Source organism: Aureibaculum marinum (assembly GCF_003813905.1).
GTDB lineage: Bacteria > Bacteroidota > Bacteroidia > Flavobacteriales > Flavobacteriaceae > Aureibaculum > Aureibaculum marinum.
Window position 1 is genome coordinate 57672 of sequence record NZ_RPFJ01000014.1, and the last position, 43928, is coordinate 101599.

Sequence of the window (43928 nt, forward strand, 5' to 3'; positions counted from 1 at the left end):
TAATATGTTAGTCACCCTTTTAAGAGCAGTTTCAGAAACTCTCCCCCTATTATGCAAAACACGATCTACCGTACCTTTAGAGACACCAGCTAATTCAGCAATATCACGAATTGTATATTTTTTAGACATAGTACAAATATATAAAAGCTCACGAAATTTTCAACTGTGTTATCGAACACATTTTATTGTGTGTTCGAGCACATTTTTTCATCTTTATTCTTTTTTTATTCGTTTACATTCTCTATTTTTGTATGAAATGAAGCAACTTAAATTGTTTTACATTTATCTATATTGCTGATTTTTAATTTATTACATTTTAATGAGTAAAAAACATAACTATAAACAAACTGTCTAAAATGAAAAAACCTACACTTGTAATATTAGCTGCAGGGATGGGAAGCAGATATGGAGGTCTAAAACAGCTTGATACTTTTACTCCCGAAGGGGATACTATAATTGATTTTTCACTTTACGATGCACTTAGAGCTGGGTTTGGAAAATTCGTTTTTATTATAAGAAAAAGTTTTGAAAGTGAGTTTAAAGAACTCTTTAATAAAAAACTAAAAGGTAAGGCAGAAGTTGCTTATGTTTATCAAGAAATTAATAGCGTACCAGAGAAATATGTAAATCCTAATCGTACAAAACCATGGGGTACTGGCCATGCTATGTTAATGGCAAAAAATGAAGTTAAAGAGAACTTTGCAATAATTAATGCCGATGATTTTTATGGAAAAGAAGCCTTTGAAGTAATGGCTAAATACTTAATAGAAAAAGACAAATCTTCATTTGAATTTTGCACCATGTCATACCTTTTAAAAAACACCGTTTCAGAAAATGGCTATGTATCAAGAGGAGAATGTCAAGTAAATGAATACGGATATTTAGTAGATGTTACTGAGCGTACACATATTGAAAAGATTGATGGAAATTTAGTAAGAAAAACTGATGACGGACAATTAATTTCAATTGATGAAAACACTATTGTTTCAATGAACTTTTGGGGGTTTACACCTAAATGTTTTGAATTTGGAGAAACATTGTTTGAACAATTTTTAAAAGAAAATCAACATAAATTAAAAGCTGAGTTTTACATTCCTTTAATCGTAAACGAAATGCTTAAATCGAAAAAAGCTAATGTAAAAGTTTTAAAATCTGATGCGAAGTGGTTTGGTGTAACCTACAAAGAAGATAAAGAATTTGTACAAAAAGCAATTGAAAATTTAAAAAACAAAGGCGTTTACCCTACTAAACTTTGGTAATATGACAGCAGAAAAATTAAAAACAATTTTTGAGCAATTTCAACATAATGGAAATTTTGACTCTTTCAAAGAGCTGTCTTCTGGTCACATCAACGACACTTACTTAATAATAACAAATAAAAAACCTTATTTTGTTTTACAACGTATTAATCATGGTGTATTTAAAGATGTTCCAGGATTAATTGAAAATAAAGTAGCTGTTAGCCATCATATACAAGAAAAACTAAAACATCTTCCAGAAAAAAAAAGAAAACGTCGTGTTCTTGAATTTGCAAAAACAAAATCAAATCAATCGTACTATAAAGACGAAAACGGAAACTATTGGAATTTGATGTATTTTATAGACAAAAGTGTAACTCACGAAGTTGTTACTAGTAAAGAAATTGCTTATGAAGGCGGTCGTTTATTAGGTAATTTCCTGACACTTACAAGTGATTTTGACGCTTCAAAATTAATAGAAGTGATACCTAACTTTCACGATATGTCTTTTCGATACCAACAATTTGAAGATGCACTTAAAATAGCTTCTCCAAAAAGATTAGAAAAAGCAAAACATTACATAAAACGCGTTGAAGATTTAAAAGAAGAAATGCATATTCTTCAAAAACTTAAAGAATCTGGCGACATTAAATTAAGAGTTACTCACAACGATACTAAAATATCAAATGCTCTTTTTAATAAAAAAAATAAAGGATTGTGCCTAATTGATACAGATACTGTTATGCCAGGCATAGTGCATTATGATTTTGGTGATGCTATTAGAACAATTTGTAACACTGCCGCTGAAGACGAAACCAATTTAGATTTAGTTGAATTTAATTTAGAATACTATAATGCCTATAAAGAAGGTTTTTTAAAGAAAATGAAAACCTCTTTATCTGACACCGAATTAAAATATTTGCCATTAAGTGCAAAAACAATGATGTTTATAATGGCTCTTCGATTTTTAACAGATTATTTAAATAATGATATCTATTACAAAACAAAATATCTAGAACATAATTTAGATCGTGCTAAAAATCAGTTTAAACTTATAGAAAGTTTTACAACTAAAATACCAATACTAAAAGATTAAAAAAATTAAGTAACCCACCTAAAAAATTAATACATTATGTTAGAAAGTACTTTAGACAAAGCTACAGGTTTTGAAAAAAGATTTGAGAATATAGGCACACTTGTGTTTGAAAATTCAATTTCAGCATCTAAAGCTGTTGCCAAAGAGATTGCTGACTTAATTAAAGTTAAACAAGCTCAGAAACAACCTTGCGTTTTAGGATTGGCAACCGGATCTTCACCAAAAGGATTATATGCTGAATTAGTACGTCTACACAAAGAGGAGGGGTTAAGCTTTAAAAACGTAATATCATTTAATCTAGATGAATATTATCCAATGGAGCCTGATTCGGTTAATAGTTATGTCCGTTTTATGAAAGAACATCTATTTAATCATGTAGACATTTTACCTGAAAATTGCCACATTCCTGATGGAACTTTACCAAAAACAGCAATTAGAGACTATTGTGACCAATACGAATCTAAAATTGAAGCCTTAGGCGGAATAGATTTACAAATTTTAGGTATTGGCGGCAATGGACACATTGGATTTAATGAATCTGGTTCACTTCAAAACTCAAGAACACGACTAGTTGCTTTAGATCACATTACAAGAGTAGCTGCAAGTCAAGATTTTTCAGGATTAGAAAATACCCCTAGAACAGCTATTACATTAGGTGTAAAAAAAATAATGGAGGCAAAAAGAGTGATACTTTTAGCTTGGGGTGAAAAAAAATCAAACATCATTAAAGCCTCAACAGAAGGACCGGTAACAAGTAGTGTTCCGGCATCATACTTACAAGAACATGACAATGCAACAATTGTATTAGATAAAGCTGCCTCGTCAAAGTTAACTAGAATTGATACCCCTTGGTTGGTAGAAAAAATTATTTGGACAGATAAATTGATAAGAAAGGCTGTTTTACGTCTAGCTCTGCATGTAAAGAAACCTATTTTAATGTTAACAGATGCTGATTATATTGAAAATGGTATGAGTGACTTGCTAACTGACTCTGGACCGGCATACGACATCAATATTAAAATATTTAATGAACTACAAAACACCATTACAGGATGGCCTGGAGGCAAACCAAATGCCGATGACACCAATAGACCAGAGCGTGCAGAACCAGCAAAAAAACGCGTACTAATTTTTAGCCCTCATCCTGATGATGATGTGATTAGTATGGGAGGTACTTTTAAGAGATTACAAGACCAAGGTCATGAGGTTCATGTAGGCTATCAAACATCTGGAAATATTGCAGTTGTAGATGATGAAGCTCTACGATTTGCTCGTTTTGTATGTGATTACAATGAAAAATTTGGCATTGAGTGTAAAGAAGCTGAGAACATCTACAAAAAAGCTGCAAAATTTTTAGAAAACAAAAAATCTAGTGAAATTGACACTCCCGAGGTTAGATATATCAAAGGATTAATCAGAAAAGGTGAAGCTAGAGCTGCTGCTAACTTCTTTGGTATCCCTGATGAGCAAATTCATTTTATGGAATTGCCTTTTTATGAAACAGGAACCATTGAAAAAAAACCAATTGGCGAAGAAGATATAAAAATAACTATGGATTTGATTGAAAAAATAAAACCTCATCAAATCTATGCAGCTGGAGATTTAGCCGATCCGCACGGAACACATAAAGTCTGTTTAGATGCCATATTTGCTGCCGTTAAAAATCTAAAACCGAAAAAATTTATGAAAGATTGTTGGGTTTGGTTATACAGAGGAGCTTGGCAAGAGTGGAGCATTGATGAAATAGAAATGGCTGTACCAATGGGTCCAGACCAAGTACTAGAAAAACGAAAAGCTATTTTTAAACATCAATCGCAAAAGGATGGAGTTGTCTTCCAAGGATCTGACAGTAGAGAATTCTGGCAACGTGCTGAAGACAGAAATAAAGAAACAGCTGATTTATATGACGCTTTGGGTCTTTCGCATTATGCTGCTATGGAGGCCTTTGTTAGATGGAAATATTAAACTAACGAGAATATATCACCCAATTTTGTAATAAGGAAAACTATTTCCTTGATTAAACAAACAGCTTTAGTAGGACTAAAGCTGTTTGTTTTTGGAGATTAATTTGTCTTGGTTAAATATGTAATAAAACCAATTACTACTTTCTTGTGTAGATATTCTTCACAAAAGGAAACCAAGTTCTTCCTTTGTTTTTTGTGTACCCAACAACTAATTCATTTTCTGTAGCTGAAAGTCTTTTATAAATTAATTTGAATGAAATATCTTCACCTAATTTATTTTTTGTTTTGTATTCACTATCTAAGTTGTTAAAAATAATTGTTTCATTACTAATTGTCCCTTTATAAACATCAACACTGCCTAAAGTCTTATCAAAAGACATCAATCGATAACTGCTATCAACAACATCAAATGCAATTGTGTTGTTTAAACAAACATTACAATCTTCTTTATTTAATTTCACCTTTTCAGTAATAAATGTTTCTTCAATTTTGCACTCAGAATTTCCTTTACCCGATTGAATCCAACCTTTAGTTAAATTATAACTATAAACACTAATATTAAAGTCACCTACCAAAAAAGAGAGGTTATTAAATCTATTTATTACTTCTTCTTCAGCAAAAGTTGGCATATAGGAAATCATGGTTGTAATTTTTGGGTTTTAATATTGATTTAACTCTATGCTTAAAAGACGTCCATAGTATTTTTATGTTACAAATTTTAACATTTTAAAGTGATTTTTTTGCTAAAAAAAGAAATTGCTTATCTATTAAAAGCATTAATCGTAAATAAATTGTAGTTAAAAAAACAAATAAGATGCAGTAAAGCTTGCTCTATTTTAAAAAACAATAGTCTAAATCTTCCCAAAACCTAACATATGACTTAGTTACAACATCAGCATTTTCTATTGTAAAAGGGATTTTTAAAGCCAATGGTGCAAATGCCATTGCCATTCTATGATCGTTGTAGGTTTTTACAATTACATTTTTATTCATTTTAGCTGTAGAAGTTTTTAAATGTAAACTTCTATCAGAAATTTCCACATTGGCACCAAATTTTTCTAATTCGTTCAGTAGTGCAACTAATCTGTCTGTTTCTTTAATTTTTAGGGTATGTAACCCTGTTAAATCACAGGGAATACCTAATCCAAAACAAGTTACCGCAATTGTTTGTGCAATATCAGGTGCATTTATCAAGTTAAGCGTTTCTAAATCAGCATTAGCCGAATTCACCTTAGTTAGTGTTATAGAATTTTCTTGATATTGGGTTACTACCCCAAAGTTTTGATAAATATAAGCCAAGCAACTATCTCCTTGTAAACTTTTTTTGTTATATGATGATAAAGTTAAAGTTTTTCCAATTTCACTTAAAGCTACTAAGCTGTAAAAATAAGAAGCTGAACTCCAATCAGATTCAACAATAATTGTCTTGTCTAATATTGTTTTTTGAGGCTTAATTTTTATAATATTCTTTTCCCAACTTGTTTCAATTCCGAGTTGATTTAATAAGTTTAGTGTCATTTCTAAGTAAGGTCTAGAAGTTATTTTTTCAAGTAATTCAATTTCCAAACCATACTCTAAACTTGGAGCAATTAATACCAAAGCCGAAATGTATTGACTACTCACATTACCGTTTATTGAAACTTTATGATTTGTAATCTCTTTTCCTTTTATTTTCAGAGGAGGATACCCTTCCTTATCAACATACTGAATATCTGCACCTAACATTTTTAATGCATCAACTAAAATTTTAATAGGTCTGTTTTGCATTCGCTCAGAGCCCGTTAACACCACTTCTTTATCTTTACTAACAGCAAAAAAGGCAGTTAAAAATCGCATGGCTGTACCTGCATGACCGATATTAATTACTTTTTTATTAGACTGTAAAGCATTTGTTAGATGAACAGAATCATCTGAATCTGATATATTTTCTAATCTTAAATTCGGATAGAATTGTTGTAATATTAATAATCGATTCGATTCACTTTTAGAACCTGAAATTCTAATGTTTGATTCAATTATTTGTTTATCTGTATAATCTAAAAATAAATCCATTTAATATTTTACAAATTTAATTTAACACCATAGACCGCCTTCAAACCTAAAAAACTATGTGTTAAATTTTAGGTTTTTGATTATCTAATAAGGCAAACTTCTTCAACTTATTTTATATTTCTGCTGGTTACCCAAACACCATAGACAACACTTACAATAATTTTGGTTGTAAAGAAAATTTTCCATTTTCCGCGATTAAAATTATCGTCCATTATTTTACCCCAATCAGCTTCTATTATTGCAGAAAAACTATTAAAAAGTAAAGAAATAATAACAACAGTTATAAAAAATGGAATTATTATCATCAAAGCTCTTTTCCAAAAATAAGCGGTTTTAATTTTCTCTAAAAATGTCATTATTTTAATTTTTCATTATTATGATGGCGATCATGATCACGTTTGGTTTTTATCTCTAATTTTTTATTAAAAGAAGCTTGTAAGTCAACACCTGTCTGATTTGCCAAACACAACACTACAAATAATACATCAGCTAACTCTTCTCCTAAATCTTTACTTTTATCAGATTCTTTCTCGCTTTGTTCACCATAACGCCGAGCAATTATGCGTGCTACTTCACCAACCTCTTCTGTTAATTGAGCCATATTGGTTAGCTCATTAAAATAACGAACACCATGTTCTTTTATCCAATTATCAACTTCTTTTTGTGCATTTTGTATATTCATAGAATTTAAAATCTAGATTAAATTTCAAAATTAAGCATAATTATATTCAATAACACTTTCTAGATGTTTTATATCATGTCGCTACAACTATTTTTTAAGATATTTTAAAAATTTTGATCGAGGTATTTCTTTTGCTCCTAAACTTGCCAGATGATTTGTATATATTTGACAATCGATTAAGCTATAATTTTCATTTTTCAATTTTTCTACAAGGTAAATAAATGCAATTTTAGAAGTATTAGAAATTTTACTAAACATACTTTCTCCACAAAAAACAGTTCCCAAATCAACGCCATAAAGTCCACCCACCAATTCATTTCCATACCATACTTCAACTGACTTACCATATCCCAATTCATGTAAATTAATGTATGCTTTTTCCATTTCATCTGTAATCCAAGTACCTCCTTGTCCCTCTCTATAAATATTTTTACATGCTCTAATTACGTCATTAAAATTTTGATTAAACGTAACTTTAAATTCATTTTTTCTAAGAATTTGCTTCATACTTTTAGAAATTTTCAATTCATCTGGGAAAAGCACCATTCTAGAACAAGGACTATACCAAACAATAGGTTCGCCTTGATTATACCATGGAAAAATCCCACTTTTGTACGCTAATAACAAACGCTCAGAAGATAAATCACCTCCAATAGCCAAAACCCCATCATTTGTAGTTGTTTCCACAGGAGGAAACCATAATTTATCAGATAAAAAAATCATTTTTTAGGCATTCTTTGAATGCTTAAATATAAAATTTTATAAATTACATTGAAATTAATGTGACTTTTTTTAAAAATCTGTGTCATACAGTTAACCAATCTATGAATTTTGAAAACAAATAGTTCAGTTCAGCCTTTAACAGATGAACTCTTAGTTGAAGAAATTATTAAAACTAAAGATACGTCATTGTTTGGTGATTTATATGATAGGTATAGCAAAATAGTTTATAACAAATGCTATTCTTTTACAAATAATGTTGATGAGGCTAAAGATCTTGCTCAAGATATTTTTTTAAAATTATATATTAATCTTGGCAAATGTAAGTATGTATCAAAATTTTCAGCTTGGTTATATGTGTTTACCTATAATCATTGTGTAAACTATATTACAAGAGAGCAGTCAAAAAAAATAGAAAATAAGTCAGTTCCTATTGAAGATGAACGTTTATTAATTGACCATGATGACAATAGTTTATTTCAATTAAAGGTAGATAAATTAAAAGAAGCACTTGAGTTAATAGAGCCGGACGAAAAGATGATATTATTATTAAAATATCAAGATGATATAAAAATTAAAGAGCTCGTAACCATTATGGAACTTAGCGAAAGTGCTGTGAAAATGAGATTAAAAAGAGCAAAAGGAAAGCTTATTAAAAAGTATAATGAAATACAATAACTAATGGAAAATCCTTTTAAAGAAATTGGACACCCACCAATGGAAGCTCCAAAAGAAATGAAAAAAATTGTAATGGAAAATGTTAATTCATTTAAACTTTTTATTGAAATGATGAGTTTTTTCTCACTTGACTATGCCAGTGCTGTAGAAGCTTTTTTTAAAAGAAAAAACAAAAATTTTTAATCTAGTATAATTTAAATGGAAACTATTACAAATTGGAAAGATTTAATGTTTAATTCCCTCAATGAAATGGGTATAATTATAATGAGGGCATTACCAAATATAATTGGGGCTATCCTTATTCTACTAATTGGATGGTTAATTACTAAAATGGTATTAGTTATACTTGCTCGTCTTTTAAAATTTGTAAAAGTTGACAAGTTAACAGAAGTTATAAATGATAAAAATATTTTTGGTAAAACTGATATAACCTTTAATGTATCAAAAGTTATTCTTGGTTTTGTTAAATGGATTTCTTTTTTAGTTTTTTTAATCGTTGCTGCAGATATTATGAAATGGGAAATAATATCTGTAGAAATAGGAAAACTTTTAGGGTATTTGCCAAAACTATTTAGTGCAATAGCACTATTTATGGTAGGCCTGTACATTGCAAGTTTTGTCAGAAAAGCCATAAAAGGATTGTTTGACTCCTTTGACCTTATAGGAGCTAAAGCTATAAGCAACTTTGTTTTTTATATAATTGCCGTTATTATAACAGTAACCGCTTTAAACCAAGCAGGTATTGAAACTGATATAATAACTAATAATTTAACAGTAATATTAGGTGCATTTCTGGGTGCCATTGCCATATCTTTAGGATTAGGGTCTAAAGAAGTTGTTGGAGACCTTTTAAGAACATTTTTTACCAGAAAAAATTTTGCTGTAGGACAAAAAATAAAATTTAAAGATATTTCTGGTACTATTATTTCTATAGAAAATATATCAATGACAGTAAAAACAGAAACAGGTTTAGTGGTATTACCCATAAAAGAGGTAGTATCTAATGAAATAGAAATAAAAATTTAAATTTTATAAATGAATTGAACAATTTAATCAGGACTTTTTATAGTAATTGGCATATATGTATATATTATTTGACAACCTTTCTCCCTTATTGTTATTTAACTTTTGTATAGTCAATTATAAAAAAAGAGAGTTAAAGAAATAGCATTTATTTCTTCAACTCTCAAGGTCCAGATTTTAAAACATCCTATTAAGTTTTAAATAGGAGTTTAGGTAAGCGTGTTAATTGTTATGAAAGGGAATTAGTGCTAAAAACCTTTTAGTAATCTACTAAAAGGTTTTTTTATACATAACAATTACGTTTTGTATAAAACATTAGGTTCCCAATCAATTTTAATCTGCTAATAAAGATAAATAAAAAATCCCATTTACATCTAGATATAAATGGGATTTTTTTTTGTTCAATTCTTTTAAAAAAAGAATATACTAATACGTGTTAGAATGGTAAATCATCTGGTTCTTCATCAGAAACATTATCGGCTGGTTGAAAATTATCAACTGCCTCAACTGGAGGTATTGCTCCAGAACCATCTGCTTGTAGTTTTTCAATTCTCCATCCTACAATTGAATTAAAATATTTAGCTTCTCCTTCTGGGTTAATCCATTCTCTACCACGTAAATTAATATTTACTTTAACTTGGTCACCCTCTTTATAAGTATCTAATAAAGTAGTTTTATCTTGTACAAACTCAATTAATAACATCTGTGGATATTGCTCATCAGTAGTAACCACCATTTCACGTTTTCTAAACCCACTAGATCCAAAAGTTTTTGTTTCGTCAATTTTTTTAATTTTCCCTGTAACTTCCATATTATTCTAATTATTTAATTAAAAGCACTTTCCAAGCACTTAATACATCATTTCTTTTTAAAAATTCTTGTGCAAACTTATGTTTTTCTTCTGTTTTTAAACCTATATAATTAGGATTATCCTGTGCAAAGTTATCAACATCGTGTTGATTAGGGATTGCCTCTACATTACCCAACATTCCTAAATTATTTCCGGTGAGGACATTACTTTTTCTAATCTCTTCAGGAATTTGATCTACACCAATCCCTAAATTCTGTAAAGGTTTTAGTATTTCAAAAAAACCACTTTTAGCTCTTGAATAATAATTACCACCTGCCCTAGCAATTAAGTCTAATTTTGTTTGATCAATCATATTATTTTCATCTAAAACAGTTTCATCAATATGAATTTTTAAAACCTCACAAATAATTAAATTTCCAGCTCCTCCTTCTGTACCTAACTCAATTATATCATTTACCTTACACTCAAACTGAACTGGTGATTCTGCGACTCTAAAAGGTTTTATTACTTCTGAAGGCAACATTGTTAATCCTGTTTTTTCAAATTCATTAATTCCTTTTGCATACTCTGTACTAGACAAAGACATTTGTTGAGCAAGAGAATAATTAACTACATTAATAACTACTTCTTTTACCTCTTTTAAATTTTCATATGTGTGTTTAGTTGTATTATCTTTGCCTCTTCTAGAAGGTGAAAAAATTAATATTGGCGGATTGGCACTAAAAACATTAAAAAAACTGAAAGGTGATAAATTAGGGTTTCCATTAGCGTCAATAGTACTTGCAAAAGCAATTGGCCTTGGGGCAACTGAACTTAGTAAATAAGCGTGTAATTTGGCTGTAGTAATGCTATTAGCGTCAATTGTCATCATAATAATGTTAATAAAAAACAAAAATACTTAATAATCAAACATAATATCAGATATTTTTTTTAGTTATATCGCAAGATAACTTTATATTTGTTACAATGAATCTCCCTTTTAGCAAGAATATAATTAGATGGATATTAATATCAGCAGCCTTTTTATTGGTTGCTCTTATTTTATGGAATACAAATACATTCTTCAAAAACTTTAAACAAGAAGAGCGTACTAAAATGGAGATTTTGGCTTCTGCCTACAAAAATGCCTCAGGTATATCTAATTTAGATGCCGATTTTTCTTTAGAAAATAAAATTATTCAAAGTAATAGTAATATTCCTATGATTTACACTACTGAGAATAATGTTATAAAAGGATGGGCCAATTTAGACGTAGAAGACACACATACTTCATACAACGATTTGCCAGATAAAGATAGAATGTATCTGTCTAATCAACTTGCTGAAATGCAAAAAGAAAACAATCAATTGGCCGTTACTTACGAATCATTAAAAGGGCCTGTTACAGATTATATATATTACAGAAATTCTGATCTTTTATATAAATTAAGATATTATCCTTTAGCACTTTTACTAATTTTATTTCTTTTTGGTGTAGTTATTTACCTCGTATTTAAATCTACTAAAGTAGCTGAACAAAATAAACTTTGGGCAGGTATGGCTAAAGAAACTGCACATCAAATTGGCACTCCTTTGTCTTCATTATTAGGTTGGGTAGAAATTCTTAGAATGGACAATACTGATGAAAATACAGTAATGGAAATAGAAAAAGATATTGAACGCCTCAATACCATTGCTAATAGATTTTCTAAAATTGGCTCAGTACCAAAACTTACTAGACATAATATTGTTTTAGAAACCAAAAAATCTTTTGACTATTACTCTTCAAGAAGTTCTAAACTTATCGATTATCATTTTGACACCAATGAAGATGAAAAAATTTATGCTATGATTAATCAGCAATTATTTTCTTGGGTTATTGAAAATTTAGTAAAAAATGCAATTGATGCCATGGAAGGAAAAGGCACTTTAAGAATTAAAGTTTTCTCTAAAGATGGCAAATATGTTCAGGTACAAGTTACAGATACAGGTAAAGGAATTCCTAAAAACCAATATCGTAAAGTATTTGAGCCTGGTTTTACTACCAAAAGGCGAGGTTGGGGATTAGGATTGTCACTTACTAAAAGAATTATGGAAGATTACCATGACGGTAAAATTATTGTAGAAAAATCTGAAGTTGGTGTAGGAACCACCATGAGTGTACTTTTAAAAGAACTTTAAAACTTTTTCTATTTTTTTAATCAATCAATTCTAAGTTCATTTTTCGTATTAATACTTTTACCTGTGTTTACTTCTAAATTTAATTATTAGACTACAAAATAATTTATTGATTTAATTCTTTTCTTATTTTAGCTGCAACTTCCTCAAATGCCTCTTTAGTCATATTTACTTTATGATTAAATGTAGCGTCTTTCATTTCATTTAAAGGTATTAAATGAACATGAACATGAGGAACTTCTAATCCTATAACAGACATTCCAACACGTTTACATGGAACTGCCTTTTCTATGGCTATGGCAATTTTTCTAGAATACTCCATTAGCTTAGCATAGGTTTCCTTGTCTAAATCAAATAATTTATTTTCTTCCTTTTTAGGCACAACTAGCGTATGACCTTTTGAATTAGGATTAATGTCTAAAAAAGCATAAAATTCATCATTTTCCGCTATTCTATAACTAGGCAACTCGCCATTAATAATTTTGGTGAAAATTGACATAGATTAAGATCTTGTAATTTCTAATATTTCGAATTTCATCACACCATTTGGGGCATTAACCTCAGCTATTTCCCCTACTCTTTTACCCAACAAACCTTTTCCTATTGGTGAGTCAACAGAGATTTTACCCGCCTTAAAATCGGCTTCAGAATTAGCTACTAACGTATAACTAACAACCATATTATTAGCCGTATTTTTAATTTTTACAGTTGATAATGCTAACACTTTAGATGTATCTAATTGCGATTCGTCAATTAAACGAGCAGACGCAATTACATTTTTTAATTGTGCTATCTTATATTCTAATAAAGACTGTTCTTCTTTTGCTGCATGATATTCGGCATTTTCACTTAAATCACCCTTATCTCTAGCTTCTGAAATAGCATTTGTTACCCTTGGTCTTTCAACACTTTCTAATTGTTCTAGCTCTTGTCTTAATTTTTTTAAACCTTCTGCTGTATAATAAGAAACCTTACTCATAATTTAATTATTTTTATAAAAATCACCTTTAAACCAAAATATGGACAGTATAAAATACAAATCCTCCAAACATATGGCCAACCACCATTTCCTATTTGTCAATGGAATTAACCAAAACAAACATTTTACATTCTTTCGCAATAGTACCAAACTATTACTATAATATTTCGCCAATAAAATACAAAAATCTCAGCTCTATATATACGGAGTTGAGATTTAGAGACAAAGATACTAAATATTTATTATTTCAAAATAGGATACCTTATATTTGTATTTAATTTGAGAAAACTACATGAAAAACATAATTGTTCCTTTTCTAATATATATAACACTAATTGGTTGTTCAGATACTGAAAGCTACAACAATCCTTATTTACCCGATGTAGCGGTTAACCAGACTGTTTACTTGAATAATCCTTCAAATAATGACCTTCTATTTGACGGTGGTTATGTAGAAATTTCTGGAGGTATTAAAGGCATAGTAGTATATCATGGAGCTAGTGATATTTTTTATGCTTATGATTTAGCTTGTCCAAATTCTGAACCGAATTCGTGTGTTAAAATGACAGTAGATGGTTTAAATATGATATGCTCTTGTGATGATACCCAATATGCTTTAGCCTTGGGTGGCACACCACAAAATGGAGGTAAATATGGAGCTAAGGAATATAAAGTAATAAACAACGGACAATCTTTATTAATTACAAATTTTTAAATGACAAATTATTTTTCTTCAGATTTTAAATTAGGTATCCTTGGAGGAGGTCAATTGGGTAAAATGCTATTGACCGAAACTCAAAAATTTGATATTTATACCTGCGTTTTAGATGCTGCCAAAGATGCTCCGTGTGCTAATATCTGTGATGAGTTTCATATTGGAAGCTTACTAGATTTTGACACTGTTTACAATTTTGGTAAACAAGTAAACACTTTAACCATTGAAATTGAAAATGTTAATGTTGATGCATTAGAAAAGTTAGAAAAAGAAGGTGTTAATGTTTTCCCTAACTCTAAAACAATCAGAACAATACAAAACAAAGCAAAACAAAAATTGTTTTATGTTGACCATAATATTCCAGCAGCTGAATTTTCTCGTTTTGCTTATACTGATGAAATTAAAACGGCATTAAAACATGAATCTCTAAGCTTTCCTTTTGTTTGGAAAAGTGCTCAATTTGGTTATGACGGTACAGGTGTTAAAATAATTAGAACACATAACGATTTAGATACATTACCAAATGTTGAATGCATTACCGAAAAACTAATACCCTTTAAAAATGAATTGGCGGTTATTGTTGCTAGAAATGCTAATGGCGATTTAAAAACATATCCAGTAGTTGAAATGGAATTTCACCCAGATGCCAATCAAGTAGAATATGTTATTTGTCCGGCCAGATTACCATCTACAATAACTGAAAATGCAGAAATTACTGCATTAAAAGTAGCAAAGGCGTTTAAACATGTAGGTTTATTGGCTGTAGAACTATTTTTAACCGAAAATGATGAAATTCTAGTCAACGAAGTTGCTCCTAGACCTCATAATAGCGGTCACTATAGTATAGAAGCCTCTTATACAAATCAGTTTGAACAGCACATAAGAGCTATATTAAATCTACCATTAGGTGATACTTCTAGCAAAGTTGGTGGTGTAATGGTTAACTTAGTAGGAGACGAAAATTATACCGGAAATGTTATTTATGAAAACATGGAAACCATATTAAAAATGGATGGTGTTACTCCACATATTTATGGGAAAAAAATAACTAAACCTTTCCGAAAAATGGGGCATGTTACTATTGTTCATCAAGATTTAAGTAAAGCTAGAAAAATAGCAGAAAAAGTAAAGAAAACAATACGCGTGATAAGTACCAATAAAACAAATAACAACTAATTCCACTTTCTAAAGTTTAGAATTTAGAGGGTAATTTTACTTGCTATTTGGTATCGAAATTTAAGTTTTATGTTTTATAAAGGAGTTTTACAAAAAATGATGACGGAGTTAGGTCCGCCTGTTCAGTATTATTTGCAATTAGAGAATGATTTTTTAAATGTAAATCAACTACTTAATAAAACATTAGAAATTTCTTTTGTTAAATATGAATGTTTAAATTGTCATTTAGATAAACCTATCTTCAGACAAGGATTTTGTAAAAATTGCTTTTTTGAAATACCTCAAGCTGCCGACTGGATTATGCGACCTGAATTAAGTACCGCACATTTAAATAAAGAAGACCGCGATTTAGAGTATGAAAAAAAAGTACAACTACAACCACACATTGTTTATTTGGCCAATTCTAGTAATATAAAAGTTGGGGTTACTCGAAAAACACAAATACCAACACGATGGATAGATCAAGGTGCTCACGAAGCAATAGAAATTGTTGAAGTTCCTAACAGATATTTAGCAGGAATTACTGAAATAGCTTTGAAAACATATGTTTCTGACAAGACAAACTGGCGTAAGATGCTAACCAATGAAATTACAGATGTTGATTTATTAGCTGAAAAGGAAAAGTTGGCAGATTATATCCCTGACGAAGTAAAACCTTATTATTTGGAAAACTATACCAAAGAAACTAATATTGAATTTCCTGTTTTGCAATATCCTTCAAAAGTAAAAAGTCTTAACCTAAGTAAAACACCAACTTATTCAGGTGTTTTAAAAGGTATAAAAGGACAATATTTAATATTTGAAGACAATACAGTCTTTAACATTAGAAGTAGTGAAGGCTATTATATAAATTTGAGTATTTAAAAAACACCTTGTTTACATTTAGAATAACAAAAAATTCTTAGACGTAATAAATATCTTTTTCATAGCAATTCTCCCATTCTAAATAGTTCATAGCAACTATTTTCATAGCAAATTCTTTACAATGAGGAGAAAGACATACTTACTTTATCTAAGAATTTTCTTTCAACTATTTTTCATTTACAAATTTGAAATATTAAAGACAACAATACAAGAGGCAAAACCCTTTATTTTAATAGGGGTTTTGCCTATTTAAAAAAGGGGGAAAATCCCCTTTTTTAAAAGTCATAATTATTTGTATTTTGCAGATACTTTCACTTAAAACTCTAAATTATGAATAATTTCACATTATTAAACCTCAAATTACACCCCTCATTTTTAGCATATTTTACACTTATATTTATTTTTATTTCTTGTGAAGAAAAAAAAATTAGTCACGAAAATAAAGAACCTACAAAAGAAATGTTAGCTCATATCATTGAAACTGAAAAAGCAGTAAACATGTATCAAAATTATAAAAAAGAACGTATTGATATATTAAAAGACACATTAAGTACATTATACGGCAAAGAATTCAATGATACCCGATTGGTACAGGTTAATTTAAAAATTCTAAAAAACTATATAGCATACGTAGAAAAAAGATCAAAAGAAAACAACATAAACCCAGAATCCTTACATTTCTATTTTAGTGTTTACCCAAGTAATAAAGAAGGAATACAAAAACACCATCAGACCTTTTTTATTGCTCCTGCAACAAAAGATGGCAACAATCAATATGGCTACACTCTTCAGAAAAAAGGTAATAAATCTGAAATTCTATATTTAAAAGATGTGTTGAGTAATCATAAAACATCTAACAACACAACACAAGACATACAAAAGGCAAGCTTTTTTTCCTTATCGCAAGACGAAGAAAACGGCTTAATATTTAATGATCAAAACAGTGTACCACCTTATGGCGGTTCTTAAAAAAATATTTTAATGTTAGACCTTTATAGGAATATCGGATTATTAGCTGAAGTAGCAGCTACCCTTGTTGGCACTATATTCTATTTCAAGTACAAAAACACTTCTTTTAAGTATATTTTGTTTGTGTTATGGCTTATAGTACTTACGGAAGTATTAGGATATTTTTATGAAGAATTAGGTATTTATTACACTGATAACAATGGCGATGTTTACAATTTATTTTTATACAATTTACTATCCTTTATTATATTTCCAGTCTATTATTTGATATACTATAGAACTTTAAAAAATACAACATATAAAAAGATAATTAAATTTTTTATTATAATTTTTATAACGCTGTGTGCTATTAATTGGTTGTTTTTTCAAAACTTCTTTACAGAAAATATGTTATACCCAAGAATTATAGCAAATCTATTTCTAACAATTAGCATTATTTTTTATTTTGTAGAATTATTGAAATCAGACAAAATAATTAATTTTCAAAGATCAATACCTTTTTGGGTAAGTGTAGGATTATTAATTTATTATACTTCTACAATTCCATTTACTGTGGTTCAAAATTCGTATATGTTCTCCAGTGAATCTGCTACTATAAAGATTTTTATTATGAGAAGTCTGCTGTCAACAGCAATGTATTTAATTTTTACATTCGGATTTATATGGAGCACGAAAGAAAAATACTAATTTTAGCAACTGGCGTAGTGTTAATAGCTATAATAGCTATGATTTCTCTATTCAGTATTTTTCAACATAAAAAAAATAAATTATTAGAAGATAATAACTCATTACGAAACGTAATAAAAAATAAATTATCTATTTACAAAGAAGAATCATAACTTTATAAATCATTGGAATGAGAAAATTATGAATAACAATTCAACAACACTAATATTAATAGCAAGCCTAACCGTAGTTGTATTAGTAGTTGTTATTATTATCATTTTTAGCATTTTTCAAAACAGAAAAATTAAATTTATTTTTGAGCAAAAGGCAATAAAACAAAAGTTTGATGAAGAACTTATAAAATCACAACTAGAAACTCAAGAACAAACTCTGCAAAATATTAGTTGGGAGTTACATGATAATGTAGGTCAATTACTTTCAGTTGCTAGAATGCAACTAAACATTGTACAACCAAATTTAAGTGAAGAACAAAAAAAAATTGTACAAGAAACTGGTGATATTATTTCTAAAACACTACAAGAAATAAGATCACTATCAAAACTGTTAAACCCTGAAGTTGTTAAAAATATTGGTTTACATGAAAGTATCCAAATGGAAATTGATCGTTTTAATAGATTAAAATATATAAAAGCGTCATTTGAAGTAAATGGTACAGTTACTGCTATAAATCAAGAAGATGAAATTATTTTATTTAGAATTATACAAGAGTTTCTCTCAAATTCTGTAAAACATTCAAAAACGAAAATAATGGAACTTAAAGCAACCTATACCAGTAATTTTTTAATTATTAACATACAAGATCACGGTATAGGTTTTAACAAACATTCTATAAAAAAAGGTTCTGGATTATTAAATATGGAAAGTCGTGCAAAACTAATTAATTCTAAATTTGAATTAAAATCTGAAAAAAATGTAGGAGTTTCATTAACTTTAACCTATCCAATACAAAAAACAGATGTCTAAACACACAATTGCAATAGTAGATGATCACCTTCTTTTTGCACAATCGTTAAAAAGTTTAATTAACACTTTTGATGATTTTGAAGTCATTCACCATGCATTAAATGGCAAAATTTTTATTGATGATTTAAAGAACAAAACTGAGCTGCCTAAAATAGTTTTAATGGATTTGAATATGCCTATTATGGATGGTCTTGAAACCACTAAATATTTAAATAAACACTATCCTAATATTAAAATATTGGCTTTATCTATGGATGATGATGAAAACTCCATACTAAAAATGATAAAGAACGGAGCTAAAGGATATTTACTCAAAGACATACATCCTAATATATTAAAAGAAGCTTTATACGGTTTAATTAACGAAGGGTATTATCATTCAAAAATGGTATCTGATACGTTAGTTCACTCCTTACACCCAAGTGCTGAAAAAAAAATAAACCTGTTAGATCGTGAGTTAGAATTTTTAAAATTGGCAAGTACCGAAATGACCTATAAAGAAATTGCCGATGTAATGCATTTAAGCCCTAAAACTATTGATGGTTATCGTGAACAACTATTTAAAAAATTGGAAGTTAAAAACCGAATTGGACTCGTAGTTTATGCTTTAAAAAATAATTTAGTTTAAATCAATTCTTGTAGATATACTCTATTTTCAATTTATATAAAAAAACATTTAGTAAAAAAAGTAATAAGTAACCAATAGTTTGCTCCATATCTATTGTGTAAAAGAACATTCACTTTAAAGTTTTATCATCTTATTAAAAAAGTATAAATTAATTGTCAATGCAGTTAGTTTCAAATTTTCTATTTTTGCATTACAACTTATAAAATCAACTTATGCACGCATATATTTTCCCTGGGCAAGGAGCCCAGTTTTCTGGAATGGGCTTAGACATTTACGAAAAATCTAATATTGCTCAAGAACTTTTTGAACAGGCCAATTCAATTTTAGGGTTTTCGATAACAGACATCATGTTTGAAGGTACTGCAGAGCAATTAAAAGAAACTAAAGTTACCCAACCAGCAATTTTTATACATTCGGTAGCGTTGGCCAAAACTTTAGGCGATAAATTTAAACCACAAATGGTAGCTGGTCATTCTCTTGGAGAATTTTCTGCGTTAGTTGCTAATGGCGTTTTATCTTTTGAAGATGGATTAAAACTTGTATCAAAGCGAGCGTTAGCTATGCAAAAAGCATGTGAATTGCAACCCTCTACAATGGCTGCAGTTTTAGGTTTAGAAGATCAAATTGTTGAAAATATCTGTTCAGAAACTAATGGAATAGTAGTAGCTGCAAATTATAATTGCCCAGGCCAATTAGTAATCTCTGGCGAAATTGAAGCTGTAAATTTGGCCTGTGAATCTTTAACAGCTGCAGGAGCAAGAAGAGCTTTAGTGCTTCCTGTAGGAGGTGCTTTTCATTCTCCATTGATGGAACCCGCACAAGAAGAATTAGCATCAGCTATTGAAAATACTACATTTAACGAACCTAATTGTCCTATTTACCAAAATGTTGTAGCATCAGCTGTTAATACTGCTAGCGAGATTAAGAAAAATTTAGTATCTCAATTAACTGCTCCTGTTAGATGGACTCAGTCTATCCAACAGATGGTTAAAGATGGTGCAACAGAATTTACCGAAGTTGGACCAGGAAATGTATTACAAGGTTTAATGAGAAAAATTGATAGATCTGTAACCACAAATGGAGCTAAACTTGAAGATAATAACTAATGGAAGGTTCAGTACTTACAAGTATTAGAGAAAATATTGCTACAGTTACTTTTCAACACCCTGCAAGTAATTCATTCCCCTCTGCATTACTAGAAAGATTAATAGAAAACATCAATCGTTTAAGTAATGACAATACCACTAGTGTTATTATATTGAAAAGTGAAGGAAAAAAAGCGTTTTGTGCTGGAGCTTCTTTTAATGAACTTATTACCATAGATAATTTGGAAGACGGTAAAAAATTCTTTTCAGGATTTGCCAACTTAATAAACGCTATGCGTACTTGTTCAAAATTGATAATTGGAAGAGTACATGGTAAAGCAGTTGGTGGTGGCGTTGGAATTATTGCAGCGACAGATTATTGCTTTGCTACAGAAAATTCAGACATTAGATTGTCTGAATTAAGCATTGGTATTGGTCCTTTTGTTATTGAACCAGCCATAACTCGTAAAGCAGGAATAGCAGCATTCAGCAAACTTACTTTAGACGCTACAGAGTGGCATTCTGCATATTGGGCAAAAGACCACAATCTATACTCTAGAGTGTTTGAAAACACAACAAGTATGGATGAATTTGTAGAAAAACTTTCAAAAAAATTGGCTAGTTATAACCCCGATGCCTTAACAGAGTTAAAAAAAATACTATGGAAAGGTACTGAAAATTGGAATACATTATTAATGGAAAGGGCGGCATTAAGTGGAGAATTAGTATTATCTAACTTTACAAAAGATGCTCTACAAAAATTTAAGAAATAATAGATTATATTAATTATTGAAGCTCATTAACTTAACTACATATTATGAATTTAATTTTAAAACTTCTTTTATATACTCCAACTCAAGAAGCAGGAGAAGTTTTTGAGCAACTCCTTTTTCCAATATTTCTTATTGTAGCAGTCTATTTAATTGTTAGAAACATAAAAAAGAAAAACTAACATGAACTTATTTGCACTAATAATACAGCAAGTTGATATTGAACAAAAAATAACCGACGCACCTGATAGTCGTTACGAAATAGGTGTCTTTATTGGCACATATCTACCTTTTGTTGTTCTTGTAGTTATTGCCTATTTTATGTATCATAGTGCTAAGAAGAAAAACAACTAAATGATTTTACCCTTAGTTTAGTGTTTACATCTTTTAAATTAATAAATATCTTAGGATAATTTCATATCCATTAAAATAGAAAAGGTCTGTTTAATATCTGTTTCCTTAACTACAATTGAAATTTCATGAGTTGTAGAAATTACTTCTTGTACCGGAATGTTTGCCCAAGCCAATTGTTTTAAAATAAAATAATATATTCCAGATTGTTCAATATTGGTTTTCGGTAATTTTATGGTTAAAGAAGCCAAATTATTTGCAGACCATAACAATTCTTCTTCTTTAAAATTATTCTCAATTTTAGATTCAATTTTTTTACTTATTACAATACTAGTTTCAAATACACCTTGAGAAATGGTAAAGAAATTATCATTATCATTACCAATATCACTCAGTAATTTAATAATTTTAGGCACTAAGGTTGGGGTATTTTTAAAAGTATAGTCACATAAGTCAGATCGCATTATAAAATCACCTGAAGACAAAGCAATTTTCTTTATATTTTTTCTAACTTTTAACACACTAGAAGGTGACAATCTATTTATGGCCATCATTATAGCCCCTTCTTTAATATCTTTTCTTAATAACCTTTCAACTTCTGGTTTTATTACCCTTGCTAAAGAAGAAACATTTATTAATTTATCATATAATGCTTCTTCAATAAAGGGAGTTTTGTTAATAATGGCCGTAACAGCCTCTTGTATTGTTTTCATTATAGTTTATGTTAACAGTTAATTATCAATTATATAGAACTACTATTAGATTACGCCAGAACCTATTCACTATTAAAGCGTAGAAATTCTCTTTTTAATGTTCAAATTTAAACTATTTGTTATAATTTGTAAAAATAAATTAAAAAGTTGCACATCACCAACAACATAGCAATTTTTGTATAAAATTTTAGATTATGATAGTTTTTAAGTTTGGAGGAACATCAGTTGGTAGTGCTGAAAACATGAAAAAAGTAGCAGCTATTATTAACGATTGTAACGAAAAAAAAATAGTAGTGCTATCTGCTGTATCAGGTACTACAAACAGTCTAGTTCAAATTAATGATTACTTAGCTCTTCATAAAAAAGAAGATGCTTTATTTTTGATAGATAAGCTTGAAAACTCTTACTATCAACTAATTAAAGAACTATATAATTTAACAAATTACCATACCAAAGCTAAATTATTTATTGAGAATAAATTTAAAGAAATTCGTTCTTTAGCTAATGAACCCATAAAAAATGATAAAATAATCTTAGCTCAAGGAGAAATTATTTCTACCAATTTATTTCAATTATATTTAACAGAAATAGAAAAAGATTCCTTACTAATTTCTGCCTTAGATTTTATGTCTATTGATGCTCATGAAGAACCTGAACAGGGTAATATCAAAGCAAAATTAAATAAGGTTTTAAATGACAACAATTATCAAACCTATATTACTCAAGGCTTTATTTGTTTAAATGCAAATAACGAAATTGATAATTTAAAAAGAGGTGGAAGTGATTATACTGCCTCATTAATTGGAGCTGCTGTGAATGCTGAAGAAATTCAAATTTGGACTGATATCGATGGTATGCATAATAATGATCCTAGATTTGTAGATAATACGTTTCCTATTGATGAAATTTCTTTTGATGAAGCTGCGGAATTGGCCTATTTTGGTGCAAAAATTTTGCATCCACAAAGTATTATTCCTGCACAAAAAAATAACATCCCAGTTTTATTAAAAAATACTTTTAATCCGACAGCTAAAGGAACATTAATAAAAAATTGTAACAATAGTATTGGTGTCAGGGCTATAGCAGCAAAAGATGGAATTATAGCTATAAAAATAAAATCGTATAGGATGTTAATGGCTTATGGCTTTTTAAAAAATGTTTTTGAAGTTTTTGAAAAATATCAAACTCCAATTGATATGATTACTACTTCCGAGATTGCTGTATCACTCACTATTGACAACCCAAAATATTTAAAAGAAATAATTGAAGATTTAAACACTTTTGGTAACGTTGAATATGATGTTGATATGAGTATTGTTTGTCTTGCTGGTAATTTTTCACATAGTGGAAAAGGGATTAGTGCTGCCGTTTTAAATTGTTTAACTGACGTGCCAATTCGTATGATTTCATATGGAGGAAGTCAATACAATATTTCTTTATTAATTGAAAAAAATGATAAAATAAAGGCTTTAAATTTATTAAATCAGGGTTTGTTTGCTGAAAGCATTCCTCATGCAGTTTAAAATAAAACAACACCCAATTCTAAATTATTATCTCTTATATAAAAAGAATTTAGAATTGGGTGTTGTTTTTACTTGTCACATTGCTAATCTAACCTTTCTGATAATTTCAAAAATTCTATTTTAGGATCTTTATTTTCATAAAGTATTTTATATACAGTATCGATTATTGGAGTTTTAGCACCATTCTTTTGCTTTATTTTATATGCACTTTTGGTAGCGTAATACCCCTCAGCAACCATACTCATCTCCATCATGGCCGATTTTACAGTATATCCTTTACCTATCATATTACCAAACATTCTATTTCTACTAAAAGTTGAATAACCTGTAACTAATAAATCTCCCAAATAAGCGGAATTATTAATATTGCGTTTCATTTTATGTACTTTTTTAATAAAACGTTTCATTTCTCTAATGGCATTAGACATTAATACTGCTTGAAAATTATCTCCATATCCAAGACCATGAGCCATTCCTGCAGCCATAGCATAAATATTCTTTAAAACAGCAGCATATTCTGTACCAACAATATCGTCAGAAGTTTTAGTGTTAATATATCTACTTTTTAAAAAACTGCTCATTAACTTAGCTTTACTCTCATCACTACACGCAAGTGTTAAATAAGAAAGTCGTTCTAAAGCTACTTCTTCTGCATGACAAGGTCCAGTAATAACACCTATATTGTCATAAGGAATATTATATTTTTTATGAAAGTATTCACCCACAATTAATCCAGATTCAGGTTCAATTCCTTTAATAGCAGAAAAGATAACTTTTCCCTCTAATGAAGTGGTTAACTTTTCTAATTCTTCTTTTAAAAATGCAGAAGGCACTGCAAAAATCAAATAATCAGCATAACTGACCATTTCGTTAATTTTATTACTTAAAAATAATTGATTTATATCGAACTCTACAGAACTGATATATTTTGGATTATGCTGGTTTTGTTTAATATGGTCTAAAACAGACTCACTACGCATATACCAACCAATTTCATTTACATTTTCACTTAACATTTTTACTATAGCTGTTGCCCAGCTACCACCACCAAAAACGGCTATTTTAGGTTGTTTTTTTGTCATTATAACGAGGTTTCGTTTTCAGAAAGTTTTTTTTCTAATTCTTCTTGAAATTCTTCCATTACTGGTCTTACAGTGCTTTCTGGCAAATCAGCTATTCTAATATACATTAAACCATCAACTGCATTATTAAATTTAGGATCTACATTAAAAGCAACCAGTTTTGCATTTTGCTTAACATATTTTTTCAACAAAACAGGCAAACGTAAAGTACCTGGTTCTAATTCATCAATAATTTTATCAAACTTTTGCATGTCTGATTTACTTTCATCAAATACAAAATCTTTATCTACATCATTTAATTTCACTTTATATTCCTTTTTAGGGTGAATATATTGAGCCAAATATGGATCATAATAATTAGATTTCATAAACTCAATCATTAAAGATTTAGAAAAGTTTGAAAATTGATTACTAATACTTACTCCACCTATTAAATATTTGTGTTCAGGGAATCTTAAAGTTACATGTACAATCCCTTTCCATAATAAAAACAAAGGCATTGGTTTTTGTTGATAATCCTTTATAATAAAGGCTCTACCCATTTCTATTGATTGTTCCATCATATGAAACAATTCTGCTTCCATTCTGAACAAAGTACTTATATAAAAACCTTTGATTCCATACTTTTTATAAATGTCTTTCCCCAATCCCATCCTATATGCACCAACAACCATATTTATAGCATTATCCCACAAAAACATATGATGATAATAATTGTCGTACTTATCAATATCAATAGCATTATTAGTACCTTCACCCACTTCTCTAAACGTAATTTCTCTTAATCGTCCTATTTCACGCAAAATATTTGGAATTTTTTCACTTTCAGCAAAAAAAACTTCATAATTTTTACTCTCAAGTAACCTATCATCATCGGCTCTTAATTTTTCAATTTCTTTACAAATTTTTTCTGTAGGTATAGGAGAAATTACTTCTTTTGGTTGTTTCGGAATTTTTAGAGAAGGTGTTTTTATTAATCGGGTATTAACTTCAAATGGTTTTGCCAACATATACGTTTTCTTACGAATAAATTGATGAAAATCATCTATGCTCTTATGCTCTTCTTGATCTTGAATAGAAATAGGTTTTCCTATTCTTACTTTTATAATTCTACTCTTTTGAGTTAATAACTCTGAGGGTAATTTAGCAGTTCTTAACGTATCATTTATTTTAGACAAAAAATAGAACAATCGACTATTTTTAGCATGAAAATAAATAGGTATAATAGGCACATTTGCTTTATTGATTAGTTTTATAGCACCTTCTTCCCAAGGTTTATCTACAATTAATTTACCATCGTGATACGTAGAAACTTCACCGGCCGGAAAAATACCTAACGGATAGCCATCTCTTAAATGTTGTAATGCATGTTTTATCCCTGAAACACTAGATTTTAAATCCTTCCGATCTTCAAAAGGATTTACAGGCATTACGTAAGGTTTAAGCGGTTCAATTCTATGCAATAAAAAATTAGCAATAATCTTATAATCTGGTCTTCTTTCGACTAAAAGTTTTAATAACAATATACCATCAATTCCTCCTAAAGGGTGATTGGAAACACTAATAAAAGCACCATTTTTTGGTATTCTTTTTAAATCTTCTTGAGGAATTTCAAATTTAATTTTAACTTCATCTAAAATTGCATTTAAAAAATCAACATTACTTTTATTTTTATGCTTTTTGTAAATTCTATTAAGCTTGGATATGCGAAGTACTTTTAATAAAATCCACCCCATAAAAGTACCTAAAAACCCATATTTATCTAGGTGTACTACTTTGGCAATTTCTTTAGAAGTTACTAATTCCATGTTGGGTTTTTGAGAACATCAAATATAGTTAATTTATTGAATTACGAGACACTCTATTTCTAGTGACACTTGTATTAATAAAACGATTTTTTTGCTACTTTAATAAAACACACCTTCATAAATGGGATATTAAAATAAACATTGTAAAATCTAAAAATATATTAGTAAATCTGAATTTCAATTGCATCAAAAACTATTTATCTATTATGACAAATATTCTAAAATTTTTTCTCGTGACATTTGACAAACATTCCATTCTTCAAAAACAGTAGCTCCAGTACTTTTATAAAAATTAACAGCAGGAGTATTCCAATTTAAGACCACCCATTCTACCCTATTTATATTATTTTCTAAAGCATAATTTAAAACTTTATCATACAAAGCCTTTCCTATTCCTTTTTGTCTATATTTTTCTGTTACAATTAAATCTTCTAAATGTAATGAGACTCCATCCCAAGTTGAAAATCTGTTATAAAAAAGAGCCATTCCAACTACTGAATTATCAATTTCAGCTAAATATATATAAAAAGAAGGATGCTCTTTAAACCCATGATTAATTAAATCGTTGACATTAATTTTAACCGCATTTGGTTCTTTTTCAAAAACAGCCAGTTCAGTAATTAATTTTAATACCGCTTCCATGTCTTCTGGCAAGGCTTCTCTAATTATATAACTCATATTTTAATAATGTTTGAACAAATTTAACGTTATTTGTATGTAGAACAAGTTGATATCTAACTAAATCATCAAAAAATGCAACAACATAGTACTCTTGGCGAATTTATAATAGAAAATCAAAAACAGTTTAAGTATTCTTCTGGTGAGTTATCCCGCCTTATCAATTCAATTAGATTGGCTGCAAAAGTAGTAAATCATGAAGTAAACAAAGCAGGGTTGGTAGATATTTTAGGAACTGCTGGTGACACAAACATTCAAGGTGAAGACCAGCAAAAATTAGATGTTTATGCCAATACTATTTTTATGGAAACCCTAACCAATAGGCAAATTGTCTGTGGTATTGCTAGTGAAGAAGAGGATGATTTTGTAACTATTTCAGGTAATGACCAAACAAACAACAATAAATATGTAGTTTTGATTGATCCTCTTGATGGATCTTCTAACATAGATGTGAATGTATCAGTAGGTACTATCTTTTCAATATACAGACGTATTACTAACCCAGGAACTCCAGTAGAATTGAAAGATTTTTTACAAGAAGGCAACAAACAAGTGGCTGCTGGTTACATTGTATATGGAACATCAACTATGTTGGTATTTACTACAGGACATGGAGTAAATGGTTTTACTTTAAATCCAGCAATAGGCACATTTTATTTATCACATCCTGACATGACTTTTCCAAAAGATGGTACAATTTATTCTATTAATGAAGGTAATTATGTTCATTTTCCTCAAGGTGTAAAAGATTATTTAAAATATTGTCAAATGGAAGAAGGTGATAGACCTTACACTTCACGCTATATTGGATCTTTAGTCTCTGATTTTCATAGAAATATGATTAAAGGAGGTATTTATATATATCCAACAAGCTCTAAAGCTCCAAAAGGGAAATTACGTTTACTTTACGAATGTAATCCAATAGCTTTTTTAGCAGAACAAGCGGGCGGAAAAGCTTCAGACGGTTACAGACGAATTTTAGATATAAAACCAACTGAATTGCATCAGCGTGTACCATTTTTCTGTGGAAGCATAAACATGGTAGATGTGGCTGAAAATTTTATGAAAAACTATCCTGATGATGCTAACTATTAACAACCTTCTTTGTCAAGTTACCAACATCTAAATTAAAAAAAATTTACAGTTTTATTATTACATTATTCTAGTTAAATGAAAGTATTTTTTATAACTTTCTGGAATAGTATCCATACTTAATAGAGACCCTTCTTCGATTGGAGGATAAATTTCATCATAAGTCAACACGTTATACATACCCACTCTTTTATTAATGTGCTTTCTTCTTAAATCATAAGGACCATCAAGACCAGCTGCAGCAATAAGCTCTAAAAAACTATGAATAGTTGCCTCATGATAATTATTTACTCTTACTGCTTTATCTTCAACCACTAATCCTTTTGTTAAAGATTTGTTTTGTGTTGCTACACCAACAGGACAAGTATTGGTATTACATTTTAATGCTTGAATACAACCAATTGATAACATCATAGCTCTTGCACTATTACACCCATCAGCACCTAAAGCAATTGCTCTAGCCATATGAAAACCAGTTATAATTTTTCCAGAAACTATTACTTTAATATCTTTTCGCAATCCAAAACCTCTTAACGTATCATGTACAAATACAAGACCTTCACGTAAAGGCATTCCAATAGAGTTTGCAAATTCTACTGGTGCTGCACCTGTTCCTCCCTCACCACCATCTACAGTTATAAAATCTGGTTTTATTCCTGTACAAATCATAGCTTCACAAAAATCCATAAATTCTTGTCTTCTTCCAATACACAATTTAAATCCAACAGGTTTTCCATCAGAAAGTTCACGTAACTTTTTGATAAAGTACATAAACTCAATAGGATTGCCAAAAGCAGAGTGCGATGGTGGAGAATGCACTGATTCAAAAGGTTTTACATGTCTAATCTTAGCTATTTCTTCTGTATTTTTAGATGCCGGTAAAATACCTCCATGTCCCGGTTTTGCTCCTTGAGACAATTTAATTTCTATCATCTTCACCTCTGGCCTAGTAGCATTTTCTCTAAAAGTTTTTTCATTAAATGTTCCATCTTCATTTCTACAACCAAAATACCCTGTTCCTATTTGCCAAATTAAATCTCCTCCATATTTTAAATGGTAAGGGCTTATCCCTCCTTCACCAGTATTGTGAGCAAAATTACCCATTTTGGCACCTTTGTTTAATGCCATAACGGCATTATCACTCAACGAACCAAAACTCATAGCTGAAATATTGAGCAAACTAGAATAATAAGGCTGTTTACAATCTGAACCTCCAATTTTTAACTTCGGAAACTTACCTATTTCCTTTGGGTTATGTTTGGCATACATAGAATGTTCCATCCATTCGTATCCAGAATGGTATAAATTCATTTGTGTACCAAAAGGTTCGGTATCATTAACCTTTTTAGCTCGTCTATATATTAATGATCTTAGTATTCTGTTTAAAGGCCGTCCTTCAGTATCTGTTTCAACAAAATATTGCATTATTTCAGGACGAATAGATTCTAATACATATCTAAACCTTCCTATTACAGGAAAATTTCTTCTAATGGTGTGTTTTTTTTGTACAATATCAATAACACCCATTAAAATAAGTGGTCCAAAAAGAATAAAGCTCCATAGAATTGGTAGCCAAAAAAAAGAAATGCCCACAATAACAATCACAACAAGAGCACTTATTAAAATAAACAATTCACGAGCTTTCATATTAAATAAATTATTAGTTCTTTATAGATATTATTATAAACTATTAACTGGTTTAACATTTTCTTAATATTCTGAAAATCTTAAACCAGTTTAATTGTGTTAAAGACAAATGTACAAATAACATTGATTATTAAAAAAGAACAGTAAACAATATTTATATTTACCAAAATTTTATAATCGATGGGAATAATAAAAATAAGAAATATAAGACTGTACGCTTATCACGGTTGTTTAAGTGAAGAAGGTAAAATTGGCTCTGAGTATAGAGTTGATTTATCAGTTAAAACAGACTTAATAAAATCAGCTCAAACTGACGACTTAAAAGATACTGTTGACTATGTTCATCTTAATAGAATTGTAAAAGAAGAAATGGCAATCAGATCTAAATTATTAGAAACAGTAGCTCATAGAATTTTAGAAAGAATTTTTAAAGAAATATCTATTGTAAAAAAAGCATCCATTGAGGTTTCAAAAGTTAATCCACCCATAGGAGGTAATGTAGCTTTGGTTACTATAAAAATGTCTAAGAAAAAATAACATAAATTTTTTATGTTATACCTATTAATTTGTTTAAATTTGCAAACTCAAAACAATAATTAGGCGTTGTGGCCGAGTGGCTAGGCAGAGCTCTGCAAAAGCTTGTACAGCGGTTCGAATCCGCTCGACGCCTCTTTTTTTTACAATATTTCAATAGCAAATGTTACTCTCTTTACATAAATAAAGAGAAATACAAAACACCAAATTTAAAATCACTTTCCTCTTCAATTTTCTCATATATTTAACATTAAATAGAGTAAAATTAAAGATATTTGTAATCTTTTAACAAAAAAATGAAGATTTACCCGATAGAAACAGGAAATTTCAAGTTAGATGGCGGTGCAATGTTTGGTGTAGTACCCAAATCGATTTGGCAAAAGACCAATCCGGCAGACGCCAATAACTTAATAGAAATGAGTATGAGGTCTCTTTTAATAGAAGATGGAAATCGATTAACTCTAATTGATACGGGATTGGGAAACAAACAATCTGACAAATTTTTTGGCTATTATCACTTGTTTGGGGACAAAACACTAGACTCTTCCTTAGCTAAGTTAGGTTTTTGTAAAGATGACATTACCGATGTCTTTTTAACACATTTGCATTTTGACCATTGTGGTGGTAGTATTGAATTCAACAAAGACAAAACAGCATATCAACCTGCTTTTAAAAATGCAAAATTTTGGTCGAACAAAGAACATTGGCTATGGGCAACTGAGCCTAATGCTCGTGAAAAAGCCTCTTTTTTAAAAGAAAACATCATACCAATTAAAGAAAGTGGACAATTGGAATTTATAAATCTTTCAGAAGATAATTATATAAAAAATTCTGAACTAAACTTTGATATTTTATGTGTTGATGGGCACACAGAAAAACAAATGATTCCTCATTTAAATTACAAAGGGAAAACATTGGTTTTTATGGCAGATCTATTACCAACTATTGGACATATACCTCTTCCTTATGTTATGAGTTATGATACCAGACCTTTATTAACTTTAAATGAAAAACAATCCTTTTTAAATTTAGCTGCAGATAAAAACTATTTTCTTTTTTTAGAACATGATGCCCACAACGAAATTTGTACGGTAAAGCATACAGAAAAAGGAGTTAGACTTGACAAAACATACACTTTTAACGAAATTTTTAATTAACTTGATAAATATGAGAATCTTAAAACTATTTTCTTTTGTAGCCATTGCTACATTACTAATAACCAGTTGTGGCACAGTAAAATCAACCACAACAACTAATTCTGTTAAAGAATACGTACTAACAACAGCTACTGATACCATAGTGCCTAAACTAGGCAAAATGACTAAGGAAGAAATACAAGCTTGGCCACATATGGATATTTTTACAGATTCAGTTCCTGGTATGAGTTTAGACAAAGCCTATACATTTGTAAAAAACAAAAAAGGAGAAATTGTAATTGTTGGAGTTATTGACTCAGGTATCGATATTGAACATGAAGATTTAAAAAATGTTGCCTGGATAAATGAAGACGAAATTCCAAATAATGGAATTGACGATGATAATAATGGTTACGTAGATGATATCCACGGATGGAATTTTTTAGGTGGTGAAAAAGGAACTTCTAACCCTGAACAATTAGAAATGACTAGAATGGTAAAAAAATGGATGCCAAAATTTGATGGAAAATCTGCAGAGGATATTGCAGAGGCAGACAAGGAAGATTTTGAATTGTTTACCAAACTAAAAAAGATAATCGATGAAAAAAATACTAGTGCTTCTAATCAAGTAACTCAATACAAAGCAGTAAAAGATATGATTTCTAAGGCCAATGATACTGTAACTACATTATTGGCTGGTAAAGAAATGACTATCGACAACTTAAATGCTATTAAGTTTGATGATCAGATGCTTGAGCAAGGCAAATTTACAATTATGAGAATTATTAGTAGTGGAGATAGTGTTGATAATGCCTTTAAACAATTAGATGGTATTGTTGACCATTATAGCAATCAGCTAAATTCTCAATACAAAATAGATTTTAATGGAAGAGTTGCCGGAGATAATCCTTATGACATTACTGATACTGATTACGGAAACCCTTATGTAATTGGTTCTAAAGATGACGAGATGCACGGAACACACGTTTCAGGTATTATTGCTGCAGAACGTAATAATGGTGTTGGAATGAACGGAGTAGCTCATAATGTAAAAATTATGGCCATTAGAGCTGTACCTGATGGAGATGAATATGATAAAGATGTTGCTTTAGCTATCCGCTATGCGGCAGATAACGGTGCTAAAGTAGTTAATATGAGTTTTGGAAAAAGCTATTCACCAAATGCTGAATGGGTTTATGACGCCATTAAATATGCAGAAGAAAAAGACGTATTATTAGTACATGCTGCTGGAAATGATGGCAGTAATATAGATACTGAGGAAAATTTCCCTAATGATTCTAAAGATAAAATTGTAGAATTTGCAGATAACGTGATTACTGTAGGAGCAATGACTAGACATTTTGATGACCAATTAGTTGCTTCATTTTCAAATTACGGCAAAAAAAATGTAGATATTTTTGCTCCGGGATTAGAAATATACTCTACAGTACCTAAAGATGAATACGAATCTATTCAAGGTACTTCAATGGCAGCTCCTGAAGTTGCTGGAGTAGCAGCATTGGTAAGATCATATTACCCAAACTTAACTGCTAGTGAGGTTAAAAAAGTTATTATGGATTCAGGTATTGAATTTAAAAAACCAGTAGTAAAACCTGGAAGTGATTCTGATAAGATTATGTTCCCTGAATTATCAGTTTCTGGCAGAATATTAAACGCTTACAACGCATTAATTTTAGCAGAAAAAATATCAGCTAATAAATAAAACATTTAAGTAAGAAAGGAAACTTTCAAAATTATAGTTAAAAGCCTGAAAAACTCATTTTCAGGCTTTTTTTTGGTATCAAACTTGTTATTGGTATCTTGCGTACTTATTTAAATCATATTTTACGATGAAAAAAATTACTTCTTTTTTAGCATTATTAATTACATTAACAGTTACAGCACAGAACATAGGGTATTGGCAACAACATGTTGATTATACCATGAATATTGATATGGATGTAGAAAATTATCAATACAATGGAACTCAAAAATTGATCTATACTAATAACTCACCAGATGTAATAAATCAAGTGTTTTATCATTTGCAATTTAATGCGTTTCAACCAGGAAGTGAAATGGATATTAGATTACAAAATATTGCTGATCCAGATGGTAGAATGGTTAACAATATTGGCACAAAAGAAGCTCCTATTTTTGAAAGTAGAATTGCTAAATTAAAACCTAACGAAATAGGTTTTATTAAGGTAAACTCATTAAAACAAGATGGTACTGATGTTAAATATGAAGTAATAGGTACCATTTTAAAAGTAACACTAAACACACCCATATTACCTAATACCAAAGCTACTTTTGACATGACATTTAAAGGCCAAGTACCTTTACAAATAAGACGTTCTGGAAGAAATAGTGAAGAAGGAGTTGCTTTGTCTATGACGCAATGGTATCCTAAATTGGCAGAATATGATTTTGAAGGATGGCATGCTAATCAATACATTGGAAGAGAATTTTATGGCGTTTGGGGAGATTTTGATGTAAAAATAACCATCGATAAAAATTATACAATTGGAGGTACTGGTTATTTGCAAAACCCTGACGAAATAGGGCATGGATATTCAGACAAGCCTGTAAAACATAAAAAGAAGGTGAAAAAATTAACATGGCATTTTAAAGCTCCAAATGTACATGATTTTACTTGGGCTGCAGACCCTGACTACATACACGATAAAATTAAAGGTGAAAATGATGTAACCTTACATTTTTTATATAAAAACAACAAAGAAAATATAGAAAACTGGAAAAAATTACAACCTAAAACTGCCGAATTACTAGCCTATTTTAACAAACATATTGGACCATACCCATATAAACAATACTCTGTAATTCAAGGTGGCGATGGAGGTATGGAATATGGTATGTGTACCTTAATAACTGGCAATCGTAGCTTTGGTTCATTGGTTGGGGTAACATCACATGAATTTGCACATAGCTGGTTTCAATTTATTTTGGCAACTAATGAAATCAAGCATGAATGGATGGATGAGGGCTTTACATCATATATTTCTAGTAGAGCAACTAATGAAATACTAAATCAAAATAAAGAAAACCCAAATGCAGGATCATATAGAGGTTATATAAGACTAGTAAAGTCTGGATTAGAAGAACCACTTACCACATATGCAGATCATTATACTTATAATTTTGCTTATGGTGCTGCAGCATATAGTAAAGGTGCTGTATTTTTAGCTCAACTAGGTTATGTTATTGGAGAAGAGAATCTAGAAAAAACTATAAAAAAATATTATCAAGATTTTAAATTTAAACATCCAACTCCTAATGATATAAAACGGACTGCAGAAAAAGTATCAGGTTTACAACTTGATTGGTATTTAACTTATTTTGTAAAAACAACGGCCTCTATAGATTATGCTATCGAAAGTGCAAACGACAACAAAATTATACTTAAAAGAGTAGGCAAAATGCCAATGCCAATTGATTTAGAAGTAACTTATACTGATGGCTCAACAGAAAACTTCTATATACCTTTACGTATGATGTTAGGTAAAAAACCTACTTCCGCTACTATTTTAAAGGATTGGTCATGGACTTCTCCTACTTACAGTTTAACGACTACTAAAACCATTAAAACTGTAGAAATAGATCCTTCAGGATTAATGGCAGATGTTGATAGTACTAATAATAGTTTTGGTATAGAAATGAAATAGTAATTTCTAAGTTAAATAAAAAATGTATAATGTTAGTTTTAATTATTGATTGGTGGTATTAAATCACAAAATAGTTCAAACTAATATTAAACTTTTGTATCTTTACATAAAACAATATGCCATGGATGATAGCTCTAAACATGTAGAATTTTTTACAGGTTCTTTAATAGAAATTCAACGCTTACAATTAGATTTAGATGAAAACCAGATTCCATCTTTAGTTAAAAACAATTTTGAGTCCGGTTTACGTTCAGGTTTCTATGGTGGTTCCCCTTCTCAAGTACAGTTATTTATCTTCCAAGAAGATCTTGAAAAGGCTAAACCTATATTAAAAAAATTTAAAAAAGACTTAGAACTTTAAATTTGTTGCAAATATTGTTTTATTTACATAAAAAAAGAAATATATTTGCCTCCCATAAAAAAATGGCCTCGTAGCATAACTGAATAATGCACTTGATTACGGCTCAAGAGACTACAGGTTTGAATCCTGTCGAGGTCACCATAAATAAAAAAAGCAAGCCAAATCATAAGGTTTGCTTTTTTATTTTGTGACATTTCTATTTTAAAAATGAAACTTTTATAGATTCCCAAGCAATTCTACCAGAGTCATTATAAAAAAACGCCAAGTTTACTTTAGCGTTTTTTTATTCATATTGTTTTTAAACTATGAGTACTATGATAATAATATGTATAAAGCAACCACTACTACAATTAAGGCATAACCAACAGGCTTCAGATATTTCCAAGGCTTAATATCAACTTGCTTGGTATACTCTTGAGTATAAACTGTTTCTCTAGGTTTAATAGCACTAACTGTAAACATAATAACTACCGCAATAACAAAAATTATTCCCATTAGATGTAAAAAATGTGGAAAATAACTGCCAGACTCTAACGCAATAGGTCTTAACACATATAACGTTACCAAATAACTTACCACACTAAACAAAATAGCAATATTTGCTGCTTTAGCAGTAACACGTTTAAAAAAGATACCTACAATAATTATAGCTAAAATAGGAACACTATGAGTACCATTTAGTTCTTGTAAATAAGTAAAAATACCACCTTCTACTCCATATAAAAGAGGTGCTATAGCCATTGAAAACAATGCCAATACGATACCAAAAGTTTTTCCTGCTTTTACAACTTTTAACTCAGAAGCATTTTTATTTATATATTGCTTATAAAAATCAAGTCCAAATAAAGTAACCGAACTATTTAAAGCACTATTAAAAGAACTTAAAATAGCTCCAAAAAGAACAGCTGCAAAAAAACCTATAAATGCAGTAGGCAAAACCTTTTTAACTAACATTGGATAAGCTTCATCAGCATTAGCTAGATCTCCATTAAAAATATAAAAAGCAATAATACCAGGTAATACTACTATAATGGGACCTAATATTTTAATAAAAGCAGCTAATAAAAGTCCTTTTTGACCTTCTTTCAAATTCTTTGCTCCTAAAGCCCTTTGAATAATTGCTTGATTGGTTCCCCAGTAATAAAAATTTACGATTATCATACCTGTAAAAAGTGTCCAAAAAGGCACATCAGAATCAGGACCTCCAATAATAATAAACTTTTCTGGAAGGGCTGTTGTCAATGTATTCAAACCCTTAAACACATTGCCATCTCCAATAAACATTAATCCAAATATTGGAATTAACGCACCTCCAACTATTAAACCAATAGCATTTATAGAATCTGATACGGCTACAGCTTTTAATCCTCCAAAAATAGCATAAATACTACCTAAAATTCCAATAGCCCAAACGGTAATCCAAAGAGCTTGTTCTGGCCCAACGCCTAATGCTTCAGGAATATCAAACATTGTATTTATAGCTAATGCACCTGAATAGAGCACAGTTGGTAGCATAGAAATTGCATATCCTAACAAAAACAATAAAGAAACAATAGTTTTAGTAGATTTACTATATCTATTTTCCAAAAATTGTGGAATTGTGGCAATACCACTTTTTAGATATTTTGGTAATAATACAAAAGCTGTAAATACCATGGCTATAGCTGCTACAACTTCATAAGCTATAATAGGTAATCCATCTCTAAATGACACACCGTTCATACCTACAATTTGTTCTGTAGATAAGTTTGTCAACAACAATGAACCTGCAATTACAGGACCGGTTAAACTCCTACCACCTAAAAAATAACCATCAGAAGATTTTTCATCGGTTTTAAGTGTTGACAAATAAGCAATAACGGCTACAAATAAAGTAAAGCCTACAAAAGAAATGATTCCCATAATTTGATTAAGTTAAGTTAGTTTATTTGAGTTATAATTTATGTTGAAACATATGATAATATCCTTCGTTTGCGTTAATTTTATCCTTAAATTCTCTTACTGTTGTTTTCTCATCTATCACAAGTAGTTCAATACCCGCAATATCGGCTAAATCTTCTATAAATTCAGTAGTAATGCTTTGACTATATACAGTATGATGTGCTCCTCCAGCCAAAATCCAGGCTGTTGCTGCGATTTCTAAATTTGGTTTTGCATCCCAAAGCACTCTAGCAACAGGTAAATTGGGCAAATTTTCTAAAGGTTTTACAGCTTTAACTTCGTTTACTATCAATCTAAATCTATTACCCATATCTACCAAAGAAACATTTATAGCATCTCTAGAGCTACCATTAAACACTAATCTTGCAGGATCTTCTTTTCCTCCAATACTCAAAGGATGTACTTCACATGAAGGCTTTCCTTCTGCAATAGAAGGACATATTTCTAACATATGAGAACCTAGCACATACGATTTTTTAGAGGTAAAATGATAGGTATAATCTTCCATAAATGAAACACCTCCACTTAAGCCTACATTCATAACTTTTAAGGCTCTAACCATTGCTGCTGTTTTCCAATCACCTTCTCCACCAAAACCATACCCATCGGCCATTAAACGTTGTACTGCAATACCTGGTAATTGTTTTAATTCTCCTAAATTTTCAAAGGTATCTGTAAACGCTTTAAAACCACCTTCATCTAAAAAAGCCCTCAAACCTAATTCTATCTTAGCAGCTTCTACCAACGAATTTCTTTGGTTTCCACCTTCTTTAAGTGACGGGGTTAAATTATAACTATTCTCATAAACAGCTAACAATTTATCTACTTCATTTTCAGATACTTTATTAATATGTTTTACCACATCAGAAGAATCAAATCCGTTTACAGAAAAACCAAAACGCATTTGGGCAGCAACTTTATCCCCCTCTGTAACCGCAACTTCACGCATATTATCACCAATTCTTGCTACTTTTAAATGTTGCAATTCATCCCATCCTAATGCAACCCTAGACCATATTCCTAATTTTTTTTGAACACGTTGGTCTTGCCAATGGCCAACGATAACTTTGCGTTTTTTACGCATTCTACTCATCATAAACCCAAATTCTCTATCACCATGAGCAGATTGATTCAAATTCATAAAATCCATATCAATAGATTTCCAAGGAATTTCAGCATTAAATTGAGTATGTAAATGACATAAAGGCTTAGTTAATATGGTTACCCCGTTTATCCACATTTTAGCAGGAGAAAAAGTGTGCATCCACACAACGACTCCAATACAGTTTTTGTCTACGTTAGCAGCTTGACAAATATTTGTAATTTCACTCGGTGTTTTTACTGTTGGTTTCCAAATAATTTTAATTGGAAGGTGTGATGAATCGTTTAAACCTTTTACAATATTTTGTGAATTCTCTGCAACCTTTTTAAGAGTTTCTTCTCCATATAAATGTTGACTTCCTGTAATAAACCATACTTCTTTTTGAGATATATCTATCATTTTAATTTCTTATATTTTATTGTCCGTAATAAGCATTTTTACCATGCTTACGTTCGTAATGTTTTTTAATTAATGAATTTTTTAACCTTGGTGCATTAGGATTTATTTGTAAAGTTAATGCTGCCATTTGAGCTACAGTTTCTAAAACTTTACTATTATAGACCGCTTTAGCAGCATTTTTACCCCATGTAAAAGGACCATGATTACCAATCAATATCATTTCTACTTCGTTATGAGAAATTCCTTTTTCTTTAAAACAATCAACTATTTGAATACCAGTATTGTGTTCATAATTCCCTTGAATTAAATCATCACTCATAGGAGAAGTACAAGGAATATCAGATGTCAAATGATCAGCATGAGTAGTACCAAAAATAGGGATATCTATTTGTGCCTGAGCCCAAGCCACAGAATACATTGCATGGGTATGTGCTATACCTCCAATATCAGTCCAATTTTTATAAAGGTACGCATGAGTTTTGGTATCAGAAGATGGTCGTAATTTTCCTTCAATAATGGTATTCTCAAAATCAAGAATAACAATATCTTCTGGTCTTAAAACCTCATAAGGAACGCCACTTGGTTTAATAGCAAAAATACCTTTATCTTGATCAACTGCACTAACATTTCCAAAAGTATAAATTACCAAACCTAGAGCGTTCAACTCCATATTGGCTTCATAACATTCTTGTTTTAGTGTTTTATAGTTTGAATTCATTTAGTTATTTTTTATGGTGCTTTCTACAAATGAACTCAGTTCATTATAAGATTGCATCAAATTTTTATATGTATTTACTTTTTCTTTTTCAGGTTGATATATTGCCTCAAAATCAGCACCCATTTTTTGACTAGCTTTAATCACATTAGGATAAATTCCTGCAGCAACAGCTGCATAAATAGCCGCACCTAAAGCTGGTGCTTGGTCTGATGCTGCAATTTTTATTGGCTTATCTAATACATTTGCAAGCGTTTGCATAATAAAAGGCGATTTTCTAGCTACTCCTCCAATTCCGATTACACTATTAATAGCAACACCTTCTTCCTCAAATCGTTGTACAATTTTTTTAGAACCAAAACAAATTGCATTTACCAATGCCTTAAAAATATGTGGTGCTTTTGTTCCTAATGACAGGTTAATCATTGCTGCTTTTAACTCTTGATTTGCATCAGGACTTCTTCTTCCATTAATCCAATCTAATGCAATTGGAATACTTTCTGACAATGGAATATGTTGAGCTTGCTCACTTAATCTTTTAATAAAATTAGCTTCAATTTCTTCTTTTAATTTATTTTTTTGAGCATCATCTAGTATTTTAGAAGATAATACTAAATTATCAATTGGCCATAAAAGCACAGCTTTAAACCACGCTAATAAATCTCCAAAAGCAGATTGACCGGCTTCTAAACCTTCAAAGCCAGGAATTACAGAACCATTAACTTGGCCACATATTCCTTTAACGGTTTTATCTCCAAGTATCTCTTTTGAAGAAACCATAATATCACAAGTTGATGTCCCCATTACCCTTACTAAAGTATGCTCTTCAACTTTAGCACCAACCGCTCCAGAATGAGCGTCAAACGTACCAACAGCAACTATAGTATCAGTAGTTAACCCCAATTTTTTGGCCCAATTCTCACTTAAAAACCCTGCAACTTGATCAGAAGTATATGTATTATCATATAACCTATCTCTTAAGTTTGCTAAATAAGGATCTAACTGCTCCAAAAAAATTTTTGGCGGTAAACCATTCCAGGATTCATGCCACATTGCCTTATGACCAGCAGCACATCTACTTCTTTTAAACGATTTTAAATCATTATTCTCAATTAAGATATACGTCATTAAATCACAATGTTCCATCCATGAATACGCTGCATTTTTCACTTCATCATCTTGACGGATAACGTGTAAAATTTTTGCCCAAAACCATTCAGAAGAATAAATACCACCTTCGTATTTGGTATAGTTTTCACCACCCCAACTTTCGGCTAATTCATTTATTTGATTTGCTTCTTCAATTGCTGTATGATCTTTCCAAAGTACCATCATTGCATTAGGGTTTTCTTCAAATCCTTTTTTTAATGCTAAAGGTGTTCCTTTTTCATCAACGGGAATTGGTGAAGACCCTGTAGTATCAATACAAATTCCTTTAATCTGTTTTGGATTAATGGTACTATCTGTAACAACAGACTTTATAACATCCTCAAGTCCTTCAATATGATCTAATGGATGCTGTCTAAATTGATTTATCGATGCATTGCAATATTTATTCTCTTTCCATCGCTTATACCAATGAACTTTGGATGCAATTTCATTTCCATTATCCGTATCTATCAAAACGGCTCTTACAGAGTCAGATCCGTAATCTAAACCAATGACATAATTTTTCATTACTTAAGTGTTTACGTTAACAAATATAAACATTTTATTTTTACAAGTGTTAGTTTTACACTTCAAATATTTAAACAAACTATAACAGAAATAGATTTTTTTTCAATTTAACTGGTTATTGATTTTAAATCTTCTTTATCAACAAATTATTATTATAAACAGAAACTATACTTTTAAATGAAGGTTAATTATTGTGAATTTAAATAAAAAAAGTCGCCTAAAATTAGACGACTTTTTCTCTCTAGTTATTTTAATATACAGAATATGAAATGAGCATTAAATCTTTAATAGCTTTCTTGTTTCCTGCACATTACCTGAAGTAATACGTACAATATACATACCACTACTTAAATGAGATGTATTAATGGTTTTGATATTATTATAAGATTTATCATCATTTTTAATGGTTTTAACTTTTCTTCCATCCATAGTAAATAATTCAACACTTACAGGTTCACTTAAATCTGAATCAAACTTATAAGAAAATGAATCTGTAAAAGGATTAGGAAAAATTGTTAAATTTTTGAATTTTAAATTATAATCATCAGTACTTAACGTTTTAACTAAATCTGGAATAAAGTAGCTATTAAAGGTAAATTTACCATGACCACTTGGAATTAACCCACCTTCATAATCATCATTCTCTGACTGTCCAACAACGGTCCACTCTAAACCATTTATTAGCCAATTCTCATCTATTGGTACTTGTACACCTGCATAATTTGATTCTTTTTCAATCAAATTATCTATAATCTCTTTCATATCAATAGAAGCTGTTATCAAATCAGTAGTATAATCAGCTCTAGGATCTTCTTGTATAATCTCATCAGGAACCAAATTATATGACGCTACTTCACCCAAATACCCAGGCAACGTTCTTAAAACTTGATAAGTTAATCCATTACTTGCGGTAAACTCACCAATATTATTAAACACATGACCATCAACCTCAGTGTTAGCATCAAATTTAATTCTTGATTTTCCACCATTATGGAATGCATGCACAATAATATCAACTCTATCTCCGCTCATATCACCTGTTTTAGTAACCCAAGCTGTCATATTAATTTGACCTTTTCCTCCACTTCCTGGGCTCCATTGCCCTTCTAATGTAGTATTAAGAGGAAAATCAATATCTTTTAAAGCTTTAGGATATCCTCTATCTACATTAGGCTCTTTGTCTGCATGCCATGAGAATTTTTGAATTTTTATATCAAATTCTCTATGCCCATCGTCTATAGTATTTTGATTTTCATATTCAATCCAAGAAGGTGATCCATAAGGACCAAATTTCATTTTTAACGGCCCTTTCCATCCATTTGCGATGTAATAATTAGTATAGTACCCTTCACCTAAAGCTTGAGTAAAGTATTTGTTTTGACTACCATCACCTAGATAGGGTTGTCCTCTATAGGTAATTGTACCATCTCCTTTTCCTACAATTATATATGGGATTTCTGGGATAGGAATAGTTTCCCAAGAAGTACCTCCTTCAAATAATATAGCTTGAATACGGTTAGTCTCTCCTGGCCAACCATTATCAACAATTAAATCTAAACTTATAGTATCATTGCCTGGCGGAAGTTCAACCCAAACCTCGCCTATCTTTTTACTACCAGCTGCCACTTCATTATCACGAACCTCAACTAATATTTTACTAGTTTGCAATAGGTTATACTTAACTTTAACTTCTCTTAATGTACCATTATTAATAGGATCTGTTGAAGTATCCACAATTTCTAAAGTATTTTCACCAGAAGCAATATATTCTTCAACTGTAATTCCTTCAACATTTTCAGTAGCTAAATGCCCCCAATCTTTCGTAAACAATTGTGCTTGATAGCTATAATCTGAACCTACAGTTGCTGGCGATTTTACACTTAATGTAACTTCTCCAGCATCTTCAGTAACCTCTACAAAAGACTGTTCCAAGTTTCCAGAAGGCCCTTTAAATCGTATTAATGCATATGCAGCATCTACATTTTTTTTGTACCTTAAGGTTATATCAATCATTCGATCAGCAAATACCGTAGTGGGTGGATTTACTATGGTAATTGAATTTGGTTCAGATGAACCGTCTTCAACAATTACAGTTACTCCATCTTCGGTAGCTAAATGACCCCAACCAGAATCAAATAATTGTGCTTGGAAATAATAATCTGTACCTGCTATTTTTGGCGTAGGTACACTTATAGTTACGGTGCCTGAATCATCAGTTACCTGAAC

Annotated in this window: 45 protein-coding genes and 2 tRNA genes (1 of these 47 only partly in view); 27 read left to right on the top strand and 20 right to left on the bottom strand. The window is 30.2% G+C overall.

Annotation, left to right across the window (positions count from 1 at the left end):
• Window positions 1-129 carry the start of a LacI family DNA-binding transcriptional regulator gene (locus EGM88_RS11055; RefSeq protein WP_123898351.1) on the bottom strand. It extends 909 nt beyond the left edge of the window, so only the first 129 of its 1038 coding nucleotides appear in the window; the start codon lies at window positions 127-129; its stop codon lies beyond the left edge, outside the window.
• 227 nt (window positions 130-356) lie between these two features.
• Here EGM88_RS11055 and EGM88_RS11060 point away from each other — a divergent pair, with 227 nt between their 5' ends.
• Genes EGM88_RS11060 through nagB form a run of 3 tightly spaced genes read left to right on the top strand, consistent with a single transcriptional unit; the run spans window position 357 to window position 4299 of the window.
• Entirely contained in the window at window positions 357-1259 is a 903-nt protein-coding gene (locus EGM88_RS11060; RefSeq protein ID WP_123898352.1) for a nucleotidyltransferase family protein, read from the top strand.
• Between the two features lies 1 nt (window position 1260).
• Window positions 1261-2334, top strand: coding sequence for a phosphotransferase enzyme family protein (locus EGM88_RS11065; RefSeq protein ID WP_123898353.1), 1074 nt, complete (start codon window positions 1261-1263; stop codon window positions 2332-2334).
• Between the two features lie 36 nt (window positions 2335-2370).
• Complete coding sequence (gene nagB, locus EGM88_RS11070; protein WP_123898354.1) at window positions 2371-4299, top strand: glucosamine-6-phosphate deaminase; 1929 nt, start codon at window positions 2371-2373, stop codon at window positions 4297-4299.
• Window positions 4300-4435: 136 nt separating this feature from the next.
• Here the strand turns inward: nagB and EGM88_RS11075 are convergent, their stop codons facing one another.
• The 5 genes from EGM88_RS11075 to aat form a co-directional block, all read right to left on the bottom strand.
• Window positions 4436-4939 carry a hypothetical protein gene (locus tag EGM88_RS11075; RefSeq protein WP_123898355.1) on the bottom strand — a complete coding sequence of 168 codons (504 nt, stop codon included), beginning with the start codon at window positions 4937-4939 and terminating at the stop codon, window positions 4436-4438.
• A 190-nt stretch (window positions 4940-5129) separates the two neighbouring features.
• The gene (locus EGM88_RS11080; protein WP_123898356.1) at window positions 5130-6350 is read right to left on the bottom strand and encodes a 3-phosphoshikimate 1-carboxyvinyltransferase; all 1221 of its coding nucleotides are present in this window, start codon (window positions 6348-6350) and stop codon (window positions 5130-5132) included.
• 107 nt (window positions 6351-6457) lie between these two features.
• Window positions 6458-6706 carry a hypothetical protein gene (locus EGM88_RS11085; protein WP_123898357.1) on the bottom strand — a complete coding sequence of 83 codons (249 nt, stop codon included), beginning with the start codon at window positions 6704-6706 and terminating at the stop codon, window positions 6458-6460.
• Window positions 6706-7032 carry a nucleotide pyrophosphohydrolase gene (locus tag EGM88_RS11090; protein WP_123898358.1) on the bottom strand — a complete coding sequence of 109 codons (327 nt, stop codon included), beginning with the start codon at window positions 7030-7032 and terminating at the stop codon, window positions 6706-6708. Before EGM88_RS11090 ends, EGM88_RS11085 begins: the two co-directional genes overlap by 1 nt.
• A gap of 87 nt (window positions 7033-7119) precedes the next feature.
• Window positions 7120-7755 carry a leucyl/phenylalanyl-tRNA--protein transferase gene (aat, locus tag EGM88_RS11095; protein WP_123898359.1) on the bottom strand — a complete coding sequence of 212 codons (636 nt, stop codon included), beginning with the start codon at window positions 7753-7755 and terminating at the stop codon, window positions 7120-7122.
• 108 nt (window positions 7756-7863) lie between these two features.
• Between aat and EGM88_RS11100 the strand changes: the two genes are divergently transcribed.
• The 3 genes from EGM88_RS11100 to EGM88_RS11110 are packed head-to-tail and all read left to right on the top strand — an operon-like array spanning window position 7864 to window position 9456.
• The gene (locus EGM88_RS11100; protein WP_123898360.1) at window positions 7864-8430 is read left to right on the top strand and encodes an RNA polymerase sigma factor; all 567 of its coding nucleotides are present in this window, start codon (window positions 7864-7866) and stop codon (window positions 8428-8430) included.
• A gap of 3 nt (window positions 8431-8433) precedes the next feature.
• Window positions 8434-8613 (top strand): hypothetical protein, encoded by a 180-nt coding sequence (locus EGM88_RS11105; protein ID WP_123898361.1) that lies wholly within the window; start codon window positions 8434-8436, stop codon window positions 8611-8613.
• 15 nt (window positions 8614-8628) lie between these two features.
• Window positions 8629-9456: a mechanosensitive ion channel family protein gene (locus EGM88_RS11110; RefSeq protein WP_123898362.1), complete on the top strand. Its 828-nt coding sequence runs from the start codon at window positions 8629-8631 to the stop codon at window positions 9454-9456.
• A gap of 433 nt (window positions 9457-9889) precedes the next feature.
• On the opposite strand, the gene EGM88_RS11115 is transcribed toward EGM88_RS11110, so the two are convergent.
• Complete coding sequence (locus tag EGM88_RS11115) at window positions 9890-10264, bottom strand: DUF3127 domain-containing protein (protein ID WP_123898363.1); 375 nt, start codon at window positions 10262-10264, stop codon at window positions 9890-9892.
• A gap of 10 nt (window positions 10265-10274) precedes the next feature.
• Window positions 10275-11135: a flavin reductase family protein gene (locus EGM88_RS11120; RefSeq protein ID WP_123898364.1), complete on the bottom strand. Its 861-nt coding sequence runs from the start codon at window positions 11133-11135 to the stop codon at window positions 10275-10277.
• Window positions 11136-11230: 95 nt separating this feature from the next.
• Between EGM88_RS11120 and EGM88_RS11125 the strand changes: the two genes are divergently transcribed.
• Window positions 11231-12424: a sensor histidine kinase gene (locus EGM88_RS11125; protein WP_123898365.1), complete on the top strand. Its 1194-nt coding sequence runs from the start codon at window positions 11231-11233 to the stop codon at window positions 12422-12424.
• 103 nt (window positions 12425-12527) lie between these two features.
• On the opposite strand, the gene EGM88_RS11130 is transcribed toward EGM88_RS11125, so the two are convergent.
• Both EGM88_RS11130 and greA read right to left on the bottom strand, forming a co-directional pair.
• Window positions 12528-12920, bottom strand: coding sequence for an HIT family protein (locus tag EGM88_RS11130; protein WP_123898366.1), 393 nt, complete (start codon window positions 12918-12920; stop codon window positions 12528-12530).
• Window positions 12921-12923: 3 nt separating this feature from the next.
• Window positions 12924-13400: a transcription elongation factor GreA gene (gene greA, locus EGM88_RS11135; RefSeq protein WP_123898367.1), complete on the bottom strand. Its 477-nt coding sequence runs from the start codon at window positions 13398-13400 to the stop codon at window positions 12924-12926.
• A gap of 292 nt (window positions 13401-13692) precedes the next feature.
• Here greA and EGM88_RS11140 point away from each other — a divergent pair, with 292 nt between their 5' ends.
• From EGM88_RS11140 to EGM88_RS15940, 11 genes are all read left to right on the top strand, one after another.
• Window positions 13693-14115 (top strand): hypothetical protein, encoded by a 423-nt coding sequence (locus EGM88_RS11140; protein WP_123898368.1) that lies wholly within the window; start codon window positions 13693-13695, stop codon window positions 14113-14115.
• Window positions 14116-15291: a 5-(carboxyamino)imidazole ribonucleotide synthase gene (locus tag EGM88_RS11145; RefSeq protein ID WP_123898369.1), complete on the top strand. Its 1176-nt coding sequence runs from the start codon at window positions 14116-14118 to the stop codon at window positions 15289-15291.
• Between the two features lie 69 nt (window positions 15292-15360).
• Complete coding sequence (locus EGM88_RS11150; protein WP_123898370.1) at window positions 15361-16155, top strand: DUF2797 domain-containing protein; 795 nt, start codon at window positions 15361-15363, stop codon at window positions 16153-16155.
• A 330-nt stretch (window positions 16156-16485) separates the two neighbouring features.
• Window positions 16486-17124 (top strand): hypothetical protein, encoded by a 639-nt coding sequence (locus tag EGM88_RS11155; protein ID WP_123898371.1) that lies wholly within the window; start codon window positions 16486-16488, stop codon window positions 17122-17124.
• Between the two features lie 12 nt (window positions 17125-17136).
• Window positions 17137-17811: a hypothetical protein gene (locus EGM88_RS11160; RefSeq protein ID WP_123898372.1), complete on the top strand. Its 675-nt coding sequence runs from the start codon at window positions 17137-17139 to the stop codon at window positions 17809-17811.
• Window positions 17812-17991: 180 nt separating this feature from the next.
• On the top strand, window positions 17992-18774 hold the full coding sequence (locus tag EGM88_RS11165; RefSeq protein ID WP_123898373.1) for a sensor histidine kinase: 783 nt from the start codon (window positions 17992-17994) through the stop codon (window positions 18772-18774).
• Window positions 18767-19402, top strand: coding sequence for a response regulator transcription factor (locus EGM88_RS11170; RefSeq protein WP_123898374.1), 636 nt, complete (start codon window positions 18767-18769; stop codon window positions 19400-19402). The genes EGM88_RS11165 and EGM88_RS11170 overlap by 8 nt, the downstream gene beginning before the upstream one ends.
• Window positions 19403-19614: 212 nt before the next feature.
• Window positions 19615-20508, top strand: coding sequence for an ACP S-malonyltransferase (fabD, locus tag EGM88_RS11175; RefSeq protein WP_123898375.1), 894 nt, complete (start codon window positions 19615-19617; stop codon window positions 20506-20508).
• A complete protein-coding gene (locus EGM88_RS11180) occupies window positions 20508-21260 on the top strand; it encodes an enoyl-CoA hydratase/isomerase family protein (protein WP_123898376.1) in 753 nt (250 codons plus the stop codon). The genes fabD and EGM88_RS11180 overlap by 1 nt, the downstream gene beginning before the upstream one ends.
• A gap of 44 nt (window positions 21261-21304) precedes the next feature.
• Window positions 21305-21439: a hypothetical protein gene (locus tag EGM88_RS16110; RefSeq protein ID WP_262696202.1), complete on the top strand. Its 135-nt coding sequence runs from the start codon at window positions 21305-21307 to the stop codon at window positions 21437-21439.
• A gap of 1 nt (window position 21440) precedes the next feature.
• The gene (locus EGM88_RS15940; RefSeq protein ID WP_203229454.1) at window positions 21441-21611 is read left to right on the top strand and encodes a hypothetical protein; all 171 of its coding nucleotides are present in this window, start codon (window positions 21441-21443) and stop codon (window positions 21609-21611) included.
• A gap of 50 nt (window positions 21612-21661) precedes the next feature.
• Here EGM88_RS15940 and EGM88_RS11185 read toward each other — a convergent pair whose 3' ends face one another.
• A complete protein-coding gene (locus tag EGM88_RS11185; protein ID WP_123898377.1) occupies window positions 21662-22321 on the bottom strand; it encodes a hypothetical protein in 660 nt (219 codons plus the stop codon).
• Window positions 22322-22515: 194 nt separating this feature from the next.
• Between EGM88_RS11185 and EGM88_RS11190 the strand changes: the two genes are divergently transcribed.
• Window positions 22516-23844: an aspartate kinase gene (locus tag EGM88_RS11190; RefSeq protein WP_123898378.1), complete on the top strand. Its 1329-nt coding sequence runs from the start codon at window positions 22516-22518 to the stop codon at window positions 23842-23844.
• An 83-nt stretch (window positions 23845-23927) separates the two neighbouring features.
• On the opposite strand, the gene EGM88_RS11195 is transcribed toward EGM88_RS11190, so the two are convergent.
• The 3 genes from EGM88_RS11195 to EGM88_RS11205 all read right to left on the bottom strand — a co-directional run bounded on the left by EGM88_RS11195 (window position 23928) and on the right by EGM88_RS11205 (window position 27412).
• The gene (locus tag EGM88_RS11195) at window positions 23928-24926 is read right to left on the bottom strand and encodes an NAD(P)H-dependent glycerol-3-phosphate dehydrogenase (RefSeq protein WP_123898379.1); all 999 of its coding nucleotides are present in this window, start codon (window positions 24924-24926) and stop codon (window positions 23928-23930) included.
• Entirely contained in the window at window positions 24926-26734 is a 1809-nt protein-coding gene (locus EGM88_RS11200; RefSeq protein ID WP_123898380.1) for a GNAT family N-acyltransferase, read from the bottom strand. The genes EGM88_RS11195 and EGM88_RS11200 overlap by 1 nt, the downstream gene beginning before the upstream one ends.
• Window positions 26735-26938: 204 nt before the next feature.
• The gene (locus tag EGM88_RS11205) at window positions 26939-27412 is read right to left on the bottom strand and encodes a GNAT family N-acetyltransferase (RefSeq protein ID WP_123898381.1); all 474 of its coding nucleotides are present in this window, start codon (window positions 27410-27412) and stop codon (window positions 26939-26941) included.
• Window positions 27413-27487: 75 nt separating this feature from the next.
• On the opposite strand from EGM88_RS11205, the gene fbp reads away from it, so the two are divergent.
• A complete protein-coding gene (gene fbp, locus EGM88_RS11210) occupies window positions 27488-28507 on the top strand; it encodes a class 1 fructose-bisphosphatase (protein WP_123898382.1) in 1020 nt (339 codons plus the stop codon).
• Window positions 28508-28564: 57 nt separating this feature from the next.
• On the opposite strand, the gene EGM88_RS11215 is transcribed toward fbp, so the two are convergent.
• Window positions 28565-30151 (bottom strand): FMN-binding glutamate synthase family protein, encoded by a 1587-nt coding sequence (locus tag EGM88_RS11215; protein WP_123898383.1) that lies wholly within the window; start codon window positions 30149-30151, stop codon window positions 28565-28567.
• Window positions 30152-30331: 180 nt separating this feature from the next.
• On the opposite strand from EGM88_RS11215, the gene folB reads away from it, so the two are divergent.
• From folB to EGM88_RS11250, 7 genes are all read left to right on the top strand, one after another.
• Complete coding sequence (gene folB / locus EGM88_RS11220) at window positions 30332-30688, top strand: dihydroneopterin aldolase (RefSeq protein ID WP_123898384.1); 357 nt, start codon at window positions 30332-30334, stop codon at window positions 30686-30688.
• Window positions 30689-30750: 62 nt separating this feature from the next.
• Window positions 30751-30821 (top strand) — tRNA-Cys (locus tag EGM88_RS11225).
• 160 nt (window positions 30822-30981) lie between these two features.
• Window positions 30982-31842 (top strand): MBL fold metallo-hydrolase, encoded by an 861-nt coding sequence (locus EGM88_RS11230; RefSeq protein ID WP_123898385.1) that lies wholly within the window; start codon window positions 30982-30984, stop codon window positions 31840-31842.
• A gap of 10 nt (window positions 31843-31852) precedes the next feature.
• Entirely contained in the window at window positions 31853-33544 is a 1692-nt protein-coding gene (locus EGM88_RS11235; RefSeq protein WP_123898386.1) for a S8 family peptidase, read from the top strand.
• Window positions 33545-33671: 127 nt separating this feature from the next.
• Window positions 33672-35507 (top strand): M1 family metallopeptidase, encoded by a 1836-nt coding sequence (locus EGM88_RS11240; RefSeq protein ID WP_123898387.1) that lies wholly within the window; start codon window positions 33672-33674, stop codon window positions 35505-35507.
• Window positions 35508-35628: 121 nt separating this feature from the next.
• Complete coding sequence (locus EGM88_RS11245; protein ID WP_123898388.1) at window positions 35629-35868, top strand: putative signal transducing protein; 240 nt, start codon at window positions 35629-35631, stop codon at window positions 35866-35868.
• A 64-nt stretch (window positions 35869-35932) separates the two neighbouring features.
• Window positions 35933-36009: transfer RNA gene (locus EGM88_RS11250), tRNA-Arg, on the top strand.
• A 171-nt stretch (window positions 36010-36180) separates the two neighbouring features.
• On the opposite strand, the gene EGM88_RS11255 is transcribed toward EGM88_RS11250, so the two are convergent.
• The 5 genes from EGM88_RS11255 to EGM88_RS11275 all read right to left on the bottom strand — a co-directional run.
• Window positions 36181-37770, bottom strand: a complete 1590-nt coding sequence (locus tag EGM88_RS11255; RefSeq protein WP_123898389.1) for a solute:sodium symporter family transporter — start codon at window positions 37768-37770, stop codon at window positions 36181-36183.
• Between the two features lie 31 nt (window positions 37771-37801).
• Window positions 37802-39310 (bottom strand): L-arabinose isomerase, encoded by a 1509-nt coding sequence (gene araA, locus EGM88_RS11260; protein WP_123898390.1) that lies wholly within the window; start codon window positions 39308-39310, stop codon window positions 37802-37804.
• Window positions 39311-39326: 16 nt separating this feature from the next.
• On the bottom strand, window positions 39327-40028 hold the full coding sequence (locus EGM88_RS11265; protein WP_123898391.1) for an L-ribulose-5-phosphate 4-epimerase: 702 nt from the start codon (window positions 40026-40028) through the stop codon (window positions 39327-39329).
• Window positions 40029-41702, bottom strand: coding sequence for a ribulokinase (locus tag EGM88_RS11270; protein WP_123898392.1), 1674 nt, complete (start codon window positions 41700-41702; stop codon window positions 40029-40031).
• Window positions 41703-41978: 276 nt separating this feature from the next.
• A partial coding sequence (locus EGM88_RS11275) for a T9SS type A sorting domain-containing protein (protein ID WP_148084085.1) occupies window positions 41979-43928 on the bottom strand: 1950 nt, incomplete at its 5' end.

Bases quoted from the DNA above. Each gene is read 5' to 3' on its own strand.
- EGM88_RS11060 (WP_123898352.1), top strand. From the start codon at position 357: ATGAAAAAACCTACACTTGTAATATTAGCTGCAGGGATGGGAAGCAGA.
- EGM88_RS11065 (WP_123898353.1), top strand. From the start codon at position 1,261: ATGACAGCAGAAAAATTAAAAACAATTTTTGAGCAATTTCAACATAAT.
- nagB (WP_123898354.1), top strand. From the start codon at position 2,371: ATGTTAGAAAGTACTTTAGACAAAGCTACAGGTTTTGAAAAAAGATTT.
- EGM88_RS11075 (WP_123898355.1), bottom strand. From the start codon at position 4,939: ATGATTTCCTATATGCCAACTTTTGCTGAAGAAGAAGTAATAAATAGA.
- EGM88_RS11080 (WP_123898356.1), bottom strand. From the start codon at position 6,350: ATGGATTTATTTTTAGATTATACAGATAAACAAATAATTGAATCAAAC.
- EGM88_RS11085 (WP_123898357.1), bottom strand. From the start codon at position 6,706: ATGACATTTTTAGAGAAAATTAAAACCGCTTATTTTTGGAAAAGAGCT.
- EGM88_RS11090 (WP_123898358.1), bottom strand. From the start codon at position 7,032: ATGAATATACAAAATGCACAAAAAGAAGTTGATAATTGGATAAAAGAA.
- aat (WP_123898359.1), bottom strand. From the start codon at position 7,755: ATGATTTTTTTATCTGATAAATTATGGTTTCCTCCTGTGGAAACAACT.
- EGM88_RS11105 (WP_123898361.1), top strand. From the start codon at position 8,434: ATGGAAAATCCTTTTAAAGAAATTGGACACCCACCAATGGAAGCTCCA.
- EGM88_RS11110 (WP_123898362.1), top strand. From the start codon at position 8,629: ATGGAAACTATTACAAATTGGAAAGATTTAATGTTTAATTCCCTCAAT.
- EGM88_RS11115 (WP_123898363.1), bottom strand. From the start codon at position 10,264: ATGGAAGTTACAGGGAAAATTAAAAAAATTGACGAAACAAAAACTTTT.
- EGM88_RS11120 (WP_123898364.1), bottom strand. From the start codon at position 11,135: ATGATGACAATTGACGCTAATAGCATTACTACAGCCAAATTACACGCT.
- EGM88_RS11125 (WP_123898365.1), top strand. From the start codon at position 11,231: ATGAATCTCCCTTTTAGCAAGAATATAATTAGATGGATATTAATATCA.
- EGM88_RS11130 (WP_123898366.1), bottom strand. From the start codon at position 12,920: ATGTCAATTTTCACCAAAATTATTAATGGCGAGTTGCCTAGTTATAGA.
- greA (WP_123898367.1), bottom strand. From the start codon at position 13,400: ATGAGTAAGGTTTCTTATTATACAGCAGAAGGTTTAAAAAAATTAAGA.
- EGM88_RS11140 (WP_123898368.1), top strand. From the start codon at position 13,693: ATGAAAAACATAATTGTTCCTTTTCTAATATATATAACACTAATTGGT.
- EGM88_RS11145 (WP_123898369.1), top strand. From the start codon at position 14,116: ATGACAAATTATTTTTCTTCAGATTTTAAATTAGGTATCCTTGGAGGA.
- EGM88_RS11150 (WP_123898370.1), top strand. From the start codon at position 15,361: ATGTTTTATAAAGGAGTTTTACAAAAAATGATGACGGAGTTAGGTCCG.
- EGM88_RS11155 (WP_123898371.1), top strand. From the start codon at position 16,486: ATGAATAATTTCACATTATTAAACCTCAAATTACACCCCTCATTTTTA.
- EGM88_RS11160 (WP_123898372.1), top strand. From the start codon at position 17,137: ATGTTAGACCTTTATAGGAATATCGGATTATTAGCTGAAGTAGCAGCT.
- EGM88_RS11165 (WP_123898373.1), top strand. From the start codon at position 17,992: ATGAATAACAATTCAACAACACTAATATTAATAGCAAGCCTAACCGTA.
- EGM88_RS11170 (WP_123898374.1), top strand. From the start codon at position 18,767: ATGTCTAAACACACAATTGCAATAGTAGATGATCACCTTCTTTTTGCA.
- fabD (WP_123898375.1), top strand. From the start codon at position 19,615: ATGCACGCATATATTTTCCCTGGGCAAGGAGCCCAGTTTTCTGGAATG.
- EGM88_RS11180 (WP_123898376.1), top strand. From the start codon at position 20,508: ATGGAAGGTTCAGTACTTACAAGTATTAGAGAAAATATTGCTACAGTT.
- EGM88_RS16110 (WP_262696202.1), top strand. From the start codon at position 21,305: ATGAATTTAATTTTAAAACTTCTTTTATATACTCCAACTCAAGAAGCA.
- EGM88_RS15940 (WP_203229454.1), top strand. From the start codon at position 21,441: ATGAACTTATTTGCACTAATAATACAGCAAGTTGATATTGAACAAAAA.
- EGM88_RS11185 (WP_123898377.1), bottom strand. From the start codon at position 22,321: ATGAAAACAATACAAGAGGCTGTTACGGCCATTATTAACAAAACTCCC.
- EGM88_RS11190 (WP_123898378.1), top strand. From the start codon at position 22,516: ATGATAGTTTTTAAGTTTGGAGGAACATCAGTTGGTAGTGCTGAAAAC.
- EGM88_RS11195 (WP_123898379.1), bottom strand. From the start codon at position 24,926: ATGACAAAAAAACAACCTAAAATAGCCGTTTTTGGTGGTGGTAGCTGG.
- EGM88_RS11200 (WP_123898380.1), bottom strand. From the start codon at position 26,734: ATGGAATTAGTAACTTCTAAAGAAATTGCCAAAGTAGTACACCTAGAT.
- EGM88_RS11205 (WP_123898381.1), bottom strand. From the start codon at position 27,412: ATGAGTTATATAATTAGAGAAGCCTTGCCAGAAGACATGGAAGCGGTA.
- fbp (WP_123898382.1), top strand. From the start codon at position 27,488: ATGCAACAACATAGTACTCTTGGCGAATTTATAATAGAAAATCAAAAA.
- EGM88_RS11215 (WP_123898383.1), bottom strand. From the start codon at position 30,151: ATGAAAGCTCGTGAATTGTTTATTTTAATAAGTGCTCTTGTTGTGATT.
- folB (WP_123898384.1), top strand. From the start codon at position 30,332: ATGGGAATAATAAAAATAAGAAATATAAGACTGTACGCTTATCACGGT.
- EGM88_RS11230 (WP_123898385.1), top strand. From the start codon at position 30,982: ATGAAGATTTACCCGATAGAAACAGGAAATTTCAAGTTAGATGGCGGT.
- EGM88_RS11235 (WP_123898386.1), top strand. From the start codon at position 31,853: ATGAGAATCTTAAAACTATTTTCTTTTGTAGCCATTGCTACATTACTA.
- EGM88_RS11240 (WP_123898387.1), top strand. From the start codon at position 33,672: ATGAAAAAAATTACTTCTTTTTTAGCATTATTAATTACATTAACAGTT.
- EGM88_RS11245 (WP_123898388.1), top strand. From the start codon at position 35,629: ATGGATGATAGCTCTAAACATGTAGAATTTTTTACAGGTTCTTTAATA.
- EGM88_RS11255 (WP_123898389.1), bottom strand. From the start codon at position 37,770: ATGGGAATCATTTCTTTTGTAGGCTTTACTTTATTTGTAGCCGTTATT.
- araA (WP_123898390.1), bottom strand. From the start codon at position 39,310: ATGATAGATATATCTCAAAAAGAAGTATGGTTTATTACAGGAAGTCAA.
- EGM88_RS11265 (WP_123898391.1), bottom strand. From the start codon at position 40,028: ATGAATTCAAACTATAAAACACTAAAACAAGAATGTTATGAAGCCAAT.
- EGM88_RS11270 (WP_123898392.1), bottom strand. From the start codon at position 41,702: ATGAAAAATTATGTCATTGGTTTAGATTACGGATCTGACTCTGTAAGA.